Below are 57,671 nucleotides of genomic sequence, written 5' to 3'. Positions count from 1 at the left end.
CCGGCCTATTCGGCCGGGGTCCTGTCGGGCGCCCGATCCGCCGTCCTGTCGGCCGCCGGCGTCGTCTCCGCCTCGACCGGCGGATGCCCGTCGTCTTCGTGCCTGGGCAGGTGGCCGTCGATCGGGATGCGGCGGAACATCCGCATCACGAAGACGAAGAACACCGGCACGAAGAACACGGCGAGGATCGTGCCGGAGATCATGCCGCCCATCACGCCGGTGCCGATGGCGTTCTGGCTGCCGGCGCTGGCACCACTGGCGATGGCCAGCGGCGTCACGCCCAGGGTGAAGGCCAGCGACGTCATCAGGATCGGCCGGAAGCGCAGATGCGCCGCCTCGATCGTCGCGTCGATCAGCGAGCGCCCCTCGGCCATCAGGTCCTTGGCGAACTCGATGATCAGAATGGCGTTTTTCGCCGACAGGCCGACAATGGCGATCAGGCCGACGGTGAAGTAGACGTCGTTCGGCATGCCGCGCAGCGTCACCGCCGTCACCGCGCCGATCACCCCGAGCGGTACCACCAGCATCACCGCGAAGGGGATCGACCAGCTCTCGTAGAGCGCGGCCAGCAGCAGGAACACGAACAGGATGCTGAGGCCGATCAGGAACGGCGCCTGCGATCCCGACTGGATCTCCTGCAGCGACTGGCCCGTCCACTCGTAGCCGAAGCCGGCCGGCAACTGGCCGGCCAGCCGTTCCATCTCGGCGATGGCATCGCCCGACGAGTAGCCGGGCGCCGCCTCGCCGGAAATGCGGATCGACGGGTAGCCGTTATAGCCGACGATCTGCGAGGGGCCCTTGCGCCACTCGACGCTGGCGAAGGCCGAGAGCGGCACCATGCCGCCATTGCTGTTGCGCACATTGAGCCGCAGCAGGTCGTCGGTCTGCATGCGGGCGTCCTGGTCGGCCTGCACGGTGACCCGCTGCATCCGCCCGGAGTTGGGGAAGTCGTTGACATAGCTCGAGCCGAGATTGGCCGAGATGGTGGCGTTGATGTCGGCGAAGGCGACGCCGAAGGCATTGGCCTTCTCGCGGTCGATGACGAGATCGACCTGGGCGGCGTCCGGCAGGCCGTCGATGCGCAGGCTGGTCAGCGCCGGGCTCTGCCCGGCGGCGCCCATCAACTGGTCGCGGGCGGCGGCGAGCGCCTCGTTGCCGCGGCCGCCGCGATCCTGCAGGCGGAAGGTGAAGCCGTTCGAGGTGCCCAGACCCTGGATCGCCGGCGGCGACAGGGCGAAGGAGATCGCGTCCTTGATGCCGAAGAGCTGGCCGTTGGCGCGCCCGGCGATGGCGCCGGCGGAATCCGACGGTCCGCGCTCCGACCAGTCCTTCAGCGTCACGAAGGCAAGGCCGGCATTCTGGCCGGCGCCGGAGAAGCTGAAGCCGAGAATGCCGACAATGCGCGACACGGCGCTTTCCTTGCCGAAGATCGCCTCGACCTGCTCCATCACCTCCAGCGTGCGGTTGGCGCTCGCCTCCGGCGGGGCCTGGATGTTGACCAGGAGGTAGCCCTGATCCTCGTTCGGCAGGAAGGAGGAGGGCAGGCGCATGAAGCCCCAGCCGAGGCCGACGAGCAGGGCGAGATAGATGATCATCATCCGTCCGGCCCGGCGCGAGATCCAGGAGACGACGGAGCTGTAGCCGTTGGTGGTGCGGCCGAAGCCGCGGTTGAACCAGCCGAAGAAACCCTTCTTCTCCTCGTGGTGCCCCTTCGGGATCGGCTTCAGCATGCTGGCGCAGAGCGCCGGGGTGAAGGACAGCGCCAGGAAGCCCGAGAACAGGATCGACACGACCATGGTCAGGCTGAACTGCTGGTAGATGACGCCGACGGCGCCCGGGAAGAACGCCATCGGCACGAACACCGCCGTCAGCACCAGGGTGATGCCGATGATCGCGCCGGTGATCTGGGTCATCGCCTTGCGCGTCGCGGCCCGTGGCGACAGGCCCTCCTCGGCCATGATGCGCTCGACATTCTCCACGACGACGATGGCGTCGTCGACGAGGATGCCGATCGCCAGCACCATGGCGAACATGGTCAAGACGTTGATCGAGAACCCGGCCGCCAGCATCACCGCGCAGGTGCCGAGCAGCGCCACCGGCACCACCAGCGTCGGGATCACCGTGTAGCGGAAGCTCTGCAGGAACAGGAACATCACCACGAAGACGAGGGCGACGGCCTCCAGCAGCGTGTGGATCACCTTCTCGATCGACGCCTCGACGAAGGGCGAGGTGTCGTAAGGGATCTCGTAGGCGATGCCGGGCGGGAAGAAGCGGGCGAGTTCCTCCATCTTGTCGCGCACCGCCTCGGAGGTCGCCATGGCATTGCCGGTGGGCGAGAGCTGCACGCCGATGGCGGCGCTGGGCTGGCCGTTCAGCCGGGTCGAGAAATTGTAGCTCTCGCCGCCGATCTCGATGCGCGCGACATCCGACAGGCGGACGGTCGAGCCGTCCGGATTGGCTCTGAGCACCACCTGGCCGAACTCCTCGATCGAGGAGAGCTGGCCCTTGACCAGCACGCTGGCGGAGATCTGCTGGGTGATCGGATTGGGCAGCGCGCCGATGCGTCCCGCGGCGACCTGGGCGTTCTGCGCCCGGATCGCGTTGACGATGTCGCCCGACGTCAGGTTGAGGCCGAGCATCTTGTCCGGGTCCATCCAGATGCGCATGGAGCGCTCGGTGGCAAAGAGCTGGGCGCTGCCGACGCCGTCGATCCGGCGCACCTCGCCGAGCACGTTGCGGCTGAGATAGTCGCCGAGGTCGACCACGTTGTAGGAGCCGTCGGTGGAGGTGACCGAGACCACCATGAGGAAGCCGGCGCCGGCCTGCTCGATGCGGATGCCCTGCTGGGTGACGATGCTGGGAAGGCGCGGCTCGACGCGGCGCACCGCGTTCTGCACGTCGACCGAGGCCTGCGACACGTTGGTGCCCGGCTGGAAGGTGGCGGTGATCGAGATCCGGCCCGAACTGTCGGAGGTGGACTCGAAATAGATCAGGCGGTCGACGCCGTTCAGCTCCTCCTCGATGGGCCGCGTGACGCTGAGATAGGCGTCTTCCGGCGCAACGCCCGGATAGTTGGTCGAGATGGAGATCTGCGGCGGCGCGACGTTCGGATACTGGGCGACGGGCAGGAAGGGGATCGCGATCACGCCGGCAAGCGTGATGAAGATGGCGATGACCCAGGCGAAGACCGGCCGGTTGATGAAAAAGGACGGCATCAGATCAGATCCTGTGGGACCGGCCCGCGGGCGGCGCGGGAGGGCGCCGGCGGCCACGGGTGGGCCGTTGCGTCAGGACGGGGCGGGGCGGCCCTGGCGGGCCGGCCGTCCCGACGGGTTAGTTGGCCGCGACTTCGGCCGTCTTCTGGGCGCCCTGCCAGGGCGTCGCCGCGACGGGCGCGCCGGGGCGCAGCTTCTGGAAGCCCTCGACGATCACCTTGTCCCCGGGCGCCAGGCCCTTGGTGATGACCCAGCGGGTGCCGACGATGCGGCCGGTCTCGACGGAGCGCAGCTCCGCCTTGTCCTCGGCGCCGACCACATAGACCTGGGCCTGGCCGCCGGCGTTGCGCTGCACCGCCTGCTGCGGCACGGCAACGGCGTTTTCCTCGATACCCTGCTCGATCAAGACCCGGACATACATGCCCGGCAGCAGGTCGCCGTCCGGATTGGGGAACTCGCCGCGCAGGGTGATCTGGCCCGTCGTCGTGTCGACCGCGGCCTCGGAAAACAGCAGCCGGCCCTTTTGCGGATATTCTTGTCCATCATCCAGCTTGAGCCGAACGGCGGCCTCGCCGGCGCGCGGACCGGTCAGCGCGCCGACCTGCAGCGACCGGCGCAGGCTCAGCAACTGATTGGCGGATTGAGTGAAATCGGCGTAGACCGGGTCGAGCTGCTGGATCGTCGCGAGCACGCCGCTGGAGGAATCGACCAGCGCGCCCTCGGTCAGCAATGCCCGGCCGATGCGCCCGGAGATCGGCGCCCGCACTTCCGAGAAATGCAGGTTGAGCTCGGCCGCGTCGAGACCGGCCTGGGCGATGGCGACATCCGCGTCGGCCTGGGCGAGGGCGGCGATGGCGTTGTCGCGCGCCTGCACGCTGGTCACCCGGCGCTCATGCAGTTCCTTCTGCCGGTCCGCGTCCTGGCGGGCCTGCAACTGCACCGCCTGGGCGCGCTGCAGCGTCGCCCGCGCGCTCGCCACCTGGACGCGAAACGGTTCGGGATCAATGCGATAGAGCACGTCGCCCTCCTGGACGATACTGCCCTGCTCGAACACCCGCTCGACCAGGATGCCGGAGACGCGCGGGCGCACCTCGGCGATCCGCGTCGGGGCGATGCGTCCCGGCAACTCGTTGGTAATCGGCAGCGTTTCGGCCGCGAGTTCGACGAAACTCACGCCGGTCGGCGGCATGGCGGGAGCGCCCGCCTGGTTCTTGCTGGCAACGTCGTTGCAGCCGGCCAGCAGCGCGGCGGCAAGGATCACGGCAGTCAGTCTGGATGTCATCGGGTCGACCTCTCGGGGGAAGAGGAGGGTGAGGGGGCGGGCGCGGGAACCTGGTCCACGAGCCAGCCAATTTCGGCAATGATTCTAGCGCGTTCTTCCGGCGCCCAGTTGTGCAGTCCGAGCCATTCGAGCGACATCAGTCCCTCGAGGGCGAGAAAGGCAAGCAGCGCCCCGCGCGGACTGCGCGAGGTGCCGGTGATCTGGGCGATGCGCTGACCATAGGTCCGCGCGATCGGCTCGCGCAGGTCGGCGTCCTGGGCGAGCGAGGCGAGCAGGCCGAGCGCCACCGCCCGGTCCTCCTCGGTGAGCAGGTGCGAGGCCACCTCGATACGGCTGCGGATTGCCGCGTCCGGATCGCCGGAAAAGCTCTCCGCCAGTGCCTGCTCGCAGCTTGTATGCGCGGCCACCCGCCGTTCGACGACCGCTTTGATCAGGGCCTGTTTGGTCTTGTAGTCGTAAAGGACGCTGGCCTTGCTGATGCCGGCCTCGCAGGCCACCGCATCAAGCGTCAGGCGCGCCGCGCCGTCCCGGATCACGACCTGTTCGGCCGCGTCGAGCACGGTGTCGCGCTTGATTGTCCGCTTGCGTCCCATTCCAGCCTCGGTTTTTCCAACCGGATGGATATATATTTTCCAACGGCGGATGCAACCGCTTTTTGCGCCGCAGCACGGAGGGAAGATCGGGTCCCGGGGGCGTCAATCGCTGCCGCGGACCTGCAGGGGGCGGCGGCGGGAGGGATGCGGCGCGCGCGGCCCGAGCATCTCCCGCATGCGGCCGGCCGTGCTGCGCAGCACTGGCGCCGCCCGCTCGCGGACATCGTCCGCCGGGTCGGCGCAGCGCATGGCGACGAGCAGCGCCACGGTCGTCGGGTCGAGCCGCGTCTGCAACTCGGACAGGGGCGCCGGCCGGCCGATCAGATAGCCCTGCACCTCGTTGCAGCCTTCCTCCGCCAGCACCCGCAATTCGTCCGCCTCCTCGACGCCCTCGGCCACCACGCTCATGCCGAGCGCGTCGCCGAGCCGGACGATGGTCTCGACGATGGAGCGTGCGCTCGGCGTCTTGCGCATGGCGCGGATGAAGGACCGGTCGATCTTGATGACGTCGAAGGGGAAGCGCGACAGATAGCCGAGCGACGAGTAGCCGGTGCCGAAATCGTCGAGGGCGATGCGCACGCCCAGCGATTTGAGCGCGGTAAGGATCTGCAGCGCCCGCCGGTCGTCGTCGATCAGCACGTTCTCGGTGACTTCGAGTTCCAGCCGGCTGGCGGCAAGCCCGGCCGTTTCCAGCACCTCGCGCACCGTCTCGACGAAGTGCTTCTCGCGGAACTGCAGCGGGCTGACATTGACGCTGATGCGCGGGATCTCGGGATGGGCGCAGGCGATGGCGCAGGCCTGGCGCAACACCCACTCGCCGATGGCGATGATGCGGCCCGACTGCTCGGCGACGGGAATGAAGTCGTTCGGGCTGATCATCCCCTTTTCCGGGTGATGCCAGCGGATCAGCGCCTCGTAGCTGCCGATGCCGTTGCTCCTGAGGTCGAGCCGCGGCTGCAGGTGGAGTTCGAACTCCTCCCGCTCGACGGCGAGGGTCAGATCCGCCTCCAGCAGCCGGCGCTTGCGCAGCACCGCGTCCATGCCGTCCTCGAACAGGCAATAGGTGTTTCGGCCGAGGCTCTTGGCCTTGTACAGTGCGGTGTCCGCGCGCGAGACGATGATCTCCGCGTCGTCACCATGCAGCGGGCTGACGGCGATGCCGATGCTGGCGCCGCTGCGCAGCGTCAAGCCGTTGCCGCAATCGATGGGCTGCGACAGGACATGGACGATCCGGTGCGCGAGGTCGGCTGCCTGGTTGGCGAAGGCGATCTGGTGCTGGATGACGGCGAATTCGTCGCCGCCGAGCCGCGACACGGTGTCGGTACCCGGCACCATCGCCTTCAGCCGGTCGGCGGTGACGCGGATCACCCGGTCTCCGGCGAGATGACCGTGAACGTCGTTGATTTCCTTGAACCGATCGAGGTCGATCATCAGCACCGCGGCGGATCCCCCGCGCCGCCGCGCCTCCGCCAGCACCGCCGACAGCCGCTCGGAAAAGACCGTCCGGTTGGGCAGGTCGGTGAGCGGATCGTGCTGGGCGAGGTGGCGGATGTGCTGCTCCGCCTTCTTGCGGTCGCGCAGGTCGACAATGGCCGATACCCGGGTGCGCTCGCCCCGATAGATCACTTCGCGGGCGCGCACCTCCACCGGGACGAGGCTGCCGTCGACATGAACGATGCGCAACTCGTTGGGACCGCTTTCGCTCAGGGCGAGTTGGTGCCGCACCCGCTCGCGGTCCTCCTCGATGACATGGTCGAGGATCGCGCTGCCCTTGAGCTCGTCCAGCGATCGGCCGGTGAGTTCCTCCAGCGCGTGGTTGCCGTCGATGATCGTGCCGCGTACCGAAATGACGATCGCCTCGAAGGTGGCATTGGCAAGCGCGGTGAGCCGTTCCGCCTCCTCCTCCGCGCGGCGCAACTCCGCCTCGCGGCCGCGCGCCCGTTCCTCGTTCTGGATCGACTCCATCAGACGGTTGAACAGCCTGCTCATCCGCTCCGCCTCGTCGCCCGGCTCCACGGCTAAGCGCAGGCTGAGATCGGCCCGCCCCTCGACGAGCCGGCCGACGGCATCCTCGACATGGCCGATGCCGAGCCGGGTGCCGTGCTCGGCCTCGTTGAGGCCGCGGATCTCGCCGTCGTGGTCGATGCGCAGGGCGACGCCCCGCTTCAGGACCAGGAAGAAGATCAGGCCAAGAGTGAAGGCGAAGGCGAAGTTGAGCGCCGCGCCGCCCGCCTGCACGGCAAGCTGTGCCAGCCGGTCGCCGGTCGGCAGGTTCGCGACCGGGGCCAGCAGGGCGAGGCCGAGCGTGCCGACCACGCCGGCAATGCCATGCACGCTGATGGCGCCGACCGCGTCGTCTATCCGGAACTGCCGCTCAAGGACAGAGATGCCGGCGACCGCGGCAAAGCCGCCGGCAATGCCGATGACCAGCGCCCCTTGCGGCTCCAGCACCATGCAGCCGGCGGTGACCGCGACAAGCCCGCCGATCATCCCCGAGAAAGCCTTTGCGGGCAGCAGAACCCCCTCCCGCGCCCAGGCGGTCAGATAGCCGGCGCAGGTGCCGGCGGCGGCGGCCAGCACGGTGTTGGCGATGACATGGGCAATGTCCGGGGATGCCTTCAGCGTCGAGCCGCCATTGAAGCCGATCCAGCCGACAAACAGCAGCAAGGCGCCGGCGGTCGCCAGCACCGGGCTGTGCCCCTGGAAGCGCACCGGCCGGCCTTCGGCGTCGAAGCGCCCGATGCGCGGACCGATGACGAGGCAGGCCGCCAGCGCGATCCACGCGCCGGTGCCATGCACGACGGTGGAGCCGGCGAAATCGACGAAGCCGGCATTGCCCAGGAAGGCGCCGGGATTTTTGACGAGCGCATTGCCCCAGGCCCAGTGGGCGAAGACCGGATAGACCAGGCCGGCGATGAAGACGGAGCAGGCGACATAGGCTGCCAGCGGCATCCGCTCGGCAACCGCGCCGGAGACGATGGTCGCCGCCGTGCCGCAGAACATCACCTGGAAGACGAAGAAGGCAAGACCCCAGGAATCCAGCCCGCCGAGCAGCAGCATGGCCGGATCGAAGCCGATCCCGACGCTGGATGTGGGCCCGAAGGCGACCATGAAGCCGACGGCCGCAAAGACCAGCACGGAGAATGTGAAGTCCAGGAGGTTCTTCTGGGCGACGTTGATCGCGTTCTTCGAACGCACCGTTCCCGCTTCCACCAGCAGGAAACCGACCTGCATCAGCAGCACCAGGCCGGCGGCGACCAGCAGCCAGACCAGGTCCAGGGTGCGGTGCAGCGAAGTCAGTGCCGCCGTCTCGCTCGCAGACGCCTGTGCGATCCCTGCGGACAGCACCGCCAGCGCTGCGGCGCAAGCCAGGATAGGCTGTCGAAGCCTTGAGCCGAATGCCGCCATGTGCCCCCAAGATCCCCGTCTGTCCTTTGTTTGTCGCAGGTTAGGAACCAGCAGTTAAAAACTGATTGAAACCTCATGATTGTGGATTGAACGTCAGGATTGCATGATAGAGAGCCCGCTTAAGCCATTGCGACCGGCGGCTTTTTATTGTGCATCGCGATATGTACTTCTTCCCTAGCGGCAGCTTTTCGCCCGGGTGACCGGCCTCCGCAGGCGCAGCCATGGCCGGGAGGCCGGAGATCGGCCAACAGCCGCTTCACTTTCCGCAGCGATGGGTTAGGATCGCGCGCTGATTGCAACCGGCACATCGCACAGGCATTCCTACGTCATGGAAAATCCGCTCATGTCCTTTTCTTTTCGTCATTCCGTTTCCGGTTTTCGTCGTGCCGCATTGGCCGGATTGATCCTGGGCGCAAGCTTCGGCACGGCCGCCGGGCAGGATGCCGCGCCGAAACCGGCTGAGGGCGGCGCGGCGGCGCCGAACTGGGTGGTGCAGTGCTCGGAGGCGACGGAGACGGCGCCGAAGCGCTGCCGGGCGCTGCAGAACATCGTCATGCAGGACAGCGGGCAGCGCCTGCTGACCGTTGTCGTCGAACCGCGCGAGGGCGCCCCCAACCATGCGCTGGTGCTGGCGCTGCCGCACGGCGTTTTCCTGCCGACCGGCACGCAGATCCAGGTCGACGAGGGCGAGCCGGTGGCGATGGCGATCCAGACCAGCGACGCCAATGGCGCCTATGCCGGCACGGCGATCAGCGACGAGTTGCTGGCCTCGCTGAAGAAGGGGCAGCGCCTGATCGTCGCCTTCAAGACCGCGCAGCAGCAGGATCTGGCGATCCCGGTGACGCTGATCGGCTTCACCGCCGCCTATGGCCAGCTCGGCGGCTGAGCGGCTGCCCGGCGCGGTGGCCAAAGGCCCGGCGGGCGGGGGTCTGCCGGGGAAACGAACAACGGGCAGGCCGATGGGCCCGCCCGTTGCGCGTCAGGGTGGAGGCGAAGCTCAAGCCTCGGCCGTACGCCGGACCAGGTCCGCCCAGTTCCGCATCGACCACAGATGCGCGTAGATCACCGGCAGGGCGCCGCTCTTGCGCAGATCGAGGAAGGCCTGGTCGGACAGGGCGTTGACGCGGGTCTCGTCGATGATGCTGAAGTCGTTGACATTGAGCACCTCGCCGCCCGGCAGGGTGAAGCGGCCGGCATTGGGGGCGAACAGGTCGTGCTCGGCGATCTGGCGCATCAAGGCCTCGCTCTCGCGGCTCTCGCGCTGGAACGCGGCGCAGAAGTCGAGCGCCTTGCGCGTCGCCTCGGTCGGCTCGGCGCCCTCGAAAAACCGGGTCTCCCCGTCGGCGGCGATCTTGTCGCTGGCTGCGTCGATGCACAGGGCGAACTCGCTCGCCTCGTCATTGCGCGCCAGGATGAACGGATAGCGGCGCACATAGGAGGGAATGTAGGTGTCCGCTGCCCAGGCCCCCTCGCCGTCGACGAAGAGGTTGCGGTCCTGCCGCAGACCGAGCACGGCGACGGCGGCCGGCGGGGTGGTGCCGGCGGCGAAGACGATCGGATAATGGCGCGCGGCGACGCCGAATTCGATGGCATTGAGGGGAACGGCATGGGTGCGGGCGGCGAACCGGTAATCCGGCGCAAGAGCGATGCCGAGGTCGCCGTGGCGGTCGGCCCTGAGGGCTTCCGGGCGGCTGTAGAACAGCGGCAGCGCGGACGGCCCTCCCGACGCCGGGCGCGGCGTGTCCGTGTCGGCTTGGGTGCTGGTCATAATGGTCCGTCCTCGATTATGCATTTGTGATGAATGGTTGCTGCCCCGTCGACGACCGGACGGCGAATTTCTTGTACAAGTCCAACGGCTGGTTGCCTAGACCATACCATCCGGCCTTCAATAAGCGCGAGTGCCGACGGAGTCGGCCTCCGCGCGCGGCGTTGGGGAAGATCGGGAAACCATGGCGACACTTGGCGAAAGCCACCAGGGCGTGACCTTCAGCGGCGAGGACATCCGCCTCGATGGCGTGGCCTATCGGGCCTGCGTCTTTCGCGACTGCCGGATGCGCTATGAGGGCGGCCCTCTGCCGGTGCTGGAGGGCTGCGATTTCGTCGGTTGCAGTTGGGCCTTCGACGGCGCGGCGGCGAACACGCTGCTGATGCTGGGCGCGCTCAACCAGGGTGGTTTCGCCCCGGTGGTCGAGGCAACGCTGGCCGCGATCCGCAGCGGCGATGTGCTGTCCACGCCCGCGCAACCGGCCACCGCCGCTCGCAGCCCCGGCGCCCGGGTCATCGATCTCGGCTTCGGCCGGTTCCCCGTGCCGAGATTGCGGCGCCGTCCGGTCACGGGCAACGGAGAGGGGCACTAGTTGTCTTGCCGGTCCCGTGCGAACTTCAGAGTCGAAAAGAGTGTCGAGCAAGCTTATGTTTCTAATGTGGTTTTGGAGTTTGAATTAGGCTCCGAGGAGCGCTGGCAGAACGAGGCGACTTTCAAAGTCACCACACTGGATCGTCCTGCGTCTTTCACGATGCCAAGGGCCGATGCCGCAACGGGGGACGGATGACCGACATGCTGGATCTTGCGACGGTAACCAGGACCGATTTCGAGGCGATGCGGCAGGAGCCGATCCTGCTGGTCGCGGCCAATGGCACGGTCGATCTGTCGATCGAGGAGGTTCGCCAGATGGGCAGCGGAGCCGGCTTGCGCGCGGGCGGCGCCTTCTCCGTTGTCTTTCGCGGCCCGGCCACGCCGTTTGTCGAACAGGCGATTCACCGGCTGGAGGTCGGCCTGCCGGACAGCGGCCGGCAGGCGGCTCTCGACCTCTTCCTGGTGCCGGTCGGCCATGATGCGCAGGGGCGCCTCTATGAGGCCGTCTTCACCTGACCGCAGCGGTCAAGCCGGCGATCCGGTCTCGGTGTCGATCACGGGGCCGGAAAGCGGATCGCGCGGCGGCGACCAGCGCATCAGTTGATAGACCCCGGCCTCGCCGGACGTGACGAAGCCGAGGCGCAGGTAGAGCCGCATCGCCGGATTGAACTGCTCCACATGGATGCTGACGCTCCGCCCGCCAGCGGCGGCGAGGGCCAGCACGTCCTCCAGCATCGCCCGACCCAGCCCCTGGCCGCGCTGGTCCGGCATCAGGGCGATGTCGATGATGCGGATCTCACTGTCCCGCGTGTCGAGATAGAGCCGGCCGACGGGCCCGCCCGAGACTTCCGCGATCAGCCAGTCGCTGCCGGGAAAATACCGCATGTAATGGCTGTGCTGGGCCTGGAACTGCTGGGCGAGAAAGGCCTGCTTCTGTTCCGCGCTCCATGGCACCGGGGCAAGCTCCTCCTCCCGCGTCGAGGCATAGAGGCGAAACAGGAACGGCAGGTCGTCGGCCTCCCGCATCCGTCGGAAGCCCAGCCCCCGTTCCCGTGCGCGCGGCAGGTCAGGAAGGTTCGCAGACCCCGTCCGGGCAGGAGGGGCGGACGGGCCGAGGCTCTCCGGTACGGCGACGCCGGACACGCTCGACTTGCCGGTGGAGCCCGGGCGAGGGCGCTCGTCCGGGACCGGGGTCTGCTCGCTCATCTTGCGCGGTCCTGCGTGCTCGCCTGCCTCGCCCTCACGGACGCGGCGGGAAGATGCCGTACAGCGCGATGATGAAGTTCAGCGTCAGATACGGCTGCATGTTGTTGTGCGGCGAGCTGCCACCCTGCATCGCCACCATCTGCGGCGCCATGGACTCCGGCGGTGTGGAGGTTTCCGTGTACTGGGCGACGCCGCTTCGTGCAGACAGCAGGTTGCCTTCCGGCGAAAGGCTGTTGGCTCCACTGAGGGGGCCGGATGCCACCGCCTGCAGCGCATGGGTGTGGTGCGGCATTTCGGTCTGGAGCAGCGTCACGGTCGGGGTGCCGGCGGACTCGCCGAGCGCGCGGAACGTCAGCCCCGGTCCCTGTCCGTGCTGCATGGGCGAGCGGCCCTGCAGGTCGGGGAGGGCATAGGTTGTCTTGCCATCGCCGCCATAGGTGGTTCCCAGCAGAGAGAACAGCGCGGTGTTCTGCGAGATCGGCATGATCTGGCCATTGCAGAACGCCCAGTTCTTGGGGGCGAAGTTGCCGGCGAAGATACGGATTTCCGCAACGAAAGGGTCGGACATGGGGAACCTCTCAGGCCGGCGAGGGATAGACGCCGTAGAGCGAGATGATGAAGCTGACGGCGAGATACGGCGCCATGTTGTCGTGTGGCTGGTTGCCGCCCACCGGCAGGATCGAGTTGGCCGCCAGTTGCACCAGCGGCGGCGCGCTCTGGGAGGAGAAATAGGAGTTGCCGGCCGGGCTTGTTGCCAGCACATGGGCCTGCGGCGAGGCTTGCGTGCCGGCCGCCCCGCTGGCCAGCAGCGGATGCGTGTGGTTCGGCATCTGCTGGGTGGTCAGCGTGACCTGTTCGGATCCGCCGATCTCCGCCAGGGCATAGTCCGGCAGGCCGGGACCCTGGCCGAAATGCTGCGGCAGGCGGCCGCGCAGGTCCGGCAGGGCGAAAGTGGTCTGGCCGTCGCCGCCATAGGTGGTGCCGATCAGGTTGTAGAGCACCTCGTTTTCGGAAATGGACAGGAGCTGGCCGTTGCAGAACTCCCAGCCGAGAGGCGCGAAATTGCCGCCGAACATGCGGATCTCGCCAACGTAGGGATCGGACATGAGGATTCTCCTCGTTCTGTCGAGACAACGTGGATCAGTTGTGAGACGGGAAGATGCCCTGCAGCGCGATGCAGAAATTCAGCGTCAGAAACGGCTGCATGTTCTGGTGCGGCTGGCTGCCGCCGACGCTTGCAAGGCTGGTCGCCTTCATTGTGACCGCCTCCGCGAATGGCCCGTAGAGCAGTGCGGGGTTCTCGCCGAGGTAGTTTCCGGTCGGTGTGGCGGTGTTTACGCTCGCGCCGGATCCCTCGGCGAAGTGGGTGTGCTGCGGCATCTCGGTGATGGTCAGCGTATGGGTCGTCTGGCCGGCAGGTTCGCCAAGGGCATGCCCGGCGCCGGTGTGAATCGGCACGCGACCGCGCAGGTCCGGCAGGGCGAAATTAGTGACGCCATTGCCGCCATACGTGACCCCGAGCAGAGCGAACAGGGCCTGATTCTGGTTGATCGGCAGAAGCTGACCGTTGCAGAAGGCCCATCCCTTTGGCGGATAGTTGAAGCTCAAGATCTTGATTTCCGCAAGAAACGGTTCTGACATTCCGCCCTCCCAGGCGCCTATGGGTGTCGCGAGCCGCGACCGGGAATGAAAATCTCTGAAAAAGCCCCGGCCAAAAACTATGCGCCGATCCTGTTACAATTTACGATAGATATCAAGCGCTAATAAAACTTCATTTTCTGCGAGAAAAGTTGACTTTGAGGGGAATTTTACAACCAAAAATAGATTTTTCTGCTGTTCGATTGCATTTGTGGTCATGCCTGCGGCGCGGTCTTCGTCCTGTTCCGAACGGACGGCCTTCGAGGTCATGCCGCCGCCGCGCGGGCGGCGGCGGTGAGCCGCCTGGATCAGGGGCCGGTGGGCAGGTTGCAGGTGCCCGCGGTGAACGGCTGGGTCGACGTGTAGGGGTTCACGATCGTGCCCGAGGGGGCCGAGGTTTGCTGCCCCGACAGGTAAGTTTCGACGGGTTGGCTATTTGGATCGAAGTCCGGCGCGGTGGCATCGGTCGCACCGAGGCCCTGGACATGGAATGTGGCGGTGTTCGCGATGACGATGTCGAAGTAGTCGCTGGGGGTGGTCACGAACGTATTGTTCGCAATGTTGACGCAGACCGTTGCCGAGCCCGAGCCGAGGTTTTCCACCTGGACGCTATTGCCGCTGTTCGCGCTGATTGTGTTGCCGAGGATGGCGAGGTCGAGACGTGCCGTACTGCCATCCAACTGGGCAGCGATGCCGGCACCGTTGCTGAGGGTGATGGTGTTGTTCTGGATCGTCAGGGCGTTGTTGCCGCTCGCCACACCGATGTAGATGGCGTTCACCGTGGCGCTGCTCGACATGGTATTGCCGCTGATCGTGCCTTGCAGGCTGCCGCCGGACGAGGTCTGGAAACGGGAGAGATAGCCACCGTTGTTGCTTCTATGGAAAGTGTTGCCGGTGACGTTGAAGGCGACTTCTCCGCCGGTGGCATTGATATCGAGCACGACCTGCGTGCCGGTACCATTACCGCGCAGAGTGCTGTTCTGGAGCCGCAGGGTATGCGAACCGGCGGCGAAGACGCCGCGAATCGCCGCTGCCGGTTGTGCTCCCGCGGCGCCGGTGTTGACGATCTCCACCTGGTAGAACGCGGCGGAGCCGCCAAGCAGCACCGTTGCCGTGGCATTGGACGAGGTGAGGATCGGACGCACGCTGTCGATCGTGCCGCCCGTTGCCGTGATGACCGCCGAACCTCCGGAGATTCCGGTCAGCAGCAGGTTCGCCGGCGCGCCGCCGCCGCCGGCGAAGCCGAGCGTGGTGACGTCGACGCTCTGGCCATTGGCCAGCGAGATCAGGCCCCGGCCGTCCGGCAGGGTCAACGACCCGGATCCCAGATTGATCGTGTCCTGGGTGGTGTTCGCGGTCTCGTCGATCAGCACGATGATGTCCTGGCCCGAGGCGAGCGCTTCCGCGAGCGTGCCCGGGTCGGCGAAGGTGCCGGCGCCGCTGGTTTGGCTGCTGCCGACGACGAAGTAGCTCGCTCCGCCCTGCAGGTTGGAGATGTCCGTCGTGCCGAGGATCGAGCCGAAGGCCACATCCTCCAGGTCGAACGTGCCGGTCGCGGCCATGCCCGTCGTGACCACCGCGAAGCCGGTGGTGTCGATGGTGCTGGCCACGGGTGCCGAACCGTCGCCATACTGGAACCGCACGCCGTCCGCGATATTGGCGTTGGTCAGGTCGATGCCGGTCTGGACGTTGTGGATCGCGCTCGGATTGGCGATGACCACATCGGCGTTGTTGGCATAGCCGGCAAGATCGATGCCCTTCGAGCCGACGCCGCCGGTGCCGGTGATGTCCAGCGTGTTGAACGTCATCGCGCCGCGATAGGTGCTGGTGAGCCTGAGGCCCGTACCGCTGGTCAGGCCGGTGACGTCCACATCGTTGAAGCTGACCGTGCCGTTGGTGCCGGCACCCTGGATCGCCACGCCGCTCGTCGTGGTGATGGCGAGCGTGCCGGTGGTGAAGCTGACCGTGGACGTGGCATTGTTGCCAGACAGCGAAATGCCGGTCTGGGCTCCGCTGGAGATGGTGTTGTTCGAGCCGGAGAAGGTGAAAGCGGCGTTGGCGGCGCTGTTGGCGATCGACAGGCCGGTCGAGGCGGACCCGGTGAGGGTTATGTTGCCGGTCAGGTTCACCGTGCCGCCGACGGTGTTGAAGGCCATGCCGGTGCCGGTGCTGTTCGTCGAGCTGACATTGGTCGCAGTGAGGTTCAGCGTGGTGCTGCTGATGTCGAGCGCGGCGCGGTTGTTGGCTTCGATACTGCCGGCGCTCGTCGTGCCGATATTGAGCGTGCCGGTATTGCTCGCGAGAATGCCGGCCCCATTGTTGGTGGCAATCCGGTTGATCGAGCCGAAGGTGAAGCTGCCGGTGTTGTCGATCAGGCGGAGACCGCCGCCGGACTCGCCGCTATCGTCGTGGTCGATCGTGACGTTGCCGAAGTTGATCCCGCCCGCACCCGCCGTCGTGCCGCTGATGTCGACGGCATAGGTGTCGTTGCCGAGCGCGTTGTTGGTGACCAGGGATCCGGTGGCGATGGCAAGGGTGCCGCCATTGCTGACCAGTGCCCGGCCGCCCGCCGCCCCCGCGCCGCGCTGTTCGTCGTTGTAAACCAGATTGGCGAACGTGACAGACGAGCTGGAATGGTTGCCCAGCAGCACGAAGCCGGCGCCCACCGTCGCTGAGGCATTCGTGGAGTTGCGGACCTCGGTCTGGCCCTGGAAATTCGCGATAAAGCTGGCTTGCGCGTCGGTGATGTTAACGCCGCGCAGCGTCGGATTGATGATGTTGACGTTGCCGGTGACGGTGAAGCTGCCGGAGTTGTCGTTGAGGTGAATGCCGTAGGCGGCGTTGTCGGCGTTGGAGGCCGAGCCGAGGTCGAACGTGCCGAGCGAGACGGCGGCCGAGGATCCGAAAACGCGGAGGCCGCTGCCGGTGGTCCTGTTGATGCTGGAGGTGGCGACCGAGAAGGTGCCCGCGCCGCCGACGCTGGTAAGCTGGATCACGTCGCTGGTCGACGTTCCGGTCTGAGTGACCGTGTTGAACGCGACACCCGATGCGCCGATGGTCATGCCGTCGATCAGGATCGCCTGCCCGGTCGCCGTATCGATCGTGTTGGCGGAATTGGACACCGTTATGGTGCCCCCGCCCGAGGCCGAGAAGCCGGCGCCGGAGGTGGTGTCGATGTCGAGAGCGCCGGTGAAGTTGACGGTGGCGCCGGTGTTGTTGAGCAACCGGACAGCCGTATTGGCGCCGGTCGCCAGCGTGCCGAGACCGGAGAAGGTGATCGTTCCGCCGGTGTTGCTCTCGACATTGATGCCGGTCGCGCCGCTGCCGGTAAATGTGATGTCGCCGGAGAGCGCGGCCGTAGAGCCGGTTCGCGACACGACATAGACGGCCTCGCCGACGCCGCTCTGGGTGATGGCGGCGGCAATGCTGATCGCCCCGCCGCCGCCATTGATCCACACGCCCCGGCCGCCCGCGACGTTGACCGTGCCGCCGTTGACGCTCACCGCGCCGTCGCCATAGGTGTAGATGCCGTTCTGGCTGCCGGAGATGCCGACCGTCGTGAAGGTGACGGTGCCCGCATGCGTGCTGGACACGCCGAAGAAGCTGTTCGCGACATTGGCGATGGTCGCGCTGTCGAAGGCAACGGTTCCGCCGGTGCCGCCGAGAAGGACGCCGTGTCCGCCCGTGGTGCCGGCGACCGACAGGGTGCCGCCGGAAAAGGCGCCGGCATCGAGGTCGAGCGAGATAGCGTGGCCGGCAACCGTGCCGGACGCGGTGAGCGTGTCGAAATTGATGCCGCCGACGCCGGCCAACAGGTTTTCCGCATTGATCAGACGGCCGGTGTCGGTGGTGATCGATGTGGTGGCGGCCGCCGCGGTCCGCAGCGTCACGGTCGAGCCGCCGGAACTCTGCACGTCGAGACCGGTGCCGGAACTCGTGGTGATGGCGAGATCGCCGGTGAAGGTGAGGTTCAGCGTGTCGCCATTGGTCACGTCGATGTCGACACCGCCGCCGGCCGTGCCGGCATTGTTGATGACCGTGGCGCCGATGCTGAACGTGCCGACCGAATTGGTGATCAGCAAGCCGGCAGTGGTCGAGTTGGTGACGTTCAGCGTGCCGATGGTCAGTGCGTTGTTGCCGGCCGCTGTCGCATTGCCGCCCTCGACATAGACGCCCGAGCCGCTTGCATTGGTCGAGTTCACCGTGCCGAAGGTCAGGTTCATGGTCAGCGGGTCGAGGAACAGCGCGGTGCCGTTCGTCGTGTCGACCGTGCCGGAGCCGCCGCCATTCAGCGTGAAGACGGTGTTGAAGCCATTGGTCTTGGTGTCGACCTCAAGGCCGGTGCCGCCGTCGTTGAAGATGTTGAGCGTGGTGAAGCCGAGTTCGCCGGTCGTGTCGATCAGCGACAGGCCGTTGCCCGCAACCCGGTTGCCCGTGCCCTGGCCGACATTCAGCGTGCCGGCGGCAACCGCCGCGCCCGCGCCGTCGCTGTCGAAGTCGACCTTCTCGAAGCGGATGCCGCCGCCGGTGCCGTTGCCGATCACCGTGTTGTTGGCGAACGAGCGGATGCCGATCGAGCTTGCCGTCGTCGAGACGTTCTGGCCGATGACCGACACGGTCGCGGCGGACGAGCCTGTTTCGAAGGTCGTGTTGTCGATCGACAGCAGCAGGTTGTTGGCCGTGCCGGCGCCGGTTTCGGCGACCTGCAAGGCGGTGCCGGTCGAGCGGATGACGTTGGTGCCCGTCAGGTTGACGGTCAAAGTGCCCGCGCCGGCGGACGAGACGACAAGGCCAGACCCGGCGATGTCGCCGGTATCGCCATTGCCGCCCGAGCCCATCGTGATGTCGGACAGGGATACGGTATTGGCGATCGCATTGCTGTTGGCGATGCGGATGCCGCCGCCGGAGATCTGGCTGCTGGCTCCGAGCGTCAGACCCGAGATCGTGGCGTTGGCATTCTGGATGAAGACGCCGTCGCCGCCGGTCGCATCGATGGTGTTCGTCCCGGTCAGCGTGAAGGAGCCGACGCCGTCGTCGTCCTGGATGAAGATGCCGTGGGCGCCGGCGTCCGATCCGGTGCCGTTGATGTCGATATTGGTCGCGGTCACGACCGCGTCGGACCCGGCATAGGCAATGCCGAAGGCCGGTCCGGCGGCGGGGGTCGCGGTGAGCGCCGAGGTCGCCCCCGCATGACCGAGGGCGAAGGTGCCGGTGCTGTCGGAGGCGAAGGTCACCGCCGTGCCGCGCGAGGCGATCTGCAGTCCCGTGCCGGCCGTGCCGACATTCACCGTACCGTGTGATCCCGTGAACACCATGCCGAGGCCGGTGTTGTTGATGACCACGCCGTTCGCGCCGGTGCCGATGTTGAGGGTCGTGGTGGTCGTGCCGGAAGTCCCGAGGCCGACGAAGGTCTGGGTGCTGGTGGACCCGATGTCCAGATTGGAAATGGTGAGCGCGCCGGACGTGGTGAGGTTGGCGAGCGCGACGACATCTGCGGTGGCGGTGCCCGATCGTGTGAAGGCGGCATTCTGGATGGTGATGCTGCCGGCGCCCGACACACCGTCGAGACGCATGCCGGCCGCGTCGCCGGTCGAGGTGATCTGGTCGAAGCCGATGTTGCCGCCCGCCACGACGGTGGCGAGCGTCAGCGCTGCCGTCTGCGAACTGGTGATTGTGTTGCTGCCGCTCGTCGAAAAGGCCAGCGAACCGCCGGCCGTACCGTCGAGGCGCAACCCGCCGTTCAGCGTCACGCCGTCGAGAAGCACCGTGGAACTGCCCGCGGTGGTGGCGACGTCAAACGCGTAGGCGCCGGTACCCCCGCCGATGGTGCTCGATCGGATCGCCGCGTCCGAGCCCGCGCCGTAGCTCGCCAGGATGCCGGCGCCGCTGCCGGCATTGGCGATGATGACGTTCTGCAGCGTCGCATTGCCGGCGAGTTCGACCGTGTTGTTGGCACCCGAAGTCGTCAGGATCGGCCGGACGCTGTCGATGGCCGGATCGGAGGCGGTCACCGAGGTGCCGGTGTTGATGCCGGTGAGCCTCAGGCTTGCCGGCGCGCCGCCGGCCGAAAGCCCGAGCGTTGCAAGGTCGAATGTCTCTCCGCCGATCATGGCGATCAGCACCTGGCCGCCGGCGAGGTTGAGCGTGCCGTCGCCCTGCACCACCGCGTCGATCAGGTTGCTGGTGCCGTCGTCGCCGCCGGTGCGGCTGTTGTCGACGAGGATGATCGCCGAGGCGCCTGACGCCTCGGCCCCGGCAATGGTGCCTGGAGTGAGGAAACTGCCGGCTCCCGGGCCGACGCTGCCATCGGTGCCGACGACGTAGTAGCTGACGCCCTGCAGGTTGGCGACGTTGCTCGTTCCGAAGTCGACATCCTCGAAATTGTACTCGCCGGTCGCCGTGAGGCCGGTGGTGACGATGGCGACGTTGCCGCCGACTGCCGATGTGTCGATGGTGCTCGCCACCGGCGCCGAACCGTCGCCGAACTGGAACCGCACGCCATCGGCGATATCGGCATTGGTCAGGTCGACGCCGAACTGCACGTTCTGGATCGTGCTGGCCCCGGTGGTCACCACGTTCTGGCTGTTCGTATAGCCGGTCAGGTTGATGCCGCGCGATCCGGCAGCTCCGGTGCCGGTGATGTCGAGCGTCGCGAAGGTGATCTGGCCGTCGAAGGTGCCGCCGGACAGGTCGAGGCCGGTTCCGGACGCGCCGACGCCGGTGATGTCGACATCGCCGAAGGTGATAGCGCCATTGGCGCCGGTGGCGCGGATCGCCCGGCCGCTCGACCCGCTCATGGCGATGGCCGTGTCGCCGAAGCCCACGGTGCCGGAATTGCCGTCAAGGAGAAGGCCGAAGCCGGACGATGTCGCGATGTTCGTCGTGCCGAACCCGACCGCCGACGAGGTGCCGGTGATCTGGATCCCGGCTCCGAGCGTTCCCGAGACCGTCGTGGTTCCGGTGACGGTGAAGGCGCCGCCCGAAACGGTATCGAGGCCGATCGCCGGGGCGGCACCGACATCGCTGCTGTCGATCGAGGTCAGTGTAATGCCGCCGGCGCCGATACCGGTGTTGGCGAGCGACACGGTCTCGCTGTCGAGGGAGGACAGTGTCCCCCCGCCAATCCCGATCGTGCCGCCGTTCTGCACCGACAGCGCGAGCCCGCCGAACGAGGCGACGTCGAGATCGGCAAAGGTATAGTCCGCCGCCTGCCCGTTGTTGTTGATCAGGATACCAACGGAAACCCGATTGCTGGTGGTGCCGAAGTCCACGGTGCCGGTGAAGGAAACGCTGTGCGCGCCCGAGGCGCCGCTCGCGGTGAGGCCCGCGACCCCCGTGCCGCTGGCGCTGACGCTGCCGGCATGGGCGAAGCTGCCGCCGGCAAGGTCCTGAAGCTCCACGGAGGTTCCGCTCGTTGCCCCCGTCAGGTCCCAGGTGCTGCCGGCGTCGAACGAATAGGCTGCGTTGCCGCCGAAGATGCGGATCGCGGAGCCGCCCGAAATGTCGACATTCGTGCCGGTGACCGTGCCGCCGGCATTGGTGAACAGCAGGCCGCGACCGCCGCTCGCCGTCGTGATCGACAGGTTGCTCAGCGCCGTCGTGCCGCTCGTGCCGGATAGCGAGAGGGAGGTTCCGGTCGCGCCCGTCGAGACGAGGTTAGAGAGGGTGGTGCCCGAGGCGCTGCCGAGAGTGATATCTCCCGCGTTGCCCGAGAAGGAGGAATTCGAGATGGCGGTGCCAACGGACGTGCCGATGGAGATGCCGAAACCGGAAAAGTTGCGGATGATCGATTGATCCACCGTCAGTCCGGTCGATGTGCCGGACGTCCGGATACCCGTCGTGGTCGTGCCGCCGCCCTCGAGGATCACGCCGGAGATGCGGTTGCCGGTCGAGGCGAGGGTGATGATGTCGTTGCCGGCCGTCGTGGTCAGGGTCGCGGCACCGTTGCCGGTTGGGTCGGCGATGGTGAGGCCGGCCGCAGACAGCAGGATGGTCGGGGGCGCGGTGATGTTGACCGCGAGCGCCTGGCTGCCGCCCGCTCCGTCGCCGAAGCTGAGAAGCTGGACGTTGTCGAGCAGGTTCAGCGTGTCATTGGCATTGCTGCCGGCGGTGCTGATCGCCATGCCATTGTCGATCAAGACGATGATGTCGCCCGCCGCGATCGCGGCCTCCGCAGCCGCCAGGGTCATCGGGTTGGAGGCGTCCGAGCCGGAGCCGTCGCCGCCGCCGACCGCGCCGTCGGCGTCGACGAAATAGACCCGGCCCAGGCCGAACCCGTTGCCGGGGCTCGTCTGGAAGGCGATGTCACGGAAATTGTAGGTGCCGGCCACCGGGGCGCTGCCGGCGTCGATGGCGACGGTCGCCGAGATCGACGAGCCGGTGTCGGTGGTGTCCTCGCCATCGCCGAAGGTGAAGGCGAGATTGGTGGTGTTGTCGAGGAAGACGCCGGTATGGACGCCGGCGATGGAACTGGACGATCCGCCCGCCACCGTGTCGCCGAGCTGCACCGTGCCGCCGCCGAGCGCGCCGCGCAGGTCGACCGCGATGGTGCCGGCGGAGCCATTGCCGGTCACGTCGAAATCGCCGGCCGTCACGGCGGCGTTGAGCGTTGCCCCGGTCATCTCCAGACCCGTCGAGTCGCCTGAGTTCAGTGCGATGTCGAGGCTGGCGAAAGAGATGTTGCCGTCGATCGTGCCGGAAATGTCGACGGCTGCGCTCCGCGCTTCGCGCGCATTTAACGGCGACCCGGCGGGGATGAAGGCGGCGAACGGATTGCTGATCACCGTCTGGCCGAAGCTGATCGCGCCGCTGGTCGAGGTGATGCGGATCGCATCCTCGGCCGTGTTCGAGATCGTTGTCGTGCCGCCGACCGTGAAGGTGCCGCTGTTGCTGCTCAGATCGATGCCGACGGTGGCGCCGCCCGTCGAGACGTTGGAAGCGCCGGAGGTGCCGATGGTGAGAGTGTCGAACGAGAAGGCGGCGCTGGAACTGGCGACCGAGACCGCCGTCGTGGTCGTCCGCAGGAAGTTGCCGCCGCCCAGATCCAGGAAGGTCTCCGGCGCGGTGATGGTGGTGGCGCCGGTGACCGAGAAGGAGCCGGCATACTGGTTGGCGCTGAGACCCGAGCTCAGCGTCAGGCTCGACAGGGTGATGTCGCCATTGGCCACGCCGCTGCCGCTGCCGAGCCGCACGGTGCCGGCGGAGATGTCGCCGTCGACGATCCCGACTGTCAGGCCGGGATTGCCCGATCCCAGCGACAGGCCGGTGGTTATCGCATTGACGGTGTAGTTGCTGAAATCGATCCGGCCGGAATTGGCGCCGGCCGTGTTGTCGAAGAAGATGCCGTGGACAACCGTCTGTCCCGGCGTGCCGGCGGTGAAGGTGCCACCATTGACGGCCTGGATGCCGGCTGTGAACGGATCGGCGTCGAACGTGACGCCCTGGAACATCACGCCATTGCCGAAGACCGCCGGATCGAAGGAGGTGGCGTCGCCGAGCAGCGTGTTGTTGGCGAAGTTGGTGACCGTGGCCAGACCGTTGTTGGCGATGACGCGCACACCGCTGTCTTCGGTCCGGAACGTCGAATTCGAGATCGAGACGATGGCGCTGTCGTCGCCGCTCGTGGTCACGACGAGCCCGTGCTCGGTCGGTGTCAGGGTGGCGCCGGAGGCGTCGTGAGTGATGGTCAGGTTGTCGACGGACAGCGTCAGCGAGCGGGCGGCGCCGCTGTCGTTCTGGATGACGTCGAAACTGTTGAACGACGTGCCGCTGGCGACGGTGGAGAGCACGCCGCCATTGACCGAGAACGAGCCGTCGAGATTCTGCAGCACCACCGAGGACATGTTGGAATTGGTGGCATTGACCTGGTCGAGCGTCACGTCGACCGCCATTCCGGCGAGGTTGAGCGCCGCGCCGCCTGTCGCGGAGAGTGTTCCGCCGGTGATGTTGAGGGTTCCGCCGCCGCTGGCGGTGAGGGCGGCCGCGCCGCTGGTGACGATGTCGAGCCCGCCGGTGAAGGCGATGGTGGAGGCGGTGCCGGCATTGTCGAGGGTGAGGCCGCCGCCGAGCGCGGTGGTGGTGCCGAGGGAGACCTGGCCGCCGAAGGTGACGTTGCTGGTGCCCGTCGCCCCGGAGATGGTGATGCCCGAGGCGGTGCCGCCGTTGGAGGAGATCGCGCCGAAATGGCTGAAGCTGCCGCCGATGCGGCCGGTGATGGCGACGGCGGTGCCCGACCCGTTGACGATCGAACTGGCGGCGTCGAAGGAGATCGTCGCATCGCCGCCGCTGACGGCGAGCGCGCTGCCGCCGGCGATATCGACATTGCTGCCGGTGACGGTGCCGCCGGCGCCCGACAGCGACAGGGCGGTGCCGGTCGTGTTGGAGATCGCAAGGTTTGTGAGGGTCACCGCGCCGGTTGTGTTGACAAGGTCGATGCCGGCGGTGGCGGTGACGCCGGTGAGGGTGAGGCCGGCGATGCCGGAGCCGGAGATGGCGTTGCCGGCGGAACTGCCGATGAGGATGTTGCGGATGGCGTTGCCGTTGGCGAGCGACAGGGTCGCCACCGCGCCGGAGGAGTTGGTCAGCGTCGCCGCGCCCAGGCCCGTCGGATCGGTGATGGCGATGCCGCCGGCCGGCAGGTTGGCGCCGGTGATGTTGACCGGGATGACGAGGCCGGCCTCGGTGAAGGAGCGGCCCTCGCCGAACGTGTCGATGGTCTGGCCGTCGTCCAGCGTGAAGGTGAGGCCGGCGGTGTCGATCGCCGAGCCGTCATTGATCAGGATGAAGTTGACGGCGCCGAGGCTGCTGGCCTGGGCGATGGCGGTGGCGATGGAGGCGCGGTTGTCGGCGCTGGAGCCGTCGCCGGTGCCGGTGGCGGTGGCGGCGACATAGTAGTTGTTGGAGAGGCTGACGGCGAAGTTGAAGCCGCCGGTGAAGGCGGTCGAGCCGAAGGCATAGGAGCCGTTGCCGGCAACGACGCCGATGCCGTCCAGCGCATAGGTGTTGCCGGAGACGCTGCCGCCGCCGAAGGTGAAGGTGGCGCTGGGGGCCGCACCTGCCGCGCCGTTGCTGCCGAGCACGATGCCGGTGTCGACGCCCGAGATGGTGCCGCCATTGGTGATGGTGACCGCGCGGCCGTTCTGCGTGCCGGAGATGTCGATGCCGCGCGAGCCGGCCGCATCGGTGCCGGTCACGTCGAGGCTTGCCATCGTCACCGTCGCATCGCCGCCGGCAAGGTTCAGGCCCGTCCCCGACCCAAGGCCGGTGATCGCGACGGCGCCTGTCGAGATCGTCGCGCCGGTGGTGCCGGTGAGGTCGAACCCGTCGCTGGTCGTGCCCGCGCCGAGGCCGTCGATCACCGTCGTTCCGGTGAAGGCGAAGGACCCGCCGCCGGTGATCACCACACCGTCATTGCCGGTGTTGGTGGCGGTCAGGTTGCTCACATTGATGACGCCGCCATTGTTGGCGAAGGACAGCGCATCCCCGGTGACATTGGAGATGTTGATCGTCGAAAGGCTCGTCGTGCCGCTGTTGTTGGCGATCGAGACGCCGTTGGTGCCGCCGTCGATGGTGATGTTCGAGAGGGTCGCCGACTGGTTGTTCAGGAAGACCGACGTGCCGGTGATGCCGCTGAAGGTGAGGTTGCTCAGCGAGGCGCCGGTCGCGCCGGTGATGCGCACGCCGTCGACGGCGTTCTCGATCGCCAGGTTCGACAGCCGGACATTGGCGACGTTGTTACCGGCGATCACCGTCGTGCCGCCCTGCAGCGTCAGTCCCTGGATGAGGACGTTGTCGGCCAGGGTCACGGTGGTCACGCCGGGATCGCCGTCGATGGTGCCGGCGCTGCCCGAGGTCAGGAAATTCGTGGTGAGGCCGCTGGACAGGCGCACGGCGACGCTCTGGCCGCCGCCGACCAGCACCTGGCCGGATTGCAGTGTCACGCCGGAGGTGGTGACGGTGCCGTTGTCGCCGAGCACCACGACGATGCCGTCGGCGCCGGCGCTGGCGAGCGCGGCGGACAGGCTGGTCGGATCGAGGAAGCCGCCGGTGCCGCCGCCGGTGCTGTCGGCATAATAGATGCCGCCATAGCTGCGGCCGGTGGTCGGGTTGACCACCGGAATGGCGGCCTGTGCCGACGAGCGGGTGCGGGTGCCGGCGCGGATGCCCTTGTCGCGGCGCACGCCCTCGCCCATGCGCTCGCGGATCGGCGTCAGGCGCGAGGCGCGATCGTCTCCGGCCTCGACCCGGCCGGCATAGAGCGGCATGCGGAAGCGCGCCGAAGCGATGGCATCCAGCTTGTCGTGCTTGTCATAGACGAGTTCGGCGCCCAGCGTCAGGCGCGAGCCGGACAAGCCGAGCGCGTCGTTGATCCGGTATTCCACGCCGAGGCGGGCGCCGGTCTCCATCTTGTAGCCGCCGCGGTCGTAGACATAGCCGCCGACATAGGTGCGGAACTGCTGGTCACGGGCAAAGGGCGAATCGAAGAGGGCGCCGATCTCGCCGGTCAGGCCGTAGAGCAGGGCCTCCTTCCGTTCGACCAGGGCGCGCTGCTCGACGAGCTGGTTGTTGACGATGTCGACGCCGGTGGCGACGGTGCGGCTGGCAAGTTCGGTCGCGCCGCCCAGCGGGATATGCGCATTGAGCCGCAGGTCGAAGATGGAGGTGAAGGCCTCGAGGCCCAACGTGGCGCCGAGGTGGTACTTGCTGTTCTCGGTACGGACCACATCGACGAAGGCATTGGCGCCGAGCACCAGATCGTCGGCGACCAGTTCGCGGATGCCGAAGCCGACCGACATCGACCCTCGGGCATTCTCGCCATAGTCGAGGCGCAGGTCGAGGAAGACCAGGCTGTCGCCGTCCTGTCCGACGGGCATGAAGCCTTCGAGGAAGGCGGCCGATTCCGAACCGGCCTGGGCGCCGAGTTCACCCCACGCGCCCCAGTAGCGATCGATCTGGGGCGCCGCATCCTGGGCCGCCGCCGATCCGGCTCCGGCAAGCAGGGCGGCCACGCAGGATGTGGACAGCAGTTCGCGACCGGGCCCTGCGCGAAAACGGCTATGAGGAAAACGGTAGGAAATGGCCCCCTCCCAAGGTGCACGTCAACGCCTGCAAGCAATAAAAGGCACGCCAGAAATAATGGTGCGTGCACCTGCCACTTTCACCACCTTTAAGGGATATGCAATCGTCGCTACACGCCATGGGTGGGTGCGGTAAGGATTCCTTAATCCCTGTTGCCGGCGGGTGACACTTGCAACGACTGCCGTTACAGGCGCGTTATGAGGTGCATCGGGCGGTGGATGCACCCTCGTGCCGGGGTCTGCCGGTGCAACGTCGATGCCGCAAACTTGTCTGGGAGGATCGCTTGAGCCATCTGCTGACGCCGGAGCCGCTGACCCGTGAGGCCTTTGCGCCCTTTGGCGAGGTGATCGAGGCCCGTCATGAGGCAAGCCACCTCATCAACGGGGGGCGCACCCGCCGGTTTCACGCCCTTGCCGAGGCCGATTCCGGCCCGGACGGCAAGCCGATCCTCTCGATTTTCCGGGGGACGCCGTGGCCGAGCCCCGTCACCGTGCGGATGCTGGAGCGCCATCCCCTGGGCAGCCAGGCTTTCGTGCCGATGCAGGATCATCCGTGGCTGGTGGTCGTCGCCAGCCACGCGCGCCCCGGCGATTGCCGTTGCTTTCTGGCGCGGGGCGACCAGGGCGTCCAGATCGCCCGGGGCGTCTGGCATCACCCGCTGCTGGTGCTCCAGCCGGTGCAGGACTTCCTGGTCGTCGACCGCAGCGGTCCCGGCGTCAATCTGGAGGAAGTGTTCTTCCCCGAGGACGAGGGCGTGGTCATCGCCCCTGTGTGAGTGCCTGCCGAGACGTGTTCAGAAGATCAGGCGCGGCAGGGTCGTCGCCACCTGCGGCAGCAGCCAGATCATGCCGATGCCGGCGATCTGCAGCACGATGAAGGGGATGACGCCCTGGTAGATCTGGCCGGTCGTCACCTCGGGAGGGGCCGCGCCTCGCAGGTAGAACAGCGAGAAGCCGAAGGGCGGGGTCAGGAACGAGGTCTGCAGGTTGATCGCGATCAGGATCGACAGCCAGACCGGATCGTGCCCCATCAGGATCAACACCGGTGCGACCAGCGGCAGCAGGATCACCGAGATCTCGACGAAGTCGAGGAAGAAGCCGAGCAGGAACACGAGCGCCATGACGAAGAGCAGGGCGGCGTCGGGGCCGCCCGGCATATTGGTCAGGAACTCCTCGATCCGGTGATCGCCGCCGAGCCCGCGGAAGACCAGCGAGAAGATGCTGGCGGTGAGGATGGTGGCGAAGATCATCGCCGTCACCGACAGGGTGGAGTTCATCACCGGCTTCAGCACATCGGCGCGGAAGGTGCGGGCGAGCGCCTGCAGGATCGCGGCGGTGGCGATCGCCACCAGCAGGGTGGCGAGGCCGCCGATCGCCCAGTCGATCGGCCCGACGTCGCTGCGCTGCAGCCGGACCGGGTGGACCGAGATCAGCACGGCGAGCAGGGCAAGGCTTGCGGCACCGGCGATCACCAGGCCACTGCGGCCGTTGCCGAGCCGGGCGGAGGCCATCAGCAGCGCGCCGATGGCGCCGACCGCCGCGGCCTCGCCCGGCGTCGCGATGCCGCCGAGAATGGAGCCGAGCACGGCGATGATCAGCAGCACCGGCGGCAGGATGGCGGCGGCGATCTTCGAGGCGGGAGGGCGGTCGCCCCCGTGCTGCATCGCCGGGGCGGAGGCGGGCGACAGCCACGCCTTGACCAGCAGATAGACGATGTAGATGGCGACCAGCATCAGGCCGGGCAGCAGCGCGGCGGCGAAGATCTGGCCGACCGAAATGGTCTCGATGGTGAACTTGCCCTGGCGGAACTGCGCCTGCTGATAGGCATTCGACATCACGTCCGAGAGGATGATCAGCAGGGTCGAGGGCGGAATGATCTGGCCGAGCGTGCCGGAGGTGCAGACGATGCCTGAGGCAAGCCGCGGATCATAACCGTTGCGCAGCATGGTCGGCAGGGCGATCAGGCCCATGGCGACGACGGTGGCGCCGACGATGCCGGTGGAGGCGGCCAGAAGTGCACCGACCAGCACGACGGAAATGCCGAGCCCGCCGCGCAGCGTTCCGAACAGCCGGCCGGCGGTCTCCAGCAGGTCTTCGGCGATGCGGCTCTTCTCCAGCACCACCCCCATGAAGACGAAGAGCGGGATGGCGATCAGCACGTCGTTGGTCATGACGCCGAAGACGCGCTGGCCGAGCGCGCCGAGCAGGCTGATGTCGAACTGGCCGGTGAAATGGCCGAGAATGGCGAAGAGCGTCGCGATGCCCGCGAGAATGAAGGAGACCGGATAGCCGATCAGGATCGCGGCGATCAGCGCGGCGAACATCAGGAGGTCGAGCGGCAGCATCAGGCGCGGGTCCCGGTGTCGGAGGCGGCAGTGGTGCCGTGCGGCGCAGCGAGGCGGGAAAGGTCGCGCAGCAGGCAGGCGAGACCCTGCAGGGCCAGCAGCACGCAGAAGGCGGGCACCAGCGACTTGAGCAGGAAGGAGGCCGGAATGCCGCCGACGGAGATGGCGCCCTCCATCACGGCCCAGGAATTGCGGACCGAGGGCCAGGACCACCAGATCAGGATCGCCATGGACGGCAGCAGGAAGACCACGGCGCCGAGCGCGTCGATCGCCGCGCGGCCGCGCGTGCCGAGCTTGGCGTAGAAGATGTCGACGCGCACATGGCCGTCGACCAGCAGCGTGTAGCCGGCGCCGAGCATGAACAGGGCGGCGTGCATGTAGAGCACGCCCTCGTTCAGGAAGATGAAGCTGATGCCGTAGACATAGCGCAGCACCACCACGCCGAATTGCAACAGCACCATGAAGAGCGCCAGCCAGCGCACCAGGGCGCCGACGGAGCGGTTGACCAGGTCGAGCCAGTCGGCGAGGCGGGCGAGCACGGGCCTTGTCCTCTCGTGCGGTCGGTCGGGGGGAAGATCGCGGGCCGGCGAACGGCCCGCGACCTGTCGCGGATGCAGCGCCGGGGTCCGGAAGCGCGCCCGGACCCTAGCAGGTTTTACCGAGGTGCGCTCAGTACTTGTAGTCCATGGCGCGGGCGTTCATCTGCCCGTTGTCGGCATAGACCATGTAGTCGGAGACCGAGGCGCGATAGGCAAGGAAGCTCTCGACGATCCGGCGCACCAACTCGTCGTCGTTCTCGCGCAGTTCGCCGATGACCTCGCCGGCGGCATTGCCCATGGCGACGATGACGTCGTCCGGCAGCTTCTTCACCTGCACGCCCTGCTCGGCGACGAGCTGCTGCAGCGCCAGCGCATGCTTGGTCGTGTACTCGGTCCAGACCGGGTTGTAGAGCGACTCGCAGGCAAGCGCGACGGCCTGCTGCAGGTCGGCCGGCAGGGCCTCGTAGGCGGCCATGTTGACGGCGCATTCCTCGGCGGAGGACGGTTCGCCGACGCCCGGCCAGTAGTAGTTCTTGGCGACCTGCTGGAAGCCGAGGGCGGAATCCGACCAGGGGCCGATGAACTCGCCGGCGTCGAGCGCGCCCGACTGCAGCGCCTGGAACATGTCGCGCCCGCCCATCGCCTGCACGGCCATGCCGAGTTTGGCGCACATTTCCGAGGCAAGGCCGGTGGTGCGGAAGCGCAGGCCCTTGAGGTCGTCGACCGAGTTGATCTCGTTGCGGAACCAGCCGGCCCATTGCGGGCCGGAATTGCCGCAAAGGAACGGCTTGAGGCCGAAGCGGCCATAGATCTCGTCATAGAGCGCCTGACCGCCGCCATGGGCGAGCCAGCCGAACTGCTCGTCGGCGCGCAGGCCGAACGGCTGCGAACCGAACAGCAGGATGCCCTTGGACTTGGAGCCCCAATAGGCCGGAACCGCGTGGTAGAGCTCGGCGGTGCCTTCCGCGACGGCGTCGAACACGCCATTGCCCGGCACCAGCTCGCCGGCGGCAAAGAGCTGCACCTCGATGCGGCCGCCCGACAGGGCGGTGATGCGGTCGGCGAGCATCTGCGCGGCGACGCCCGGGCCCGGCAGGTTCTTCGGCCAGGCGGTGACCATCTTCCAGCGCTTCACGTCCTGGGCGATGGCCGGGGCCGCGAGGGTTCCGGTGGCGGCAGTGGCGACGGCGCCGACGCCGGCGGTCTTCAGGAAATCACGTCTTTTCATGGCAGCACAGTCCTCTGGTTGGTTTTCCTTCACAGCATCATGGGGCCTTGCCGGCCCTTTGAACGTCCCGCGGTCCCGCCTCAGTTTCCGAGGATGGCGGGCAGGCGCAGGCCGTGTTCCCTGGCGCAGTCGAGCGCGATCTCATAGCCGGCATCGGCGTGGCGCATCACGCCGGTCGCCGGATCGTTCCACAGCACCCGCTCGATGCGGCGGTCGGCATCCTCGCTGCCGTCGCAGCAGATCACCATGCCCGAATGCTGCGAGAAGCCCATGCCGACGCCGCCGCCATGGTGCAGGCTGACCCAGGTCGCCCCGCTTGCGCAATTCAGCAGCGCGTTGAGCAGCGGCCAGTCGGAGACCGCGTCCGAGCCGTCCTGCATGGCCTCCGTCTCGCGGTTGGGCGAGGCGACGGAGCCGGAATCGAGGTGGTCGCGGCCGATGACGATCGGCGCCTTCAGCTCGCCGTTGCGCACCATCTCGTTGAACGCGAGACCCAGCCGGTGGCGGTCGCCCAGGCCCACCCAGCAGATGCGCGCCGGCAGGCCCTGGAAGGAGATGCGCTCGCGTGCCATGTCGAGCCAGCGGTGCAGATGCGTGTTGTCGGGCAGCAGCTCGCGCACCTTGGCATCGGTCTTGTAGATGTCCTCCGGGTCGCCGGACAGCGCTGCCCAGCGGAACGGGCCGACGCCGCGGCAGAACAGCGGACGGATATAGGCGGGCACGAAACCGGGGAAGGCGAAGGCGTTTTCCAGCCCTTCCTCCAGCGCGACCTGGCGGATGTTGTTGCCGTAGTCCAGCGTCGGCACGCCCATGTTCCAGAAGTCGACCATGGCGGCGACATGCTCGCGCATGGAGGCGCGCGCGGCCTTCTCCACCGCCTTCGGATCGCTCTCGCGCTTGGCCGCCCATTCGGCCATGGTCCAGCCCTTCGGCAGGTAGCCGTTGATCGGATCATGCGCCGAGGTCTGATCGGTGACGATGTCCGGCTTCACCCCGCGCCGCACCAGCTCGGGGAAGATCTCCGCCGCATTGCCGAGCAGGCCGACCGATTTGGCTTCGCCCGCCTTGGTCCAGCGCTCGATCATCTCCAGCGCCTCGTCCAGCGTCTCCGCCTTCTCGTCGACATAGCGGGTGCGCAGGCGGAAATCGATGGAGTCCGGATTGCACTCCACCGCCAGGCAGCAGGCGCCGGCCATCACCGCGGCGAGCGGCTGGGCGCCGCCCATGCCGCCGAGGCCGCCGGTGAGGATCCACTTGCCCTTGAGCGAGCCGCCATAGTGCTGGCGGCCGGCCTCGACGAAGGTCTCGTATGTGCCCTGCACGATGCCCTGGCTGCCGATATAGATCCACGAGCCGGCGGTCATCTGGCCGTACATCATCAGCCCGGCCTTATCGAGCTTGTTGAAGTGGTCCCAGTTGGCCCAGTGCGGGACCAGGTTGGAATTGGCGATCAGCACCCGCGGCGCGTCCTTGTGGGTACGGAAGACGCCGACCGGCTTGCCCGACTGGACGACCAGCGTCTCGGTCTCCTCAAGGTCACGCAGGGTCGCGACGATGCGGTCGAAATCGTCCCAGGTGCGCGCCGCCCGGCCGATGCCGCCATAGACGACGAGCTCGTTCGGCTTCTCGGCCACATCCGGATCGAGATTGTTCATCAGCATCCGCAAGGGCGCTTCGGTCAGCCAGGACTTCGCGGTGATCTCGGTGCCGGTGGCCGCCCGCACGGTGCGGGTGTTGTGGCGCGGGTTGGTCATGTGGTTCCTCCGGAGACAAGCGACCCGTCGAGCGCGAGGCGTTCCAGACGGGTCAGAAGGGTCTTGAGATGGACGCGAAGGGCGCTCGCCCTCGCCTCGTCATAGGCGAAGGGCGCGCTCTCGCTCGCCAAATGGGTCGACTGGGCGAGCTCCATCTGGATGGCGTGGACATTGTCGGCCGGCCGGCCGTAATGGCGGGTGGTCCAACCGCCCTTGAACCGGCCGTTGAGGATACTGGTGTAGCCGTCCGCCCCGACGCAGACCTCCACGGCCGCCTGCTCGATCAGGGGATGGCAGGTCGCACCGTCATTGGTGCCGATGTTGAAATCAGGAAGTTTGCCGGCAAAAAGAAACGGGATATGCGAGCGGATCGAGTGGCAGTCGTAAAGGATCGCCACGCCGTGGAGCGCCTTCACCCGCTCGATCTCGGCGGCGAGCGCCGCGTGATAGGGCGCGTGAAACGCCTCGCGCCGGGCAGCGACATCGGCGTCGCTGGGCGCCTCGCCGTCCTTCCAGATCGGCACGCCGTCGAAGTCCGTCTCCGGCACGAGGCCGGTGGTGTTCTGCCCCGGATAAAGGCTCGCGCCGGCAGGGTCGCGGTTGGCATCGACGACATAGCGATGGAACGTGGCGCGCACCGTGGTGGCATCGTCCAGCAGCCCGTCATAGAGCAGATGGATGTGCCAGTCCGTGTCTGCCAGCTTCAACCCGCGCGCGTTGAGCCGATTGGCGATCGCCTCGGGCACATGGGTGCCGGTATGGGGCAGGCCGAGGATGACGGGGCTCGTGCCTTTGCGGATCTCGACGGGCGTCATGCGGCCTCTCCCAGCGACAGCAGGGCCGTTTCGCTCGCCGCCGCGACGACTTCGCGGCTGGCGATGAGGCGGGCTGCGACCTGAAGGTCGGGCGCCATGTAGCGGTCGGCCTCGAGCGGGGCCACATGCCGGCGCAGCCGGGCGACGGCGGCGGCCAGCGGCGCGCTGGTGGCGAGCGGGGCGCGGTGCTCGATGCCTTCCGCCGCGCACAGCATCTCGACGCCGAGAATGACGGCGAGATTGGCGTTCATCCGCTCCAGCCGCCGCGCGCCATGGGCGGCCATGGACACATGATCTTCCTGGTTGGCGCTGGTCGGGGTGGAATCGATGGAGCAGGGATGGGCGAGATGCTTGTTCTCGCTCATCAAGGCTGCCGTGGTCACCTCGGCGATCATCATGCCGGAGTTGAGGCCGGGATCGCGGGCAAGGAAGGGCGGCAGGTCGAAGGACAGCGTCGGGTCGACCATCAGCGCCACCCGGCGCTGGGCGATGGCGCCGAGTTCGGCAATCGCCAGCGCGATCTGGTCGGCGGCGAAGGCGACCGGCTCGGCGTGGAAGTTGCCGCCCGACACGATGCGTCCCTCGTCGATCAGCACCAGCGGGTTGTCGGTCGCCGCATTCGCCTCGATCTCCAGCGTGCGGCCGGCCATGCGCAGCAGGTCGACGCAGGCGCCGGCGACCTGCGGCTGACAGCGGATGCAATATGGGTCCTGCACGCGGCTGTCGCCGGTGCGGTGGCTCTCGCGGATCTGCGATCCGTCCATCAAGGCGCGCATGGCGCTCGCCACCTCGATCTGGCCGCGATGGCCGCGAAGCGCGTGGATTTCCGGCAGCAGCGGGGCGGTCGAGCCCATGATCGCGTCGGTGGACAGGCTCGCGGTGAGCAGCGTCGCCTCCGCCAGCCGCCAGGCGGTGAACAGGCCGGTGAGCGCGCAGGCGGTGGAGAACTGGGTGCCGTTGATGAGGCCGAGGCCCTCCTTCGGGCCGAGCACCACCGGAGCAAGGCCGGCTTTCTCCAGCGCGGCGCGGCCGGGCATACGCGTGCCCTGATACTCCGCCTCGCCCTCGCCGATCAGCACCGCTGTCATGTGGGCGAGCGGGGCGAGATCGCCGGAAGCGCCGACCGAGCCTTGCGAGGGAACGCAGGGGGTGATGCCGGCGGCGAGGCAGTCCTCGATGAGCTTCAGCACCTCAAAGCGCACGCCCGAGGCGCCGCGCCCGAGCGACAGCAGCTTCAGCACCATCATCAGCCGCGTCGTCGCGCCGTCGAGCAATTCGCCGACGCCGCAGCAATGCGAGAGGATCAGATTGCGCTGGAGCGTCGCCGTATCGCTGCTCGCGATCTTGACGCTTGCGAGCTTGCCGAAGCCGGTATTGACGCCGTAGACGGCTTCCTCGCCCATGGCGGCCGCGGCGACCCGCTCGGCGGCGCGCTCGATGTCCGCTTGCGCGCCTCGGTCGATGCGGGCGGCGAGCTCCTCCCGATAGATGCGTTCGAGCTGGGCGAGCGTGACGCGGCCCGGCGTGAGGGTCATGACGCTCATTATGCGCCTCCGAAAATGCGGTGGTGCAGCGGGTTGAAGCCGATGCGGTAGGTGAGTTCGGCCGGCTCCGCGACGTCCCAAACGGCAAGGTCGGCGCGCTTGCCGGGCTCGATGGTGCCGATCTCGCCGGCAAGGCCGAGCGCGCGGGCGGCCTCGCGGGTCGCGCCGGCAAGGCATTCTTCCGGCGTCAGGCGGAACAGCGTCGCGCCCATGTTCATGGCGAGCAGCAGCGAGGTCAGCGGCGAGGAACCGGGATTGCAGTCGGTGGCAAGGGCGATGGGGACGCCGGCCTTGCGCAGCGCTGCAACGGGGGGCGCCTGCGTCTCGCGCAGGGTATAGAAGGCGCCGGGCAGCAGCACGGCGACCGTGCCGGACGCCGCCATGGCATCGATCCCGTCCTGGCCGAGATATTCCAGGTGATCGGCCGAGAGCGCGCCATACTGCGCGGCGAGCTTCGCGCCGCCGAGATCGGAGAGCTGCTCGGCATGTAGCTTGACCGGCAGGCCGAGCGCTGTCGCCCGGTCGAAGACCTGCGCCATCTCCGCCGGAGAAAAGGCAATGCCCTCGCAGAACCCGTCGACGGCGTCGACCAGGCCGGCCGCATGCGCCGCATCGAGGCCCGGCAGCGCCACCTCGTCGAGATAGGCTTGAGAGCGCCCCTTGTAGTCGGCCGGCACCGCATGGGCGGCCAGCCACGACGTGACGACGCGCACGCCGCGTTCGCGACCGAGGCGCCGGGCGGCCGCAAGCATGCGCATCTCGTCAGCGATGGTCAGGCCGTAGCCCGACTTGATCTCGATGGTGGTGACGCCTTCGCCGATCAGCGTGTCGAGCCGGGGCAGGGCGGAGGCGACGAGCTCGTCCTCGCTTGCCGCCCGCGTTGCCGCGACGGTGGAGACGATGCCGCCGCCGGCGCGGGCGATCTCCTCATAGCTTGCCCCTTCGAGGCGCAGCTCGAACTCGCGGGCCCGGTTGCCGCCATGGACGATATGGGTGTGGCAGTCGACGAGGCCGGGAGTGACGAGGCGGCCGCCCAGCGACCGGGACGGCCAGGACGCGAATTGTGCGGGTAGTTCGGCGGCACTGCCGCACCAGGCGATGCGGCCATCGGCACCGATTGCGACGGCGCCATCCTCGACGAGACCATAGGGGGTGGCGCCCGCGACCAGGGTCGCAAGACGCAGCGCGGTCAGGACCTCGCCGGCGGCGGATCCGGTCGCAGTTTCTGGCATGACCCCTCCCAGGGCTTCCGGTCGAATGGTTCTTCTGGTGTGCTGCAATATGTGTTTGTTTAATTACGATATGTATGTACATAATTGTCAATCTCAAAAATGAGGCGGACGGAATGCGGATCTTCGCGGAGACGGCCTTGCTGGCCACGGGATGGGCGCGCAACGTGGTGGTGGAGATCGCCGCGGACGGGCGGATCGGCAAGGTATTGCAAGGCGTTGACCGGGCAGAGGCCGCAGCGGAACGCACGGTCGGGATCCTGTTGCCGGCACCGGCCAACCTGCACAGCCATGCGTTCCAGCGGGCGATGGCGGGCCTGAGCGAGTTTCGCGGCACGGCCGAGCACGACACGTTCTGGACCTGGCGCGAGATCATGTATCGCTTCCTCGGCGCCTTCACGCCGGAGACGGTGGAGGCCGTGGCCGCCTTCGTGCAGATGGAGATGCTGGAGGCCGGCTATGCCGCCTCCGCCGAGTTCCATTACGTCCACAATCAGGCCGACGGCACGCCCTATGACGACCGGGCGGAGCTCTCTCGCCGGATCGCGGCCGCCTCTGAGATCTCCGGCATCGGCCTGACCTTGCTGCCGGTCTATTACACGACAGGCGGCCTCGATCACCGGCCGCTCGCCGGCGGCCAGCGCCGCTTCGGCTCCGATCTCGACGGCTTTGCGCGGATCGTCGAGGGGGCGGAGGATGCGGTGGCAGCGCTTGCCCCTGACGCGCGGCTCGGGATCGCGCCGCATTCGCTGCGCGCGGTGCCGGCGGAGGACCTTGCGAAGGTCACCGCCCTGCGCCCCGCCGATCCCCTGCACATGCATATCGCCGAGCAGACCGGCGAGGTGGAGGAGGTGCTGGCCGCCCATGGCCGCCGCCCGGTCGAATGGCTTTTCGACACTCACGCGGTCGATGAGCGCTGGTGCCTGATCCATTGCACCCATCTGACCGACGGCGAACGCAAGGCGATCGCGACGAGCGGGGCGGTCGCGGGCCTGTGCCCGATCACCGAATCGAGCCTTGGCGACGGCATCTTCGATGGCGCGCGCTATCTTGGCGACGGCGGCACGCTGGGTATCGGCTCGGATTCCAACATTCGCATCGCACTGTCGGAGGAGCTGCGGACGCTGGAATATTCCCAGCGCCTGCGCGACCGGCACCGGGCGGTGCTGGCGACGAGCGAGCGCTCCTGCGGCCGCCGGCTCTACGACGAGGTGCTGAAAGGCGGCGCGCGGGCGCTCGGCCGCGACAGCGGTGCGATCCGGGAAGGCGCCTGGGCCGATCTCGTTGCCCTCGATGCGGCGTCGCTGCACCTGGAGGGACTGTCCGGCGACACGTTGCTCGATGCATGGATCTTTGCCGGCGACGACGGGCTGGTGCGCGACGTGTGGGCGGCGGGGCGACATAGGGTGCGGGACGGCAGCCATGTCGACCGCGCGCGGATCGAAGCCGGCTACCGCGACGCGATGCGGACCCTGAAGCGGAGCATGTGATGTCGCGACCCGTCGTGCCTGCGAAGGACGCCGACCCGGTGCCGGCCGGCATCCGGGTGCCGAATTCCTTCCGGGCCATCAAGGCGGAAATCCTCAAGCGCATCAGCGAGCGGGTCTGGCTGCCCGGCGAGCTGATTCCGGGCGAGGAGGATCTGGCGCGCGAATTCGGCTGCGCCCGCGTCACCGTCAATCGGGCGCTGCGGGAACTTGCCGAGATCGGTCTGGTCGAGCGCAAGCGCCGCGCCGGCACCCGCATCGCCGAACATCCCTTGCGCGAGGCGCGGCTGGAAATTCCGGTGGTGCGCAGCGAGGTCGAGGCGCGCGGCGCCCAGTACCGCTTCTCGATCCTCAGCCGCGAACGGCTGGAGGCGCCGGAGGCGATGCGGGCCCGGCTCGACCTGCCGGCCGGCACGCCGATGCTGCATGTGCGCTGCCTGCATTTCGCCGACAACCGGCCCTGGCAATTCGAGGACCGCTGGATTCACATCGCCGCCGTTCCCGACATCGCCGACGAACCGTTCGAGCGCATGAGCCCCAACGAGTGGCTGGTGAAGTTCGCCCCCTTCTCGGAGATGGAGATCGGCCTCAGCGCCGCGGCGGCGAGCGGCGAGGAAGCGACGCTGCTCGCCATCCAGCCCGGCGCGCCGGTCTTCGTGTTCGAGCGCACCACATGGCTGATCGACCAGCCGATCACCCATGTGCGCATGCTGCATCCCCAGTCCTACCGGATGGTCTCGCGCTTCTGAGGTGCGGATCGGCGATTGATCGCTCGCCCGTTGACGGGCATAATCGTTTACATAATAAACGATCTGGATGCGGTCCGCCGGGAGGAGCCGGGGTGGTCGCGTCCGCATGGGCTTGGCCCGGACCGGCGGCAGCCGGCAGGGCAGGCGACGGACGGCGCGACGCGCCGGGGCCGTGCGAGATAACTGGGAGGACACCGAATGCTTCGACTGAAATCGCTCGCCGTAGCTGCGACGGCGCTGGCTTGCGCCGGTATTGCCCCGGCACTGGCGCAGGACGTGACCCTGCGCGTGCATCATTTCCTGCCGGCGCCGGCGCCGGTCCCGAAGAACTTCATCACCCCCTGGGCCGAGAAGGTGATGGCGGAGTCCAACGGCCGCATCAAGGTCGAGGTCTTCCCGGCGATGCAGCTTGGCGGCACGCCGCCGGCGCTCTACGACCAGGCCCGCGACGGCGTCGTCGATATCGTCTGGACCCTGCCGGGCTACACGCCGGGCCGCTTCCCGGGCAGCGAGGCGTTCGAACTGCCGTTCATGGCCGCCAAGGCCGAGCCGACCAGCGAGGCCTTCTGGGATTTCTACGAGAAATACCTGAAGGACGAGTTCAAGGACGTCCATCCGATCGCGGTGCATGTGCACGGCCCCGGCCTGCTGCACGTCAAGGGCGAGGGTGTCACCAAGTTGGAGGACATGAAGGGGCTGAAGCTGCGCGGGCCGACCCGCCAGACCAACGCCCTGCTCGGCGCGCTCGGCGCGACGCCGGTCGGCATGCCGGTTCCGGCGATGCCCGAGGCGCTGTCCAAGGGCGTGATCGACGGCACGGTCGTGCCGTGGGAGGTGACGACGCCGCTGAAGGTGGCCGAACTCGTCAACAGCCACACCGACTTCGAGGGCTCGCGCGGCCTCTACACCGCCACTTTCGTCTTCGCCATGAACAAGGCGAAATACGACAGCCTGCCGGAGGACCTGAAGGCGGTCATCGACGCCAACAGCGGCCGCGAGGTGTCCAAGTGGGTCGGCCGCGTCATGGACGAGGGCGATCTGCCCGGCATCGCCGCCGCCGAAAAGGCGGGCAACACGATGCGCAAGCTGCCGCCGGAAGAGGTCGAGCGCTGGAAGGCCGCCGCCGAGCCGGTGGTCGCCGCCTGGATCGCGGAAGTCGCGGGCAAGGGCTATGACGGCGCCGCCATGGTCGAGGATGCCCGTGCCATGATCACGCAATACGCGGGCGAGTGATTGGCGTTCCCTGCCGGCCGGCAGCGGCCGGCAGGGGCTTTTCCCAGGCATCCAAGGATCTCCGCCATGACCGTTCTCGTTGCCGGCGCGGGCATCGCCGGCCTGACGCTCGCCCTCAGCCTGCACCGGATCGGCGTGCCCGTGCGCATCTTCGAGGCGGTGCGGGAGATCCGGCCGCTTGGCGTCGGCATCAACCTGCAGCCGCATGCGGTGCGCGAGCTCGATGAACTCGGCCTGCTCGACCGGCTCGACGCCATCGGTCTCAGAACCCAGGAAGTCGCCTATTTTTCCAGCCACGGCCAGCCGATCTGGTCGGAGCCGCGCGGGCTGGCCGCCGGCTATGACTGGCCGCAATTCTCCATCCATCGCGGACGGCTGCAGATGATGCTGCTCGACGCGGTGCGCGAGCGGCTCGGCCCCGATGCGGTGACCTGCGGCATTTCCGTCGCTGCCTGGCGCGAGAGCGAGGGCGGCGTCGAGATCGATCTCGTCGACCGGGAGACGGGAGCCTCGGCCGGCAGCGCGCGCGGCGCGGTCTTCGTCGCGGCCGATGGCATTCATTCCACGGCCCGCTCGGGGCTCTATCCGGACGAGGGTCTGCCGGTATGGGGCGGCATCGTCATGTGGCGCGGCGTCACCCGCGCGCCGCATTTTCTCACCCGCCGCTCGATGGCGATGACCGGCTGCAAGCCGCGCAAGTTCGTCTGCTATCCGATCGAGGACATCACCCTCGACGACGGCCGGCCGGGCGCGGTGATCAACTGGATCGCCGATCTGAGGATGCCCGCCGATCACATGTGGCGGCGCGAGGACTGGAACCGGCCGGGCAATCCGGACGACTTCCTGCCGCGTTTCGACACCTGGCGCTTCGACTGGCTCGACATCCCTTCGCTGATCCGCAACGCCGAGCACATCTTCGAATATCCGATGGTCGACCGCGATCCGCTGCCGCGCTGGACCCATGGGCCGATGACGCTTCTGGGCGATGCCGCCCATCCGATGTACCCGATCGGCTCCAACGGCGCGAGCCAGGCGATCCTCGATGCCCGCGTGCTGACCCGCGAGATCCTGCGTCACGGTGCGGTGCCGGCCGCGCTTGCGGCCTATGAAAAGGAGCGGCGTCCGGCGACGGCGCGCATCGTGCTCGCCAATCGCGCCGACGGCCCCGACAAGGTGCTCGACGTGGTCGAGGAACGGGCGCCGGACGGCTTCGGCCGCATCGAGGACGTGCTGTCCCGCGAGGAACTGCTGGAGACGGCGGCCGGCTACAAGCGGATCGCCGGCTTCGATGTCGAGGCTTTGAACCAGCGCCCGCCGATCGTGCCGGCAGCCTGATCATGGCGGCAGGCGGAGGCCGGGACGAGGCCGCCTCGGGCAGGGAGCTCGACTACGGCCTGCTCAACCGACTGGTCGGCCACCTGCTGCGCCATGCCTTCCTGCGCGGTCACCAGGCCTTTGCCGAGGCATTTTCCGGCGAGGCGCTGACGCCGTTGCAGTTCATGGTTCTGGAGCTGGTGGACCGCAATCCCGGTGTCACCCATCGCGATGTCGCGGCCGCCATGTCCACTGCTCCTTCGGTTCTCACCACCGCGCTGAAGCCGCTGGTTTCCGGCCGGCTGCTGGAGCAGGTCGGGGTGGCCGGCGACGGGCGGCGGGTGGCCTATCGCCTCACGGCCGAGGGCCGCAGGTATTTTCACGCGCTGCGCCCGCGCATCGACGCCGCCGAACGGCTTCTGCTCGCCGGCCTGGATGAGACGGAGGCCGAGACGCTCAGGAGCTTCCTGCGCCGCATGACCGGCCGGGCGGCGGAGGGGTGAGACCGCCGGAGCCCGTCCGGGTTCACAGCGGTGTCCCCGCTGGCTGACCAGGTTCAGCGGCTGTTTGCCGCGGGCGCCGATCCGCGCCCCGGGCGCTCCCGCGCATCTGTTCCGATCGCCCTGTTTCGCAAGGCGGAATCGCATCGGGAGCGGGTTTCCTCGCGCATCTGCAGTTTAGATCTATTATAATGTATTGATTTTACAAGAATATTATCTTGACTACAAAACTCATAATAGCGTTAGGTCTGCGAAGCTCGGCAGGGTCTGGACCCTTGCCGGACCCTTTGATGTCGGGGCCTTTACCCCCGTCGATTGGAGGCTGACGTGACTGTGAATACGCAAGGCCGCCCGACCGCGCCGGAGCGCGCGGACGAGGCGGAGACGCTTGTCGTCGAAGGGCTGCGGCGCTGGCTCGCCGGGTATCAGACGGGCAGCATCGAATGCTGGGAAACGGCCTGGACGCTCTATGCCGGCCGGCTCGGCGTGAGCCGGGCCCGCCAGGCGGTGACGGGGCTGTCCTGTTTCGCCAGGGCGCTGAACGGCTGGGCGAAATACGGCCTGTCCCTGCTCCCCTATGACTGCCCGCATCGCTGTGCCCATGAGTGCCTCGCGGTGGCGCTGGTTGCGTCCTGGCAGCGGGGCGACCGGGAGGCGGCCGCGAACATCGCCGAGGAACTGGTGGTGGCCGGCGGCCTGCCTTCCACGCTTGAGGCGGCCGCGAATTTCGCCGACACGCTCCGCCGGCTCGATCTGGTTCTGCCAAGCCCCGCCTGCCTGGCCTGCCGGGGTGCCGTTCCGGTGGCGACGCATCAGGCGGCGGAGACCCGGCACTGACATTTTCCAGTGCGCCGTGGCGGCGCGCATATGAGACGAAAGAGAGGAAAAGCCGAAATGAAAAAGACCCTGTTGCTGGCGGCTGCGCTGGCGAGCATTGCGCTGCTGCCGGCTGGTGTCGCCCGGGCGAGCGACGCGGCGGCCGTGCTTCAGACCTATGGTGACATTGCGCAGGCGGCCTATTCCGAATCGCTGACCACCGCGCAGGCTCTGTCGTCCGCCGTCGATGCGCTGATCGCCAGCCCGTCCGACGAGACGCTGGCTGCCGCCCGCAAGGCCTGGCTCTCCGCCCGCCGTCCCTATCAGCAGACCGAGGTCTACCGTTTCGGCAATGCCATCGTCGACGACTGGGAAGGCAGGGTGAACGCCTGGCCGCTCGACGAGGGGCTCATCGACTATGTCGATGCCGGCTATGGCAGCGAGAACCCGGAAAACGCCTTCTACACCGCCAATGTCATCGCCAACCCGAAGATCATTGCCGGCGGCCGCGAGATCGACGCCACCGAGATCACCCCGGCCCTGCTGTCCGAGGAGTTGCAGGAGGTCGGCGAGATCGAGGCCAATGTGGCAACCGGCTATCATGCCATCGAGTTCCTGCTCTGGGGTCAGGATCTGAACGGCACCGGCCCCGGCGCGGGCAACCGTCCGGCCACCGACTACGACACGGCCAACTGTACCGGCGGCAATTGCGATCGTCGCGCCGCCTATCTGCGGGCGGCGACGGACCTTCTGCTCGACGACCTGAAGGAAATGGCGGATGCCTGGACGCCGGGCGGTGCCGCCCGCGCGGAGCTTGCCGACAAGGGCGAGGCCGGCGGTCTTGCGACGATCTTCACCGGCATGGGCTCGCTGTCCTATGGCGAACTGGCCGGCGAGCGCATGAAGCTCGGCCTGATGCTGCACGATCCCGAGGAGGAGCATGACTGCTTCTCCGACAACACCCACATGTCGCACTACGACAATGTGATCGGCATCCGCAATGTCTGGTTCGGCCGCTATGAGGGCTTTGCCGGAAAGTCGGTCGAAGGCGCGTCCTTGCGCGATCTGGTCGCGGCCAAGGATGCGGCCGTCGCCGATGATCTGACCGCCAAGCTGGACGCCTCGCTCGCGGCCTTCGAGGTCCTGCGCAGCCGCGCCGAGACCGTGGAGGCCTATGACCAGATGATCGGCGAGGGCAACGAGGAGGGCAATGCGGTGGTCCAGGCTGCGATCGACGCATTGATCGTCCAGACCCGGGCCATCGAGCGGGCCGTCGCCGTGCTCGGTCTCGACGAGATCGCCTTCGAGGGTTCCGACAGTCTCGACAACCCGAGCGCGGTTTTCCAGTAAGACCTGCGGACTGTCACCAACCGGCCGCGGCGGAGGACACGGGTCTGCCGCGGCCCCCATCCACGGGCCGGATTGCGGGGCATCCGGCACCCAGGCAATGTGATCCATCCATGCCGTCAGCACATCTTTCCGTCGCCGCCATCCTGTGTGTGGCCGCGAGCCTTGCCATGCCCGTCTGCGCGGGGGCGGACGAGTTGCCCCATCGTGACGATCTCAGCCCGCGCGACCGGGCCAGGGTGGCGAAGGTCACCGCGAAGCCGGACGACTTCTCCGCCCCGGAGGCCTTCGAGGCGATGCCCGGCGGCGCGACCACCTATCTCAAGCGCATCAACGTCAACGCCTTTTCCTTTCCCTCCACCAACCTCTCCTTCGAGGAGCAGCAGCGTTTCGCGCTCGGCAACGGCCTGTTCCGCAAGCTCTGGGTGTCGTCTCCGTCCTCGACCAATGCCTCGGATGGTCTCGGCCCGCTGTTCAACGCCCGCTCCTGCCAGGGCTGCCACCTGAAGGACGGGCGCGGCCATCCGCCGCGCGAGGGCGAGGAGCCGGTGGCGCTGTTCCTGCGCCTGTCGGTGCCGGGGGAGCCCGAGGCCGGCAAGCTGCTGCGCCCGGAGCCGACCTATGGCGGCCAGTTCCAGAACTACGCGGTGCCTGGCCTGCGCGCCGAGGGGCGGCTGGACATCTCCTACACGGAAAAGCCGGTGACGCTCGGCGACGGCACGGTGGTGACCCTGCGCGTGCCGCACTATCGGATGACCGACCTCGGCTATGGCCCGATGGCGCCGGACGTTCTGACCTCGCCGCGCGTGGCGCCGCAGATGATCGGTCTCGGTCTGCTGGAGGCGATCCACCCGGCCGACATTCTCGCCAATGCCGATCCGGACGATCTCGACGGCGACGGCATTTCCGGCCGCCCGAGCTGGCTTCCCGATGCCGCGACCGGAGGCAAGGTGCTCGGCCGTTTCGGCTGGAAGGCGGAGGAGCCCACCGTGCGGGCGCAGTCGGCCGGAGCCTTTAATGGCGACATCGGCATTTCGACGCCGGACGCTCCCGATCCCTATGGCGACTGCACCGCCGCCCAGACGGAGTGCCGGTCGATGCCGACCGGGGAACAGGCCAATCTGGGGCCGACGGAAGCCCCGGACCCGATTCTGGAACTGGTCGACTTCTACGCGCGCAACCTGGCCGTGCCACACCGCCGCGATGTCGACGACCCGCAGGTGCTGGCCGGCAAGGCGCTGTTCCATGCGCTGGGCTGCGCAAGCTGCCATCGGCCGAAATATGTGACCTCCCGCAAGGCGGAGATCGAAGCCCACCGCTTCCAGTTGATCTGGCCCTATACGGACATGCTGCTGCATGACATGGGGGAGGGGCTGGCGGATAACCGGCCGCTTGCCAATGCCACCGGCCGGGAATGGCGCACGCCGCCGCTTTGGGGTATCGGACTGACGGAGGTGGTCTCCGGCCAGGAGAGCTATCTGCATGACGGGCGGGCGCGCACGCTGGAAGAGGCGATCCTCTGGCATGGCGGCGAGGGGCAGGCGGCGCGCGACGGCTATGCGGCGCTGGAGCGCGAGGACCGGGAGGCACTGCTGCGCTTCCTCAAGTCTCTTTAAGCGGGCAGCGGCCGGCCAGGGCCGGTGATGAGGACGGGAGCGTGACGATGACGGGCGCGACTTGCGAAACGGCGATGCGGGACATGGGGGCCGATGCCGGCAGGCGGCTTGCCGCTCGCGGGCGGGGGGTGCTGCTGTCGGCGGTTCTGTCCGGCCTGGTGGCGCTGGCGGGAGTGTCCGCGCTCCCGCGTTCGGCTGCGGCGGATCTCGACTATTCCCGTTTCTGGCCTGCGGCCCTTGCCGGCTTTGCCGTCCCGGCGAGCGACGCGCTGGTGCAGACGATGCCGGCTCTGGCGACCGCTATCGAGATCGCCTGTACGGGCGGCTCCCCCGAACCGTTCGAGGAGGCCTTTACCCAGGCCGTCGGGGCGGCGGCGCGGCTCACCGTCCTGCGGGCCGGGGCCCTTGCCGACGACAATCGCCTGGAGCGCATCGCCTTCATTCCGGACGGGCGCGGCGTCGTGCGGCGGCAGGTGACGCGCCTTATTGCCGAGCGCGATCCGACGGCGCTCGACGCCGCGCGCCTGCGCGAGAAGAGCGTCGCGCTGCAGGGGCTGACGGCGCTGGAATGGGTGGCCTTCGACAAGGACGGCAAGATCGTGCTGGCCGATCGCGGCGAGGAAGGGGCCTATCGCTGTGCCTATGCGGCAAGCCTTTCCGAGCGGCTCGGCGCGACCGCCCGCGAGCTGCGGGCGGCGTTCGAAACGCCCTCCGGCCAGACCGCGTTGCTGCTCGCTCCCGGTCCGGACAACGCCCTGGCGCGGACCCACAAGGAGGCGGCCGGCTTCGTCTTCAACGCGGTGATGACCTCGCTGGAGCTGATCCGCGATCAGATGCTGGTGCCGATGGTCGGCGAGCAGGGCTCGGCTGCCGGTGCGGCGCGGGTGCCGTTTTCCCGCTCGCGCAATGGCGCAGCCTATCTGGCGGGGGCGATCGACGGTCTGTTCCGGGCCGTGGCGGCTGCGGGCTATGCCGATGGCGCGGCCGAAACCGTGTGGATCGGCAATGCCCTGCGCTTCGAGCGCGACAATGCGTCGAAGGCGCTGGCGGCGCTGCCCGCCGACCTGGAGGCGGCGCTGGCCGACGAGACGGCGCGCGGCCGGCTCGCCTATGTTCTGACCGTGCTGACCGGCCTGCGCACCATGCTGTCCGGGGAGCTCGCCGGTCATCTGGACTTTCGCGGAGGCTTCAATGCTCTGGACGGCGATTGACAGGCGCTCCCTGCTGGTCGGCGGCGGGGCGGCGCTGGCCGCCCTTGCCTTCGGACACCGACCGGGGCGGGCGGGCGAGCCTGTTCCGTCCGAGGACCCGCTGTTCGCCGCCGCCCGGCGCGGGGCGGATGGCCGCCACAGCATCGTCGTCACCGGGCTCGACGGCACCGATCGGCAGGTGATCCCGCTGCCCGGCCGGGGCCACGATATCGCGGTCTGTCCCGCGAGCGGACGCTGCCTTGCCTTCGCCCGCCGTCCGGGCACTTTCGCGGTCCTGTTCGATGCGGCGGGCACGCGCCCGCCTGTGGTCTTCGAGGCAGTGCCGGGCCGGCATTTCTATGGCCATGGCGCCTTTTCGCCCGATGGCCGGCTCGCCTATGCGACGGAGAACGACTATCTCGCCAATCGCGGCGTGATCGGCGTCTATGATGTCAGCGGCACGCGGCCGCAGCGGGTCGGCGAGTTCTGGTCCGGCGGCATCGGCCCGCACGACATCCTGCCGCTGCCCGACGGGCGCAGCCTCGTCGTTGCCAATGGCGGCATCGAGACCCATCCCGATACCGGGCGCCGCAAGCTCAACCTCGAGACGATGTGCCCCAACGTCACCGTGATCGACCGCGACAGCGGCACGGTGCGCGGCGTCGCCGACCTGCCTCCCGGCCTGCACAAGCTGTCGCTGCGCCACATGGCGGTGACCGGGGCCGGCAAGGTCTGGATCGGGGCGCAATATGAAGGCGGTCTTGAGGAAACGCCGCCGCTGATGGCCTCCCTCGACCTGGGGGACGGCCGCCTGCGCCTGCATGATGTGCCGGATGCCCTGCGCGGCCGCCTCGCCAACTATATCGGCTCGCTCGCCATGAGCCGGGACAGCGAGGTGGTCGCCGCGTCCTGCCCGCGTGCCGGCCTTGTGTTGTATTTTTCCGCGCGTGATGGCGCGTTCCTGTCCAGCCAGCAGCGCGCCGATGCCTGCGGCCTTGCGGAACTGGATCGCGACGGCTTCCTGATTTCGGACGGGCAGGGCGGCCTCAGCGAGAGCGGCGACCGCGCCGGTGCGCCGACGCTGCTGGCCTCCCTCGCCGGCACGTCCTGGGACAATCACATGGTGGCGATCGATCCGGCCTGACGGCCCGGAACCTGCTGCGTCAGACCGTATCGCTGAAGTCGATTTCGGCCATCAGGTCGCCGGCAAGGGTCTCCAGCGCCGCCGAGAGGTCGCCGGCGGCAAGGTCCACCGGCAGCACCACGTCCACCTGCGCGCGGAACATGCGTTCGCCGCTCATCGAGCCGGCGGAAACCTCCGTCTCCAGCGCGGTGATGCTGACGCCCTTGGCCGCCAGCACGGCGGCCAGCGCATGCACGATCCCCGGATGGTCCTGGCAGATGACGGTCATCCGGGCCGCCTGGCCATGGGTTTCGCGGCTGGTTTCGCTGCGCTTCAGCGTCGTGGCGATGCCCGCGGCGGACAAGCCGGCGAGCGCCTGTTCCAGCGCCTCGATCCGCTCCTGCGGCACTTCGACCCGGACAATGCCGGCGAACGTGCCGGCAAGCCGTGCCATGGAACTCTCGATCCAGTTGCCGCCATGGGCGGCGATGACGTCTGACAGCCGTTCGACAAGGCCTGGACGATCATCGGCGATCGCCGTCAGAACCAGCGAGATCATGGACATGGGCGTAAGCCTCCCGGATGTTTTCCGGCAGGCTAGACCATAGCGCGAACAATGGAAACCGGTACGCGCGTGCTCAGGGCGCGGGTCGTGCCTGCGTCCGGGGGGCGCCGAAGACCGCCGCCGCCAGCCGCGCCATGATCCGCGACAGACGGCCATAGATCCGCAGCGGCAGGCGCGCCACCGGCGGCACCACGTCGTGGCAGAAAGCGATCTTGCGGACATAGCCATGCACCTGCCATTCGAACCAGGTGAAGGCGGGGAAATAGGCGGTGTCGCCGGCCGTCAGCTTGCGCACCTCGCCGTCCGGTCCGGTCACCGTGACCGCTCCTTCGAGAATATAGACCGCCTCGTCGCAGCCGAAATACCAGTTGAAGCGGCCCCCCGTGCAGTCCCAGACCGACAGGGTGGCATAGCGGTCCTCTCCGCGCGCGATCTGGACGGCACGCGCCTGCGGATCGCCGTCCAGCACCCAGCCCGGATTGATCGGCGCGGGCGGCAGGTCCAGCCCGTCCAGCCGCGCCAGCGTCAGGCCGGCCGGCGTACGGTCGGCCGTGGCCATGGCAGCTCCAAGCGCACTGGCGGACGCGATGTCGGTCATGGTCGGTCGTCTCCCCCTCTGGTGGTGCCCTCCGCTGTATCACCAAGCGGTGAAGAACCGGTTTCCGGCACGGCGCCGGGTTCCGCCGCCTTGCCGACAGCGGCTGCCGTATTTGGCCCTTGCGGGGGGCGCAAGGCTCCACTAGCGTGCCCGGCCAATGACGGCGTCCCTGGAGGGACTGAAAGCGAGTCCGGTGGCGACCGACCCACATCGGGGGTCCAGTCCGGAGCTGTCCGAACGGTATGCGGTCCGGCGCGGCACATGGTCGTGCGGGAGCCCTGTCCTGTATCCGGCCGCTTTGCTCTCTCCCGGTGCCGCCGCGCCGGACCCGTCCGGCTTGCCATGCGGGCGTGTGGCCAAGAGGGAGCTTTTGAGATGAAACCGGAATTTGTCTTCGCCGCCGTTTTGGCCGAGCGTCCCCTGCGTTGCGACCGGGGAGAGGCATGATGGCCGATGCGATGACTGCGACGGGCGAGAAGCTGGGCCTGATGATCTGCGGCCATGGCAGCCGCAACCGCGGCGCGGTGCGCGAATTCGCCCAGCTCGCCGAGCGGCTGAAGGCCCGCTTTCCCGGCTGGCCGGTGGAATACGGCTATCTCGAATTCGCCAATCCGGTGATCAAGGACGGTCTCGACCGGCTGCGCGAGCAGGGTTGCACCCGCATCCTTGCCGTGCCGGGCATGCTGTTTGCCGCCGGCCATGCCAAGAACGACATCCCGTCCGTTCTCAACACCTATCAGGCGCAGCATGACGGCGTGACGATCACCTATGGGCGGGAACTTGCCGTCGACACCAGGATGATCCGCGCCGCCGGTGACCGCATCCGCGAGGCGCTGGAAAAGGCCGGCAGCGATGTGCCGCTGCACGAGACCCTGCTGATGGTCGTGGGGCGCGGCGCCTCCGATCCCGACGCCAATTCCAATGTCTCCAAGGTCACCCGCATGCTGTGGGAGGGCTTCGGCTTCGGCTGGGCCGAAACGTGCTATTCCGGCGTCACCTTCCCGCTCGTCGAGCCCGGCCTCGAGCATGCGGCGAAGCTCGGCTATCGCCGCGTCGTCGTCTTCCCGTATTTCCTGTTCTCCGGCGTTCTCGTCAGCCGCATCTACAACACCGCCGACGAGGTGGCGGAGCGCCATCCGGACATCGAGTTCGTCAAGGCCGGCTATCTCAACGACCATCCCCAGGTCATCGACACGATGGCCGACCGGGTCACCGAGATCCTGCAGGGCGCCAACCTGATGAACTGCCAGATGTGCAAGTATCGGGAGCAGGTGCTCGGCTTCGAGGCCGATGTCGGGCGGCCGCAGGAAAGCCACCACCACCATGTCGAGGGGCTCGGCGCCGACGCCGAGTGCAAGCTCTGCGAGGACGTGTGCACCGGCGCCTGCGAGGCGCAGGCCGCGAGCCATCACTCGCACCATCACGACCATGGCCATCACGGCCACGACCACGACCACCATCATCATGATCACGGCCATCATCATCATGACCATGACCATGATCACGGCCATCACCACCACCACGGTCACGGCCATCACCACCACCATGGTCACGGCCACGATCATGATCATCACCATCCGCCCTATCCGCATGCCGATCACCCGCTGGGGCCGAAGTCGATGAGGAAGCGGACCACATGAGGTGTGGGGCGTGAGCGACGGGCGCTACGAGTACGAGCACGATCCTGCGGAAATCTATCGCCGCTCCTTTGCCATCGTGCGCGAGGAGGCCGACCTTTCCGCCCTGCCCGAAGCGCTGCACCCGGCCGCGATCCGCATCATTCATGCCTGCGGCATGCCGGAGGTGGTGGCCGATCTTGCCTGGCGCGGCGATGTCGCGGCGGCGGTCGGCGAGGCGCTTGCTGCCGGTGCGCCGGTCTTTGCCGATGTGCGCATGGTCTGCGAGGGGGTGATCCGCGCCCGCCTGCCGGCCTGCAACGACCTCGTCTGCACGCTCAACGAGCCGCCCGTGCCCGGCCTTGCCCGCCGTCTCGGCACCACCCGTTCGGCCGCGGCCGTCGACCTGTGGCGCGACCGGCTGGAGGGCGCCGTCGTCGTCGTCGGCAACGCCCCGACCGCGCTGTTTCATCTGCTGGAGCGGATCGGCGAGGGCTTTCCGCGCCCGGCCGCGATCCTCGGCTTCCCGGTCGGCTTCGTCGGCGCGGCGGAATCGAAGGAGGCGCTGCTGGAAAGCCCGCTCGATATTCCCTGCCTGGTGCTGCGCGGCCGGCGCGGCGGCTCGGCCATCGCCGCTGCCGCACTCAACGCGCTGGCCGCCGGCGTGCCGGAGGAGGGGACCGCGTGAGCGACAAGGACACGGCCCGGCCCGCCCCCTGGCTGACGGTGATCGGCCTCGGCGAGGATGGTATCGACGGGCTGTCCCCGATTGCCCGGCAAGCTCTGCTGGAGGCTAAACGCGTCTTCGGCGGCGCCCGCCATGGCGACCTCGTCGCCCCGCTCGGGATCAAGGTCGAGACCTGGCCGAGCCCGTTCCACAAGGGGCTGGACGCGCTGCTGGCCGCGCGCGGCAAACCCGTCGCGGTGCTGGCGAGCGGCGACCCCATGTGGTTCGGCATCGGCTCGACGCTTGCGCGCTCCATGCCGGTGGAGGAAATGCTGGTGCTACCGGCGCCCTCGTCCCTGTCGCTTGCCGCCGCGCGGCTCGGCTGGCCCTTGCAGGAGGTGGAAATCCTGTCGCTGCACGGCCGCCCGCTCGATCTCTTGCGCGCAGTCCTTTATCCCGGCGCCAGGCTCCTCTGCCTGACGTCCGGTGCCAGCGCTGCGGAAGAGATCGCCGATCTGCTCGTCGACGAGGGCTATGGCGCCAGCCGGCTGACCGTGCTGGAGCATCTCGGCGGACCGGCCGAGCGGTGTCTCTCGGGCAGCGCCGAAGGCTGGCGCGGTGAGGTCGCCGCCCTCAATGTCGTGGCGCTTGAGGCGGTCGCGGTGCGCGACACGCCGCTGCGCCCGCGCCTTCCCGGCCTGCCGGACGATGCCTTCCGCCATGACGGCAAGATCACCAAGCGGGAGGTCCGCGCGGTCACGCTCGCCCGCCTTGCGCCCATGCCCGGCGCGCTGTTGTGGGATATCGGCGCGGGCTCGGGCGCGGTCGCCATCGAATGGCTGCGCGCCGCTCCCCGCAGCCGCGCCATCGCACTGGAGCCGGACGATACCCGCCGCGCCACCGCACGGGCCAATGCGGCGGCCCTCGGCGTGCCGCATCTCGACCTTCGCCCCGATGCCGCTCCGCAAGGCCTCGACGGCTTGCCGGCGCCCGACGCGATCTTTCTCGGCGGCGGCCTCACCGCGCCCGGTACGCTGGAGGCGGCGCTCGCAGCGCTGCGGCCCGGCGGCCGGCTGGTCGCCAATGCGGTGACGCTGGAAAGCGAGGCGATCCTTCTTGCCGCCCATGCCCGCCATGGCGGCGAGCTGGTGCGCATCGCCGTGTCGCGCGCCGGTGCCGTCGGCGGCATGACCGGATGGCGCCCGCTGATGCCGGTGACCCAGTGGAGCCTGATCGTCCCATGACTGCTGGAACCCTTTACGGCGTCGGCCTTGGCCCCGGCGATCCGGACCTGATGACGGTGAAGGCGCACCGACTGATCTCGGCCGCGCAGGTCGTTGCCTATCCGGCGCCCGACGATGGCGAGAGCTTTGCCCGCTCCATCGCCGCGGCAATCATCCCGCCGTCCGCCCGCGAGATCCCGATTGTCGTGCCGATGCGCGTGGCGCGCTTCCCGGCACAGGCCGTCTACACCCGCGCGGCCGAGGAGATCGGCGAAGTCCTCGCCTCCGGCACGGATGTGGTGACGCTGTGCGAGGGCGACCCGTTCTTCTACGGCTCCTTCATGTATCTGTTCGAGCGGCTGTCGCGGCGCTTTCCCTGCGAGATCGTGCCGGGTGTCACCTCGCTCACCGCCTGCGCCGCCCGCCTTGCCCGGCCGCTCACCGCGCGCAACGATGTCCTCACCGTCATTCCCGGACCGCTGCCGGACGAGGAGATCGCCGCGCGGATCGAGGCGGCCGGCGCCATCGCCATCATGAAGGTCGGGCGCCACCTGCCGCGCCTGCGCCGGTTGATCGAGGGGCTGGGCCTCATCGATCATGCAGGCTATGTGGAGCGGGCGACGCTTCGGGCAGAAAAGGCGATGCCTCTTGCCGAGGTGACGGACGCCGCCGCCCCCTATTTCTCGATGATCCTGATCTACAAGGGAGACGAAGCGTGGATGCTACCGCCGCAATCCTCGTCCTGACGCCGGCGGCGGAGCCTGTCGCGCGCCGCATCGCGGCCGCGCTTCCGGGCGCCATGCTGCATGGGCTCGCCCACCGGGTGCCCGGTCTCGACGTGTCCTTCGCCGAGACGCTGAACCATATCCGCGCGCTCTATCAGGCCGGCACCCCCATCGTCGGCGTCTGCGCTTCCGGCATCCTGATCCGCGCGCTGGCTGCCGTGATCGAGGACAAGCGCTCCGAGCCGCCGGTTCTCGCCGTCTCGGAGGACGGGGCCAGCGTCGTGCCGTTGCTCGGCGGCCATCGCGGCGCCAATTCGCTCGCCCGCCAGGTGGCGGAGGCGCTGGGCGGCCATGCGGCGGTGACGACGCAGGGCGACACGGCGCTGGGCGTTGCGCTCGATTCGCCGCCCAAGGGCTGGTGGCTCGCCAATCCGCAGGATGCCAAGGGCGTCATGGCCCGCCTGCTGGCCGGCGAGCCCGTCCGTCTCACGGGCGAGGCCCCCTGGATCACCCGCTCGCGCCTGCCGCTGGCGGACACGGCGGAAATGGAAATCGTCGCCAGCGTCGAGGCCATCGCGCCCGGTGCCGACCGGCTCGTCTATCACCCGCGCCGCCTCGTCGTCGGCGTCGGCTGTGCGCGGGGCTGCCCGGCGGAGGAACTCGCCTCGCTGGTGCGTGAGGCGCTAAGCAGTGCCGGCCTTGCCGAAGGGGCGGTGTCGCTTGTCGCGACCCTCGATCTCAAGGCGGACGAGGCCGCGGTCAACGCGCTCGCCGGCCAGCTCGGCGTGCCGCTGCGCGTCTTTCCCGCCGCCCGGCTGGAGCAGGAGACACCGCGCCTTGCCAACCCGTCGGACGTCGTCTTCGCCGAGGTCGGCTGCCACGGCGTGGCGGAGGGCGCGGCGCTGGCCGCCACCGGGGCGGACGGCACGCTGCTCATCGAGAAGCGCAAGACCGCCAATGCCACCGTCGCCGTCGCCCTTGCGCCGGAGCCGGTCCACCCGGCCGAGGTCGGCCGCCCGCGTGGCCGTCTTGCGGTGATCGGCATCGGCCCCGGCCGCGACGACTGGCGCACGCCGGAAGCCTCGCACCTGCTCGCCGATGCCGACGAGGCGGTCGGTTATTCGCTCTATCTCGACATCGTCGCGCCGCTGATCCAGGGCAAGCCGCGTCATGCCTTCCCGCTCGGCGCGGAGGAGGAGCGCGTCCGCTTCGCGCTGGAGCGGGCCGGCGAGGGGCGTTCGGTGGCGCTGGTGTCGTCTGGCGATGCCGGCATCTATGCCATGGGCGCGCTGGTCTACGAACTGCTGCACCGCGACACCACTGAGGGCGGCGTCTCGGATGCGGCAAAACGCGTCGAGGTGGTCAACGCCCCCGGCATCTCGGCGCTGCAGGCAGCGTCCGCGCGCATCGGCGCGGTGCTCGGCCATGACTTCTGCACCATCTCCCTGTCGGACCTCCTGACCCCATGGCAGGCGATCGAGCAGCGGCTCAGGGCCGCCGCCGCCGGCGATTTCGTCATCGCCTTCTACAATCCCGTGTCGAAGCGTCGCCGCACCCAGTTGGCCGAGGCACGCGAGATCCTGCTCGCCGCCCGCCCGGCCGATACGCCGGTGGTGCTCGGCTACAATCTCGGTCGCGAGGGCGAGACGCTGACCGTGACGACGCTCGGCGAGCTCCGCGTCGACGATGTCGACATGCTGACCACCGTGCTGGTCGGCTCGTCCGCCTCGCGCGCCGTCATGACCGGCTCGGGCCGGCCCTTCGTCTACACCCCCCGCGGCTACGCCAAGCGCATCGAGGAAAAGCTGTGACCGTCCACTTCATCGGCGCCGGGCCCGGCGATCCCGACCTCATCACCGTTCGCGGGCTGAAGCTGATCGCGGCTTGCCCCGTCTGTCTCTATGCCGGTTCGCTGGTGCCCGAGGCCATCGTGGCGGCCGCGCCCGAGGGCGCGCGTGTGATCGACACCGCGCCGATGACGCTCGACGAGATCATGGCGGAGATCGAGGCGGCGCATGCGCGCGGCGAGGACGTGGCCCGCGTCCATTCCGGCGACCCTTCGCTCTATGGCGCGATTGCCGAGCAGATCCGCCGGCTGAAGGAGAAGGACATTCCCTTCGACGTGACGCCCGGCGTGCCGGCCTTTGCCGCCGCCGCCGCCGCGCTCGGCCAGGAACTCACCGTGCCGGAGATCGCCCAGACGGTGATCCTCACCCGCACGACCATGAAATCCTCCGACATGCCGAAGGGCGAGGACCTGGAAACGCTCGGCAGGAGCGGCGCGACGCTGGCGATCCACCTCTCGATCCGGAACCTGCGCGAGATCGAGCGCCAGCTCGTTCCGCTCTATGGTGCCGACTGCCCGGTCGTCGTCGCCTACCGGGTCGGCTGGCCGGACCAGAGCTTCATCCACGGCACGCTCACCGACATTCGCGACAAGGTGCGCGAGGCGAAGATCACCCGCACCGCGCTGATCTTCGTCGGCCGGGCCCTGCAGCCGGCCGCTGACTTCCGCGACAGCGCGCTCTATCACGCCGATCACGTCCATGTGCTGCGGCCGAAAAAGAAAAAGGCGAAAGCCGCAGTGCCGTCCGCCTGACCGGGCGTCACGCCGTCAGGCGCGATCGATCAGGTGAATGAACGAACCCGAGACGCGGCCGACGCGCAGGCCGACATCGCCGACCAGCGCTCCAAGCGCATCCCGTGCCTGAAACAGCCGCTCCGCCTGGCCTTCCTGCACGATGGTCGCGTAGTGGAATTCGTGCCCCGCAAGCTGCCCCTGCCACGGCGCGCCGGCAAAGGCGAAGAGCCGCCGATAGCCGAGCTGGCGCCTGCGCGTTGCAAAGCTCGTCTCCAGCGGCAGCAGGCCCAGCATCGGGTGGCGCGTGCCGTCAGTGTCCGTCAACTCGTCGCCCAGCACCATGTAGCCGCCGCATTCGCCATAGATCAGCGCGCCGCGCGCCGCCGCCGCATGCATGCCGGCCCTGAAGCTGCCGGCCGCCGCGATCCGGCCGGCATGCAGCTCCGGATAGCCGCCGGGCAGATAGACCGCGTCGCACTGCGCATCCGGCGCCTCGTCGGCGAGCGGCGAGAAGAACGAGAGCTCGGCGCCCTGCGCCTGCCAGCCTGTCAGGAGATGCGGATAGGCAAAGGCGAAGGCGATATCGCGGGCAATCGCGACGCGCTGGCCGGGCGGCGGCAGCGTTGCCGCCGCGCCGCTGCGGGTCAGCGGAAGCGCCAGCGCGCGGATCGCGTCCAGATCGCAGCTCCCGGCGATGCGGCCTGCCGCGTGATCGAGAAACGCGGCAAGATCGCCATGCTCGCCCGCCTGCACCAGCCCGAGATGGCGTTCCGGCAGGTCGAGCCCGGCATCGCGCGGCACCGCGCCGAGCACCGGCATGCCGATGCCGGCAAGCGCTGCGCGCAGCATCTCGGCGTGGCGGGGACTGCCGACCCGGTTGAGGATCACGCCGGCGAGGTCGATATCCGCGCGGTGGTCGCGAAAGCCCCGCACCAGCGCGGCGACCGACTGCGACTGCTTTCCCGCATCGACCACCAGAACCACCGGCAGCCCCAGCCGTGCGGCGAGATCGGCGGTCGAGCCGCTGCCGTCGGCGGCCCCGTCGAAAAGGCCCATGACGCCTTCGACCAGCAGCAGGTCGGCGTGCTCAGCCTGGGCCGAAGCCAGCGTCTCGACGAGGTCGCTGCGCATGGCGAAGGGATCGAGATTGACGCAGGGCCGTCCGCTCGCCGCCGCATGGAAGGCGGGGTCGATATAGTCCGGCCCGGCCTTGGCGCTGGCGACGCGGATGCCGGCCTTGCGGAAGGCGGCGAGCAGGGCGAGCGTCAGGGTGGTCTTGCCGCTGCCGGAGGCCGGTGCGGCGAGGACGAGGCCGCTGCCTGCCCTGATTTCGGCGGTCATGGTCAGCCGCCGCTCGCCGGCCGTGCGGTGGCCGCCTCGCGCAGGCCCAGCGGGTTCGGGTCGAGCTTGCGCCCGGCGGCCGCGCCCAGCCAGTCGAGCCCGGCGCGCAGCCGCACCACCTCGCCCACGACGACGATCGCCGGCGGCTCCAGCTTCGCGGCCTCGGCCTCGGCGGAGGCGCGCGCCAGCGTCGTCTCCAGCACCGTCTGGTCGGGCAGCGAGGCATTGCAGACGATGGCGACCGGCTCCTCGCCCCGGCGCCCGCCGGCCAGCAGCTTGGAGACGATCAGGTCGAGATGCTTCATCGCCATATACATGACGATGACCGGCGCGCCGCGCGCCACCGCGTCCCAGTCGATGGCCGAAGGCGTCAGGCCGGTCTGGTCGTGGCCGGTCAGGAAGGTGACGGTCTGGTTGGTGTCGCGATGGGTCGCGGGAATGCCGGCATAGGCCAGCCCGCCGATGCCGGCCGTCACGCCGGGAATGATGCGGAACGGCACCCCATGCGCGACCAGCGTCAGCGCTTCCTCGCCGCCGCGGCCGAAGACGAACGGGTCGCCGCCCTTCAGCCGCAGCACCCGCTTGCCGGCCCTTGCATAGTCGACCAGCTTCAGCGAGATGTCGCGCTGCTTCGGGCTCGGCTTGCCGCCGCGCTTGCCGGCATAGTCGATGACCGCGTCCGGCCGCGCGAGATCGAGGATCGAGGCATCGACCAGCGCGTCATGGACGATGACGTCGGCCTGGGCGAGGCC

42 protein-coding genes (1 of these 42 cut by a window edge) are annotated in these 57,671 nt (G+C 68.4%); 20 read left to right on the top strand and 22 right to left on the bottom strand.

Features of this window, described 5'->3' with window-relative positions:
* Positions 1–5: 5 nt before the first annotated feature.
* The 4 genes from P2PM1_RS11465 to amt all read right to left on the bottom strand — a co-directional run bounded on the left by P2PM1_RS11465 (position 6) and on the right by amt (position 8,498).
* Positions 6–3,215, bottom strand: a complete 3,210-nt coding sequence (locus P2PM1_RS11465) for an efflux RND transporter permease subunit (RefSeq protein WP_186399153.1) — start codon at positions 3,213–3,215, stop codon at positions 6–8.
* Positions 3,216–3,333: 118 nt separating this feature from the next.
* Entirely contained in the window at positions 3,334–4,497 is a 1,164-nt protein-coding gene (locus tag P2PM1_RS11460) for an efflux RND transporter periplasmic adaptor subunit (RefSeq protein ID WP_186388859.1), read from the bottom strand.
* Complete coding sequence (locus tag P2PM1_RS11455; RefSeq protein WP_186394804.1) at positions 4,494–5,090, bottom strand: TetR/AcrR family transcriptional regulator; 597 nt, start codon at positions 5,088–5,090, stop codon at positions 4,494–4,496. Before P2PM1_RS11455 ends, P2PM1_RS11460 begins: the two co-directional genes overlap by 4 nt.
* A 102-nt stretch (positions 5,091–5,192) precedes the next feature.
* Positions 5,193–8,498, bottom strand: coding sequence for an ammonium transporter (gene amt, locus P2PM1_RS11450; protein WP_208985259.1), 3,306 nt, complete (start codon positions 8,496–8,498; stop codon positions 5,193–5,195).
* A 343-nt stretch (positions 8,499–8,841) separates the two neighbouring features.
* Between amt and P2PM1_RS11445 the strand changes: the two genes are divergently transcribed.
* Positions 8,842–9,384 (top strand): invasion associated locus B family protein, encoded by a 543-nt coding sequence (locus P2PM1_RS11445; RefSeq protein ID WP_186388861.1) that lies wholly within the window; start codon positions 8,842–8,844, stop codon positions 9,382–9,384.
* Between the two features lie 111 nt (positions 9,385–9,495).
* Here the strand turns inward: P2PM1_RS11445 and P2PM1_RS11440 are convergent, their stop codons facing one another.
* Positions 9,496–10,266: a SapC family protein gene (locus P2PM1_RS11440; RefSeq protein WP_186394805.1), complete on the bottom strand. Its 771-nt coding sequence runs from the start codon at positions 10,264–10,266 to the stop codon at positions 9,496–9,498.
* A 181-nt stretch (positions 10,267–10,447) separates the two neighbouring features.
* Here P2PM1_RS11440 and P2PM1_RS11435 point away from each other — a divergent pair, with 181 nt between their 5' ends.
* Both P2PM1_RS11435 and P2PM1_RS11430 read left to right on the top strand, forming a co-directional pair.
* Positions 10,448–10,855, top strand: coding sequence for a hypothetical protein (locus P2PM1_RS11435; RefSeq protein ID WP_186399152.1), 408 nt, complete (start codon positions 10,448–10,450; stop codon positions 10,853–10,855).
* A gap of 191 nt (positions 10,856–11,046) precedes the next feature.
* The gene (locus tag P2PM1_RS11430) at positions 11,047–11,370 is read left to right on the top strand and encodes a hypothetical protein (protein ID WP_186399151.1); all 324 of its coding nucleotides are present in this window, start codon (positions 11,047–11,049) and stop codon (positions 11,368–11,370) included.
* Between the two features lie 9 nt (positions 11,371–11,379).
* Here the strand turns inward: P2PM1_RS11430 and P2PM1_RS11425 are convergent, their stop codons facing one another.
* The 6 genes from P2PM1_RS11425 to P2PM1_RS11400 form a co-directional block, all read right to left on the bottom strand.
* Entirely contained in the window at positions 11,380–12,060 is a 681-nt protein-coding gene (locus P2PM1_RS11425; RefSeq protein WP_186399150.1) for a GNAT family N-acetyltransferase, read from the bottom strand.
* 34 nt (positions 12,061–12,094) lie between these two features.
* Positions 12,095–12,628 (bottom strand): phage tail protein, encoded by a 534-nt coding sequence (locus P2PM1_RS11420; RefSeq protein ID WP_186399149.1) that lies wholly within the window; start codon positions 12,626–12,628, stop codon positions 12,095–12,097.
* A gap of 10 nt (positions 12,629–12,638) precedes the next feature.
* A complete protein-coding gene (locus P2PM1_RS11415; protein WP_186388867.1) occupies positions 12,639–13,166 on the bottom strand; it encodes a phage tail protein in 528 nt (175 codons plus the stop codon).
* Between the two features lie 34 nt (positions 13,167–13,200).
* Positions 13,201–13,701 (bottom strand): phage tail protein, encoded by a 501-nt coding sequence (locus tag P2PM1_RS11410; RefSeq protein ID WP_186399148.1) that lies wholly within the window; start codon positions 13,699–13,701, stop codon positions 13,201–13,203.
* A gap of 93 nt (positions 13,702–13,794) precedes the next feature.
* Entirely contained in the window at positions 13,795–13,968 is a 174-nt protein-coding gene (locus P2PM1_RS11405) for a hypothetical protein (RefSeq protein ID WP_186399147.1), read from the bottom strand.
* Positions 13,969–14,006: 38 nt separating this feature from the next.
* Positions 14,007–26,705 carry a hypothetical protein gene (locus P2PM1_RS11400; protein WP_186399146.1) on the bottom strand — a complete coding sequence of 4,233 codons (12,699 nt, stop codon included), beginning with the start codon at positions 26,703–26,705 and terminating at the stop codon, positions 14,007–14,009.
* Positions 26,706–27,058: 353 nt separating this feature from the next.
* Here P2PM1_RS11400 and P2PM1_RS11395 point away from each other — a divergent pair, with 353 nt between their 5' ends.
* Entirely contained in the window at positions 27,059–27,550 is a 492-nt protein-coding gene (locus P2PM1_RS11395; protein WP_186388870.1) for an ureidoglycolate lyase, read from the top strand.
* Positions 27,551–27,568: 18 nt separating this feature from the next.
* Here the strand turns inward: P2PM1_RS11395 and P2PM1_RS11390 are convergent, their stop codons facing one another.
* From P2PM1_RS11390 to hutI, 7 genes are all read right to left on the bottom strand, one after another.
* Positions 27,569–29,119, bottom strand: a complete 1,551-nt coding sequence (locus P2PM1_RS11390) for a TRAP transporter large permease subunit (protein WP_371515133.1) — start codon at positions 29,117–29,119, stop codon at positions 27,569–27,571.
* A complete protein-coding gene (locus P2PM1_RS11385; protein ID WP_244296483.1) occupies positions 29,119–29,658 on the bottom strand; it encodes a TRAP transporter small permease subunit in 540 nt (179 codons plus the stop codon). The genes P2PM1_RS11390 and P2PM1_RS11385 overlap by 1 nt, the downstream gene beginning before the upstream one ends.
* 130 nt (positions 29,659–29,788) lie before the next feature.
* A complete protein-coding gene (locus tag P2PM1_RS11380) occupies positions 29,789–30,886 on the bottom strand; it encodes a TRAP transporter substrate-binding protein (protein ID WP_186388871.1) in 1,098 nt (365 codons plus the stop codon).
* An 80-nt stretch (positions 30,887–30,966) separates the two neighbouring features.
* Positions 30,967–32,640: a urocanate hydratase gene (gene hutU / locus P2PM1_RS11375; RefSeq protein WP_186399145.1), complete on the bottom strand. Its 1,674-nt coding sequence runs from the start codon at positions 32,638–32,640 to the stop codon at positions 30,967–30,969.
* Entirely contained in the window at positions 32,637–33,455 is an 819-nt protein-coding gene (gene hutG / locus P2PM1_RS11370; RefSeq protein WP_186399144.1) for an N-formylglutamate deformylase, read from the bottom strand. Before hutG ends, hutU begins: the two co-directional genes overlap by 4 nt.
* Positions 33,452–34,999 (bottom strand): histidine ammonia-lyase, encoded by a 1,548-nt coding sequence (gene hutH, locus P2PM1_RS11365; protein WP_186399143.1) that lies wholly within the window; start codon positions 34,997–34,999, stop codon positions 33,452–33,454. Before hutH ends, hutG begins: the two co-directional genes overlap by 4 nt.
* Entirely contained in the window at positions 34,999–36,231 is a 1,233-nt protein-coding gene (gene hutI / locus P2PM1_RS11360; protein ID WP_186399142.1) for an imidazolonepropionase, read from the bottom strand. Before hutI ends, hutH begins: the two co-directional genes overlap by 1 nt.
* 113 nt (positions 36,232–36,344) lie before the next feature.
* Between hutI and P2PM1_RS11355 the strand changes: the two genes are divergently transcribed.
* From P2PM1_RS11355 to P2PM1_RS11310, 10 genes are all read left to right on the top strand, one after another.
* Positions 36,345–37,718 carry a formimidoylglutamate deiminase gene (locus P2PM1_RS11355; protein ID WP_186399141.1) on the top strand — a complete coding sequence of 458 codons (1,374 nt, stop codon included), beginning with the start codon at positions 36,345–36,347 and terminating at the stop codon, positions 37,716–37,718.
* Positions 37,718–38,464: a GntR family transcriptional regulator gene (locus tag P2PM1_RS11350; RefSeq protein WP_186394817.1), complete on the top strand. Its 747-nt coding sequence runs from the start codon at positions 37,718–37,720 to the stop codon at positions 38,462–38,464. Before P2PM1_RS11355 ends, P2PM1_RS11350 begins: the two co-directional genes overlap by 1 nt.
* Before the next feature lie 198 nt (positions 38,465–38,662).
* Complete coding sequence (locus P2PM1_RS11345; RefSeq protein ID WP_186399140.1) at positions 38,663–39,697, top strand: TRAP transporter substrate-binding protein; 1,035 nt, start codon at positions 38,663–38,665, stop codon at positions 39,695–39,697.
* 66 nt (positions 39,698–39,763) lie between these two features.
* On the top strand, positions 39,764–41,032 hold the full coding sequence (locus P2PM1_RS11340) for a flavin-dependent oxidoreductase (protein WP_186388879.1): 1,269 nt from the start codon (positions 39,764–39,766) through the stop codon (positions 41,030–41,032).
* Between the two features lie 2 nt (positions 41,033–41,034).
* On the top strand, positions 41,035–41,514 hold the full coding sequence (locus P2PM1_RS11335; protein ID WP_186399139.1) for a MarR family winged helix-turn-helix transcriptional regulator: 480 nt from the start codon (positions 41,035–41,037) through the stop codon (positions 41,512–41,514).
* A gap of 324 nt (positions 41,515–41,838) precedes the next feature.
* Positions 41,839–42,348, top strand: a complete 510-nt coding sequence (locus P2PM1_RS11330; RefSeq protein WP_186388881.1) for a hypothetical protein — start codon at positions 41,839–41,841, stop codon at positions 42,346–42,348.
* Positions 42,349–42,405: 57 nt separating this feature from the next.
* Positions 42,406–43,677: an imelysin family protein gene (locus P2PM1_RS11325; protein WP_186399138.1), complete on the top strand. Its 1,272-nt coding sequence runs from the start codon at positions 42,406–42,408 to the stop codon at positions 43,675–43,677.
* A gap of 110 nt (positions 43,678–43,787) precedes the next feature.
* Positions 43,788–45,290 carry a di-heme oxidoredictase family protein gene (locus P2PM1_RS11320; protein ID WP_186399137.1) on the top strand — a complete coding sequence of 501 codons (1,503 nt, stop codon included), beginning with the start codon at positions 43,788–43,790 and terminating at the stop codon, positions 45,288–45,290.
* Between the two features lie 47 nt (positions 45,291–45,337).
* Positions 45,338–46,501 (top strand): imelysin family protein, encoded by a 1,164-nt coding sequence (locus P2PM1_RS11315; protein ID WP_186399136.1) that lies wholly within the window; start codon positions 45,338–45,340, stop codon positions 46,499–46,501.
* Positions 46,482–47,624, top strand: coding sequence for a DUF1513 domain-containing protein (locus tag P2PM1_RS11310; protein WP_186399135.1), 1,143 nt, complete (start codon positions 46,482–46,484; stop codon positions 47,622–47,624). Before P2PM1_RS11315 ends, P2PM1_RS11310 begins: the two co-directional genes overlap by 20 nt.
* Positions 47,625–47,643: 19 nt before the next feature.
* On the opposite strand, the gene P2PM1_RS11305 is transcribed toward P2PM1_RS11310, so the two are convergent.
* Together P2PM1_RS11305 and P2PM1_RS11300 are read right to left on the bottom strand one after the other, a co-directional pair.
* Entirely contained in the window at positions 47,644–48,168 is a 525-nt protein-coding gene (locus P2PM1_RS11305; protein ID WP_208984448.1) for a glycine cleavage system protein R, read from the bottom strand.
* A gap of 73 nt (positions 48,169–48,241) precedes the next feature.
* A complete protein-coding gene (locus tag P2PM1_RS11300; protein ID WP_186399134.1) occupies positions 48,242–48,766 on the bottom strand; it encodes a cupin domain-containing protein in 525 nt (174 codons plus the stop codon).
* Between the two features lie 446 nt (positions 48,767–49,212).
* Here P2PM1_RS11300 and P2PM1_RS11295 point away from each other — a divergent pair, with 446 nt between their 5' ends.
* From P2PM1_RS11295 to cobM, 6 genes are read left to right on the top strand one after another with little or no spacing between them, the layout of a single operon-like run.
* On the top strand, positions 49,213–50,406 hold the full coding sequence (locus tag P2PM1_RS11295) for a sirohydrochlorin chelatase (protein WP_371636648.1): 1,194 nt from the start codon (positions 49,213–49,215) through the stop codon (positions 50,404–50,406).
* Positions 50,407–50,416: 10 nt separating this feature from the next.
* Entirely contained in the window at positions 50,417–51,070 is a 654-nt protein-coding gene (locus P2PM1_RS11290; protein ID WP_208985258.1) for a precorrin-8X methylmutase, read from the top strand.
* A complete protein-coding gene (gene cbiE, locus P2PM1_RS11285; protein ID WP_186399132.1) occupies positions 51,067–52,293 on the top strand; it encodes a precorrin-6y C5,15-methyltransferase (decarboxylating) subunit CbiE in 1,227 nt (408 codons plus the stop codon). Before P2PM1_RS11290 ends, cbiE begins: the two co-directional genes overlap by 4 nt.
* Entirely contained in the window at positions 52,290–53,018 is a 729-nt protein-coding gene (cobI, locus tag P2PM1_RS11280; RefSeq protein ID WP_208985257.1) for a precorrin-2 C(20)-methyltransferase, read from the top strand. The genes cbiE and cobI overlap by 4 nt, the downstream gene beginning before the upstream one ends.
* Positions 52,988–54,808, top strand: coding sequence for a precorrin-3B C(17)-methyltransferase (gene cobJ, locus P2PM1_RS11275; protein WP_244301477.1), 1,821 nt, complete (start codon positions 52,988–52,990; stop codon positions 54,806–54,808). Before cobI ends, cobJ begins: the two co-directional genes overlap by 31 nt.
* On the top strand, positions 54,805–55,596 hold the full coding sequence (gene cobM / locus P2PM1_RS11270; RefSeq protein WP_186399130.1) for a precorrin-4 C(11)-methyltransferase: 792 nt from the start codon (positions 54,805–54,807) through the stop codon (positions 55,594–55,596). Before cobJ ends, cobM begins: the two co-directional genes overlap by 4 nt.
* A 15-nt stretch (positions 55,597–55,611) precedes the next feature.
* Here cobM and P2PM1_RS11265 read toward each other — a convergent pair whose 3' ends face one another.
* Both P2PM1_RS11265 and cobA read right to left on the bottom strand, forming a co-directional pair.
* Positions 55,612–56,919 carry a cobyrinate a,c-diamide synthase gene (locus P2PM1_RS11265; RefSeq protein WP_186399129.1) on the bottom strand — a complete coding sequence of 436 codons (1,308 nt, stop codon included), beginning with the start codon at positions 56,917–56,919 and terminating at the stop codon, positions 55,612–55,614.
* A gap of 2 nt (positions 56,920–56,921) precedes the next feature.
* A protein-coding gene (cobA, locus tag P2PM1_RS11260; protein WP_186399128.1) for a uroporphyrinogen-III C-methyltransferase crosses the window boundary here: on the bottom strand, positions 56,922–57,671 show its 3' portion. It continues 189 nt past the right edge of the window; the window shows 750 of its 939 coding nt (coding positions 190–939); its start codon lies off the right edge, out of view; its stop codon occupies positions 56,922–56,924.

Source organism: Stappia sp. P2PMeth1 (genome assembly GCF_900185735.1).
GTDB lineage: Bacteria > Pseudomonadota > Alphaproteobacteria > Rhizobiales > Stappiaceae > Stappia.
The sequence above is the reverse complement of the archived record's forward strand: the minus strand, read 5'-3'. Positions and strand labels throughout refer to the sequence as shown.

Bases quoted from the DNA above. Each gene is read 5' to 3' on its own strand.
- P2PM1_RS11465 (WP_186399153.1), bottom strand. From the start codon at position 3,215: ATGCCGTCCTTTTTCATCAACCGGCCGGTCTTCGCCTGGGTCATCGCC.
- P2PM1_RS11460 (WP_186388859.1), bottom strand. From the start codon at position 4,497: ATGACATCCAGACTGACTGCCGTGATCCTTGCCGCCGCGCTGCTGGCC.
- P2PM1_RS11455 (WP_186394804.1), bottom strand. From the start codon at position 5,090: ATGGGACGCAAGCGGACAATCAAGCGCGACACCGTGCTCGACGCGGCC.
- amt (WP_208985259.1), bottom strand. From the start codon at position 8,498: ATGGCGGCATTCGGCTCAAGGCTTCGACAGCCTATCCTGGCTTGCGCC.
- P2PM1_RS11445 (WP_186388861.1), top strand. From the start codon at position 8,842: ATGTCCTTTTCTTTTCGTCATTCCGTTTCCGGTTTTCGTCGTGCCGCA.
- P2PM1_RS11440 (WP_186394805.1), bottom strand. From the start codon at position 10,266: ATGACCAGCACCCAAGCCGACACGGACACGCCGCGCCCGGCGTCGGGA.
- P2PM1_RS11435 (WP_186399152.1), top strand. From the start codon at position 10,448: ATGGCGACACTTGGCGAAAGCCACCAGGGCGTGACCTTCAGCGGCGAG.
- P2PM1_RS11430 (WP_186399151.1), top strand. From the start codon at position 11,047: ATGACCGACATGCTGGATCTTGCGACGGTAACCAGGACCGATTTCGAG.
- P2PM1_RS11425 (WP_186399150.1), bottom strand. From the start codon at position 12,060: ATGAGCGAGCAGACCCCGGTCCCGGACGAGCGCCCTCGCCCGGGCTCC.
- P2PM1_RS11420 (WP_186399149.1), bottom strand. From the start codon at position 12,628: ATGTCCGACCCTTTCGTTGCGGAAATCCGTATCTTCGCCGGCAACTTC.
- P2PM1_RS11415 (WP_186388867.1), bottom strand. From the start codon at position 13,166: ATGTCCGATCCCTACGTTGGCGAGATCCGCATGTTCGGCGGCAATTTC.
- P2PM1_RS11410 (WP_186399148.1), bottom strand. From the start codon at position 13,701: ATGTCAGAACCGTTTCTTGCGGAAATCAAGATCTTGAGCTTCAACTAT.
- P2PM1_RS11405 (WP_186399147.1), bottom strand. From the start codon at position 13,968: ATGACCTCGAAGGCCGTCCGTTCGGAACAGGACGAAGACCGCGCCGCA.
- P2PM1_RS11390 (WP_371515133.1), bottom strand. From the start codon at position 29,119: ATGCTGCCGCTCGACCTCCTGATGTTCGCCGCGCTGATCGCCGCGATC.
- P2PM1_RS11380 (WP_186388871.1), bottom strand. From the start codon at position 30,886: ATGAAAAGACGTGATTTCCTGAAGACCGCCGGCGTCGGCGCCGTCGCC.
- hutU (WP_186399145.1), bottom strand. From the start codon at position 32,640: ATGACCAACCCGCGCCACAACACCCGCACCGTGCGGGCGGCCACCGGC.
- hutG (WP_186399144.1), bottom strand. From the start codon at position 33,455: ATGACGCCCGTCGAGATCCGCAAAGGCACGAGCCCCGTCATCCTCGGC.
- hutH (WP_186399143.1), bottom strand. From the start codon at position 34,999: ATGAGCGTCATGACCCTCACGCCGGGCCGCGTCACGCTCGCCCAGCTC.
- hutI (WP_186399142.1), bottom strand. From the start codon at position 36,231: ATGCCAGAAACTGCGACCGGATCCGCCGCCGGCGAGGTCCTGACCGCG.
- P2PM1_RS11355 (WP_186399141.1), top strand. From the start codon at position 36,345: ATGCGGATCTTCGCGGAGACGGCCTTGCTGGCCACGGGATGGGCGCGC.
- P2PM1_RS11350 (WP_186394817.1), top strand. From the start codon at position 37,718: ATGTCGCGACCCGTCGTGCCTGCGAAGGACGCCGACCCGGTGCCGGCC.
- P2PM1_RS11345 (WP_186399140.1), top strand. From the start codon at position 38,663: ATGCTTCGACTGAAATCGCTCGCCGTAGCTGCGACGGCGCTGGCTTGC.
- P2PM1_RS11340 (WP_186388879.1), top strand. From the start codon at position 39,764: ATGACCGTTCTCGTTGCCGGCGCGGGCATCGCCGGCCTGACGCTCGCC.
- P2PM1_RS11335 (WP_186399139.1), top strand. From the start codon at position 41,035: ATGGCGGCAGGCGGAGGCCGGGACGAGGCCGCCTCGGGCAGGGAGCTC.
- P2PM1_RS11325 (WP_186399138.1), top strand. From the start codon at position 42,406: ATGAAAAAGACCCTGTTGCTGGCGGCTGCGCTGGCGAGCATTGCGCTG.
- P2PM1_RS11320 (WP_186399137.1), top strand. From the start codon at position 43,788: ATGCCGTCAGCACATCTTTCCGTCGCCGCCATCCTGTGTGTGGCCGCG.
- P2PM1_RS11315 (WP_186399136.1), top strand. From the start codon at position 45,338: ATGACGGGCGCGACTTGCGAAACGGCGATGCGGGACATGGGGGCCGAT.
- P2PM1_RS11310 (WP_186399135.1), top strand. From the start codon at position 46,482: ATGCTCTGGACGGCGATTGACAGGCGCTCCCTGCTGGTCGGCGGCGGG.
- P2PM1_RS11305 (WP_208984448.1), bottom strand. From the start codon at position 48,168: ATGTCCATGATCTCGCTGGTTCTGACGGCGATCGCCGATGATCGTCCA.
- P2PM1_RS11300 (WP_186399134.1), bottom strand. From the start codon at position 48,766: ATGACCGACATCGCGTCCGCCAGTGCGCTTGGAGCTGCCATGGCCACG.
- P2PM1_RS11295 (WP_371636648.1), top strand. From the start codon at position 49,213: ATGGCCGATGCGATGACTGCGACGGGCGAGAAGCTGGGCCTGATGATC.
- cobI (WP_208985257.1), top strand. From the start codon at position 52,290: ATGACTGCTGGAACCCTTTACGGCGTCGGCCTTGGCCCCGGCGATCCG.
- P2PM1_RS11265 (WP_186399129.1), bottom strand. From the start codon at position 56,919: ATGACCGCCGAAATCAGGGCAGGCAGCGGCCTCGTCCTCGCCGCACCG.